Consider the following 56,574-nt stretch of genomic DNA (forward strand, 5'->3'; position numbering starts at 1 on the left):
AACTACCCCGGCATCTTCGACACGATCGAGCAAGCCCGGGCGTTCATGGACACCTACGTGCCCTGGTATAACCAGCACCACAAACACTCCGGCATCGCCCTGTTCTCACCCGACCAGGTCCACGACGGCAGCTGGCACCGCCACTGGCAACACCGCCACAACGTCCAACACGCCTACTACCAAGCCCACCCCGAACGCTTCCGCCACCACCCCAACACCCCAAAGCCAGCCGGCCTCGTCGGCATCAACACCCCCACCCAACGACTCCACGCAGCTTGACACAGCCCGATTCGTCACGAATGTCGCCCTGCGCCGCGCGAAACGCGACATTCGTGACGAATGTCGCCCTGCGCCGCGCGAAACGCGACATTCGTCACGAATGTCGCCCTGCGCCACGTGGGAGCCGCGATTCGTGACGAATGTCGCCCTGCGCCGCACGAAACGCGACATTCGTCACGAATCGCGGCTACTTGGGCTGCATGCGGATGGCGCCGTCGAGGCGGATGGTCTCACCGTTGAGCATCGGATTCTCGACGATGGCGCGGACGAGCGCGGCGTACTCGGCAGGCCGTCCCAGGCGGGAGGGATGCGGCACCTGCGCCGCGAGGGAGTCCTGCGCCGCCGGGGGCAGCCCCGCCATCATGGGCGTCTCGAAGATTCCCGGCGCGATCGTCATCACCCGGATGAGGCTGCGCGCGAACTCCCGCGCCAGCGGAAGCGTCATCGCAGCCACTCCGCCCTTCGAGGCGGAGTAGGCGGGCTGGCCGATCTGACCGTCGAACGCGGCGACCGATGCGGTGTTGACGATGACGCCGCGCTCCTCGCCCACCGGGTCGGTCTCCGCGATGGCCGCTGCCGCGAGCCGCACGACGTTGAAGGTGCCGATCAGATTAACACGGACGACACGCTCGAAGTGAGCGAGCGGGATGAGTCCGTCCCGTCCGATGACCTTCTCGGCCGTGGCGATCCCCGCACAGTTCACGACGACCCGCAGCGGACCCAGAGTGGATGCGGTGTCCACCGCCGCCTGAACCGCTTCCTCGTCGGTCACATCGGCCGGAACGAAGCGGGCGGCGGGTCCGAGGGCGATCGCCGCCTTCTCCCCCTCCGAGCTCGGAAGGTCGAGGATGACGACGTGCGCCCCTCCCTCGACGAGCGCACGGGCGGTCGCGTTGCCGAGTCCGCTCGCTCCGCCGGTGACCAGGGCCGAGCATCCGTCGAGCTGCATGGTTCTCCTTCGTTCGGTGTTCGTCCGGTGTTCGAATCCGGTGTTCGTTCGAATCCGGTTCTCGTTCGAATCCGGCGACGCAACCCGCCGGTTGCGTGCCCTCAGCGCAGCACTTCGATGAGCGTCGCGTTGGCCGTGCCGCCACCCTCGCACATCGTCTGCAGTCCGTAGCGTCCGCCGCGCGACTCGACCTCGTTCAGCAGGGTCGCGAGCAGCCGGGTCCCGGAGGACCCGAGCGCATGGCCGAGCGCGATCGCGCCGCCGTGCGGGTTGAGGCGCGACGGGTCCGCACCGAATTCCTGCCGCCACAGCAGCGGGATGGGCGCGAACGCCTCGTTCACCTCGTAGGCGTCGATCTGCTCCAGCCGGACGCCGCTGCGGTCGAGCAGCTTCCGCGTGGCCGGGAGGATGCCGGTGAGCATCAGCAACGGATCGCTTCCGGCGACGGCGAACGAGTGGAATCGGGCTCGGGGCCTGAGGCCGAGGCGCTTCGCCGCCTCCGCGCTCATGATCAGCGCGGCGGAGGCCCCGTCGGTGAGCGGCGACGAGTTGCCGGCCGTGATCTTCCAGTCCAGCTGCGGGAACCGCCCGGCGAGCCGGTCCGTGCGGAACGCCGGCTGCAGCTGGGCCAGCTTCTCCGGCGTCGTGCCCGGACGGATGGTCTCGTCGGCGACGACGCTGCCCGAGTCGGGCGTCGGCGCGGCGATCAGCTCGCCTTCGAAGGACCCGTCCGCCGCCGCCCGGGCGGCACGACTGTGCGACTGGGCTGCGAACTCGTCGAGCTGCTCCCGGCTGAAGCCCCACCGGTCGGCGATCAGCTCCGCCGCGACGCCCTGGTTCACGAGTCCCTCGGGGTAGCGTCCCTTCAGCAGAGCACCGCCGAGGGAGGCGCCCTGCAGGTTCGACCCCAGCGGCACGCGGCTCATGGACTCGACCCCGCAGGCGATGACGACGTCGTACGCGCCGGCGACGACACCCTGCGCCGCGAAGGCCGCCGCCTGCTGGCTCGACCCGCACTGCCGGTCGATCGTGACCGCCGGAACGGTGTCCGGGAAGCCCGCGCTGAGCACAGCCGTTCGCGTGATGTTGCCCGCCTGCTCGCCTGTCTGGGTGACGCATCCACCGATCACATCGTCGATGACCGCCGGGTCGATCCCCGTGCGCCCGACGAGCTCCAGCAGCACGCCGGCGAGGAGATCGGCCGGGTGGATGTCGGAGAGCTCGCCGTCCGGCTTCCCGCGCCCCGAGGGCGTCCGGACGACATCGACGATGACCGCCTCCGCGCGCGCCACCTCAGGCTCCGAACGGGTTCGGCGTGAGCGTGTACTTGGTGCTCAAGTACTCGTGGATGCCCTCGAGGCCGCCTTCGCGTCCGAGCCCGGACTGCTTGACGCCGCCGAACGGCGCAGCCGCGTTGGAGACCACGCCGACGTTGAGGCCCATCATCCCCGTCTCCAGCCGCTCGATCATGCGCTGCCCGCGCGCCAGGTCCTTCGTGAAGACGTAGGAGACCAGCCCGAACTCGGTGTCGTTCGCGATCCGTACCGCCTCGTCCTCGTCGGAGAACCGCACGATCGACAGCACCGGCCCGAAGATCTCCTGCCGCAGGATCTCGCTGCCCGCCCGCACATCCGTGACGACCGTCGGTTCGAAGAACGTGCCCGATCCCTCGATCCGGGACCCGCCGGTGAGCACGGACGCACCGCGGGTGACCGCATCCCGAAGCAGCTCGCTGGCCTTGTGGATGGCGTCCTCGTTGATGAGCGGACCGATCGTGACCCCGTCCTCGGTGCCGCGGCCGACCTTCAGGCCGTTCACGCGCTCGGTGACCCGCCGGGCGAACTCGTCCGCGACCGCCTCGTGCACGATGAACCGGTTCGCGGCGGTGCACGCCTCCCCGATGTTGCGGAACTTCGCCAGCATGGCTCCGTCGACCGCTTTGTCGAGGTCGGCGTCGTCGAACACGACGAACGGCGCGTTGCCGCCGAGCTCCATGGAGGTGCGGAGCACGTTCTCGGACGCCTGCTGCAGCAGCTTCCGGCCCACCTCGGTGGAACCGGTGAACGACAGCTTGCGCAGCCGCGGATCGGCGATGATCGGCGCGGACACTTTTCCGGAGGTCGTCGTCGTGACCACGTTGAGGACACCGCCCGGCAGCCCGGCATCCTCCAGCAGCTTCGCGAAGTACAGCGTCGACAGCGGCGTCAGCTCGGCGGGCTTCACGACGACCGTGCAGCCCGCGGCGAGCGCCGGCGCGATCTTCCGCGTCGCCATCGCCAGCGGAAAGTTCCACGGCGTGATCAGGAAGCACGGGCCGACCGGATGCTGCGAAACGATCATCCGCCCGGTGCCTTCCGGGTTGATCCCGTACCGGCCGGCGATGCGCACGGCCTCCTCCGAGAACCAGCGCAGGAACTCGCCGCCGTAGGTCACCTCGCCGCTCGCCTCCGCGACCGGCTTCCCCATCTCCAGCGTCATCAGCAGCGCGAAGTCGTCCCGCCGCTCCTGCAGCAGGTCGAAGGCGCGCCGCAGGATCTCGCCGCGCCGGCGTGCGGGCGTCGCCGCCCAGTCGTCCGCGGCGGCCACCGCCGCATCCAGAGCCCGGATGCCGTCCTCCGGGGACGCGTCGGCGATCTCCTTGATGCGGTCGCCGGTCGCGGGGTCGAACACGGGGAACGTTCCGGCCGATCCGGCCGTCCACTCCCCTCCGATGTACAGACCGTCGGGCACACGCTCCAGCAGAGCCTTCTCATCCATCAGCCGCGTTCCTCCTGTTCGATTCGTCCTCATCGTCCGTCAGGACCGCCGCCCGCACCAGGGGTACGGCGCGGTGGTCGATCTTCGTCGCGAGCGCGATGACCGTCGAGGTCCGCATGATGCCCGGGTCGCTGACGATGCGGTCGATCACCCGCTGCAGGTCGGCGTTGGACCGCGCGACGGCCCGGATCATCAGGTCGCCCGCACCGGTGATCGTGTGCACCTCCAGCACTTCCGGGATGGCCTCCAGGTGCTCGACGACGGTCACGTCGCGGTCGCCCTGGGCGATCTCCGCCGTCACGAACGCGGTCACGGGGTACCCGAGCCGGTCCGTGTCGATGGTGGGGGCGAAGTCGCGCACCACCCCCGAGCGCAGGAGCCGGTCCAGCCGCGCCTGTACCGTGCCGCGCGCCACTCCGAGCCGCCGCGACGCTTCGAACACACCCAGCCGCGGCTCCTCGGTCAGCAGCGCGATCAGATCGGCGTCGAGCTTGTCGACCATGCGGCCTCCTTCGGTCCTCGCCCATCGTATGACGCACCGCCCTCCCCCAGCCCCCCAGCCCCCGAGCCCCACCGTCGAGTACGCAGAGATTGCACGCCCGAGCGGCGTGTCGCGTGCAATCTCTGCGTACTCGACGGTGGGGCGGGGGGCGCTGGGGGGGTTAGGAGACGGGGATGGGGGCGCCGAGGAAGGGGAGCGCGGCCTGCTTGAAGGCGCGGGCGCTCAGCGTGGTGACGTGGTTGCGGCGCGGCAGGACGACCAGCTGGGCTCCGAGCAGGCGCGCCGCCTCCTCCGCCCCCTCCGTGACGGGGTCCGCCTCGCCGACGACCAGCATGGTCGGCACGGAGCTCGACAGCGGCAGCGGGTGGACCGCCATCCCGGCCGAGCACGCCGCGAGCGCCTCGCGGTCCACACCGGGCGCCTGGCGCAGCGAGGCGAGGAGCGGCGCGAGCGGGCTGTCCGCATCCAGCTCGGTGGACGCGTCGCGCAGCGCCGCCTGCACGGCGGAGACGCCCCAGTGCCCGAACTGCTCGACCGTTCCGACGCCGCCCACCACGAGGCGCCGGACCCGCGAGGGGGCCAGCGCGACCAGTGCGAGCGACACCCAGCTGCCCATGGAGTAGCCCACCACATCCACGCGTTCGTTACCGTTCACGTCGAGCACGGCCAGCAGATCCTGGGCGAGCAGCTCGGGCGAGTAGGCGTCCGGATCGTGCGGCGCGTCGCTCGCGCCGTGCCCCCGCAGGTCGGGGACGATCGCACCCCGCCCGGCCTCGGCGAGCGCCCGGACCCAGCCGGTCGCCTCCCAGGTCAGGGCACCGGTGGTGGCGAAGCCGTGCACGAGCAGCACCGGGTCGGGTCCGGGATGACGCTCCACGTGGATGTGCACGGCCTCAGTCCTCCGGAAGCGAGAGACGGACGCGGCGGCGGGGCGCCTCCTCCACCGGGACCGTGCCGACGATTCCGGCCTGCTCGTCCTCGACGGTGAAGGTCACGAGCGGGGCTCCCACCTCCAGCGACTCCCCCTCGGCCACGTGGAAGCGGGCCACGACACCGGACTGCGGCGACGGCAGCTCCACCGCCGACTTCGTCGTCTCGACCTCGACCAGCGGCGCGTTGCGCTCGACGTGGTCGCCCTCGGCGACCAGCCACTCCAGCACGGTCGCCTCCTGCAGCCCCTCGCCGAGGTCCGGGAGGTCGAAGGTTCGTTCAGCCACGGCGGTACTCCAGGGTCGTCTGGACGGCGTCCAGGATGCGGTCGATGCTCGGCAGGTACTCATCCTCCAGCACCGGCGAGGGATAGGGGACGTCCCAGCCGGTCACGCGCTGCACGGGAGCCTTCAGCTCGGCGAAGCAGCGCTCCGTGATGAGGGCGCTCACCTCGGCTCCGAGCCCGGCGGTCAGCGGGGCCTCGTGGACCACGACGGCCCGGCGGGTGCGGGCCACGGAGGCGGCCAGGCCGCCGGCGTCGATCGGCTTGAGCCAGCGCAGGTCGACCACCTCGATCTCGACGCCGTCCTCCGCTCCGAGCTCGGCCGCCTGCAGGCAGCGCGCCACCATGGCGCCCCACGCGACGAGGGTGACGTGACGGCCCGGGCGGACGACCCGCGAGGTCCCGACCGGAAGCCGCTCCGCCAGCTCGTCGTCGGAGACGGTGTCCTTGTGCCAGTACCGGGACTTCGGCTCGAGGAAGATCACCGGGTCCGGGTCCTCGATGGATTGACGCAGCAGCGCGTAGGCCTCCGCGGGCGTCGAAGGCGCCACGACCTTCAGTCCGGGCACCTGCGCGAACAGCGCCTCCAGGCTCTCACCGTGGTGCTCGGGCGCGCGGATCCCGCCGAAGCTGGGCAGCCGCAGCGTGATCGGCATGTCGAATGCGCCCCGGCTGCGGTAGTGCATCCGGGCGACCTGATTGACGATCTGGTCGACGGCGGGATACGAGAACCCGTCGAACTGGATCTCCGGCACCGGCCGCCACCCGGCCATCGCCAGCCCGACCGCCATCCCCATGATCCCGGCCTCGGCCAGCGTCGTGTCGAACACGCGATCGCCGCCGTATTTCGCTTTCAGCCCGTCGGTGACGCGGAAGACGCCGCCGAGCGTCCCGACGTCCTCGCCGAAGACGAGGGTGCGCTCGTCGGCCGCGAGAGCGTCGTCGAGCGCCCGGTTGAGTGCTCGTTGCATGGTGGTCAGCTCAGCCATGGCGGGACTCCTCCCAGGCGCGGCGCTGCCCGAGCAGAGCAGCGGGCGGATCGGAGAACACGAAGTCGAACATCTCCTCCGGTGGACGGCCGCCGAGCGCAGCGACGTCGTCGCGCACGCGGTCCGCCAGGGCTCCGGCGGTCTCGGCGACCTCGGCGAAGAACCCGTCGCCGACCGTGCCGGTGCGCCGCAGCTGCTGCTCGCACAGCGCGAGCGGATCGCGGGCCAGCCACGACTGCTCCTCGTCGAGGGTCCGGTAGCGGCCCGGGTCGTCCGAGGTGGAATGCGGTCCCAGGCGATAGGTCATCGCTTCGACGATGCTCGGGCCGCCGCCCTTCCTCGCCCGGTCCAGGGCTCGACGTGTCACGTCATAGACGGCGATCACATCGTTGCCGTCGACGCGCACCCCCGGCATGCCGTATCCGGCCCCGCGTGCCGCGACCGAGCCGCCGGCCACCTGCTCGGAGGCCGGGACCGAGATCGCCCAGCCGTTGTTCTGGCAGAAGAACACGACGGGCAGGCGCGAGACGGCGGCCGTGTTCATCGCCTCGTGGATGTCGCCCTGCGAGCTCGCTCCGTCGCCGAAGTAGGCGATCGCCACGCCTCCCGTGCGGTCGAGTTTCGCGCCGAGCGCCCAGCCGACCGCGTGCGTCACCGCTCCTCCGACGACCGCGTTGATCGGCGCGAGGCGCGCGGCCGCCGCATCCCAGAGCCCGCCGTGCCAGGCGCCCTGGTGCGAGGCGAGATAGGCGACAGGATCAACGCCCATCGCGACGGCGACACCCAGCTCGCGGTAGGTCGGGAAGGCGAAGTCGCGGCGGAGGTCCAGGGCGGCGGCGCTGCCCACCTGTGCGGCCTCCTGACCCCGCATCGGGGCGTAGCCGGGGATGATGCCCTGCCGCTGCATGGCGACTGCGTCGAGGTCGAGGCGGCGAACGGTCGCCATGGTCCGGTAGAGGCGTCGCAGCAGAGCGGCGTCGTCGGCATGCGCTTCGGCCGCAGGTCGCGCAGCGGTCCCGGCGCTTCGGGTGGTCATCGTCATGACGCCACTCTCGCCTGACCTGCCGGAGCGGGCAACACGTACAGTCCCGGTTGGTCAGTCTGCCCGCTCAGGGCGACGACAGCCGCCTTTCGCTGTGCAGGTTGTCGCCTCAGACCGCCTCGCGCTCACTGCTTTCTGTCGAGCCGGCGTCGCAGGGCGTCGTTCTCCTCCTGAAGCTCGATCACGCGTCCGACGCCGGTCAGGTTCACGCCCTGTTCCTGAAGCCGCGCGACGAGCCGGACACGCGCGATGTCGGCGTCGCTGTAGCGGCGGGTTCCGCCCTCGGTCCGCGCGGGGGTCAGCAGACCCTTCTCCTCGTAGAGCCGAAGCGTCGCCGGGGCGAGGCCGGCCAGTTCGGCCGCCACCGCGATGCTGTAGAGCGGAGTGCCCGAGGGTTCGTCGACCATGCTGAAACTTTCGTGAAGGGGCTGATTTCTTGGAAGGGATGTGGTACAAAATGTGTTGCGAATGCTACAGATTACTTCATAGCGACACTACACCTCTGAGATGGAAGGAGTGCACATCATGGCCATGTCGTTCGATCCTTTCAGCCAGCTGGACAGGATCGCCCAGAGCATCTTCGACACCAGCCGGCAGCCGCGGCTGATGCCGGTGGATCTGTTCCGGGAGCACGACAAGTACATCCTCAACGCGGACCTCCCCGGCGTGCAGCCCGACTCCGTCGACATCGACGTGGACGGACACCTGCTGACCCTGCGCGCTCAGCGGATGCCCACCGAGGAGAGATCGCAGCGCTGGCTGCTGCAGGAACGCCCGTACGGCGCCTACCAGCGCCAGTTCACGATCGGCGACGACATCGACCCCGACGGCATCACCGCGCACTACGACAACGGGGTGCTCACGGTGATGATCCCGGTGGCCGAGCGCGCCAAGCCCCGCAAGATCGAGATCGAATCCGGCGGCGGCCGTCAGCGGCAGAAGGCCGTGACGTCCTGAGCCGACATGGAGAGAGGTGCCCGCCGGCAGGCGGGCACCTCTCTGTGTGCGAACTCCGGATGGGCTTCACCCGTTCGAGAGATTGTCTCCGCACTTGTAGAAGCCGGTGACGAGCGTGTCGATCGCCTGCTTGGCGTTGTCCGACACGTTCCCCAGCGCGAAGACCGCGAACGTCAGCGGCGTCCCATCCGCCGCATTCACGATGCCCGACAGCGTGTAGCCGTTGTCGATCCACCCGGTCTTGGCGAACACCGAGCCGTCGGCGACCGAGTTCGCGCCGGTGAACCGGCTGTATCCCGGGCCGAGCGTCCCCGACTTGCCCGCGACCGGCAGACCGTCGTAGATCACTCCGAGTCCGTTCTGCCGGTTCAGCACCTTGATGAAGAGCTGCGTCAGATACGAGGGGGGCACCGCGTTGTCCCCGCTCAGCCCGGAGCCGTCGGCGATGTGGATGCCCGCCGTGTCGATCCCGTAGCCCTTGAGTCCGGCCAGGACACCGGCGTTCAACGCGTCGAACGTGTTGCCCGCGCCGTTCTTGATCGCGACCAGCCGGGCGAGCTCCTCCATGATGGTGTTGTCCGAGACCCGCATCGCCTGATCGATCAGTGCGGTGACCGGTTGCGACTGGACCGCGCCGAGCTGACGGGCGCCCGCCGGAGCGACGCCCTGGCTGACGCCGACGTCCGTCCCCAGGTACTGCTGGAAGTACTGCACCGCCCGGCTCACCGGGTCCGTGCTGCGCGGCGACTCCACGGCCGTCGGGTCGTCCCTGTCCCCATCCACCATGAGGGCGGTCATGTACGGGGTCGACCCCTCGACGACGCGCTCCTCGTGCTCGTCCCAGCTCGGCTGCCAGAACGGCGCGCCGAAGAGGGATGCGTCCACCACGATCGACGTGATCCGCTGGCCGCCCATGGCCTGCTTCACCTGGTTCGCGAGGTCCTGGATCTTGGGCGCGCCGGTGTAGAAGGAGGCCTGACCGTCGGGAAGCCGCGACAGCGTCACGTCCCCACCGCCGACGATGACGATCTGGCCGGGTGCGCTTCCGGCGACGACGGTCGTCGAGACCCGGTAGTCCGGCCCGAGCGTCGCGAGCGCGGCCGCCGAGGTCAGCGTCTTGAGGACGGACGCGGTGGGGCCGGGCTTCACGCCATTCCGGTCGAACAGGGTCTGGCCGGTCTTGGCGTTGACGACCTGGGCTTCGAGGTTCCCGAGCCGGCCGTCGGCCGCGAGGCCTGCGACCGAGCACGTCCGGATCCGCGTCGCCGCAGCCGGGTTCGCGGGAACGGGACGCGCCGGATCCACGGTGGGGGTCGGCGTCGGCGTGGCTTTCGGCGACGGTGCGCGGCTCGGGGAGGCGCTCGTCGCCGGCCCGGCGGCGGACGCGGGCCCGCCGACGGTCGCACCGAGGGCGACGCTCCCCGCACCGACCAGGATGAAGGCGACGGCCGCTCCCGCTGCGATCCACGTCTGCGGGTGGGAGCGGATCGCGGTCAGGATGCCACCGGCGGTGCCGGCACGTGCGGACCTGCGCGGACCGGTGCCCTGCTGATCCGATTCGTGCATCCGGGTATGCTACCGGGGCTTTCTGAACTCCGCCATCGGGCGCGGCTACCGGGGCCCGCGCCCGCCCGGCTCACGGCACCGCCGACACCAGGTAGTTGTCGAAGCGCACGGAGACGGGCGTGTTGGTGGCCGAGGCCGACAGGTAGGCCCGCAGGCCGACGTTCCCGGCCGACTGGAGCCCGGTCGTGGAGTCGGTCACGCCGGCCTGCCAGCTCGCCGGCTCGGGCTGCGTGGCGGACCAGACCTTCGCGTTCAGTGTCGTCGGCGAGACTCCCACCGCCTGCACCCTCAGGTCGAGCTGCTGGCCTGCGGTGTACGTCAGCCCGCTCACTCCGACCGCCTGAAGCGCCGTCCCGTTGGCGAGCAACTGCACCTGCACAGTCCCACTGGAGCTCACCCAGACCCGGCCCTCGTAGGTCACCGATCCCACCTGGCGGGCGATCGCCGAGACGAAGACGCCGCCTCCGGACGGGGCCAGATCCGTGGTGAAGGTGACGGTCGTGTCCGTCCGGCTCGAGCTGACGCCGCCCAGCGTCTCGGTCTTGGTGGAACCGGCGGGGTCGCTCATCCGCCCGGTGCCCGACGCGACCGAGTAGAAGGATGCGGTGCCCGCGCCGGTCCACGTTCCTCCGGTGTCCGCCGTCCCCCAGCCGCTCGTCACCGACCGCTCGAACGCATCCTTCGCCAGGGTGCTCCCCGAGGCCGCCGTGACGGTCACCTGGTGGGAGGTGGTCCCGGTCGCTCCCGCGTTGTCCGTCACTGTGAGCGTGATCGTGTACGTCCCCGCTGCAGCGTAGGTGTGGTTCGCGGTGGCGCCCGTCGCGGTCCCGCCGTCGCCGAACGTCCAGGCGTACGAGACGATGCTGCCGTCGGGGTCGTGGGACGCGGTCCCGTCGACCGCGACAGCGAGGCCATTCGTGCCGGCGACGAAGGACGCGGTGGGCGGCTGGTTGGCGCCGCCGCCGGCGATCGTGACGCTGTTGCCCACGCGCGAGATCCGGTTTCCGTCCGGGTCGGTGACGGTCAGCGTGTAGGTGTGACTACTGCCTCCGGCCAGGCCCGTGTCGGTGAAGCCCATGGCCGGCCGGCTCCAGAACACCGTGTCCTTGGTCACCTGGTAGATGGGATGGGCCGTGTCGCCATCGCGGGCCAGAGCGTAGGTGAGCGCGACGTTGTCCTGATCGTAGGTCGCCGTCCACGTCACAGCGGCCTGGCCGGCGACCGTGGAGGTCGCCGTCGGTGTGAGGGCGGTGTTGTTGTTCGGTCCTGTGGTGCTCTTCACCACCGAGTCGAAGGCGAACCGGGTCAACCCGTACTGGGCGGTGCCGTTGACGAAGGGGAACTCGCCGCCCACCACCAGGTAGCGACTGTCGCCCGCCACGCTCCAGGCCGCCTGTCCCTGGCCGGTGTAGGTGCCGGTGACGTAGGCCGGGAACCAGTTCAGGAGCGTCGGAGAGGGCTGCCCGCTGAAGTTCGCGTAGGCGGTGTTGCCGTCGTTGGTCAGCGTCCCGGTCCGCGCCTTCGAGAAAGCGATGGTGTGGTGGAAGGTGCGCGGGTTCGTCTCCGGGAATCCCCCGACATTGCGGCAGTCGTGAGGATGTCCGGCCACGTAGAGAGCGTTCGCGAGCGGCTGCACCGAGTAGGTGTCTCCGTGGCAGTCCTCCAGCCAGATCAGGGCGCCCGTGGTCGCATCGGACGAGAAGCTGCCCTCGAGGTTGCCGCCCGAGCCGTACACGTAGCCGGAGCCGTAGACACGGTCGGTGGTCGCCGCAAGCGACGTGATGCTGGAGTTCAGCCCGGCGTCCCGCACGATGTTGTTGGTCGGGAAGGGCAGGGTCGCACCGGTCGAGCCGCTCAGCATCGCGAGTCCGTAGTGCGCTTCGCCGTCCATGTGCTGGAAACGGCCTCCCGCGTACACCCGGCTGCCGTCGGGGCTCACGGCGAGCGCATCGACGACGGTGTCGGCGGAAGCGCCCCAGGAGGTGATCAGCGAGCCGTTCGACGGGTCGAGCTTGGCGATGTAGCCGCGCGCCACGCCGTTGACGCTGGAGAACGTGCCGCCCGCGTACACGGCGGTGTTCGTCACGGCGAGCGCTCGCACCTCGCTCTCCATGATCGGCCGGAAGGAGGCGATCGGCTGGCCGGTCGCCGTGCTGATCGCCACGATGCGGTAGTAGGCGGCCCCTCCGGCCGTGGTGAAGTCGCCTCCGACATACACGCGCGTGCCGTCCGGGGACGCCGCGACGACCAGACCCTGGGCGTTGAGCGGGACGTTGATGCCCGAGATCAGCGCGCCGGTCGTGATGTTGTAGGCGAGGAAGTTGCTCCGCGGCGTCGTGTTCGATCCCGCCGGCGAGCCGGCGGGCCTCGCGGTGGTGAATTTGCCCGCCACGTAGACGGTGTCTCCGACGACGACCTGCGACCACGCGACCCCGTCGATCTGCGTCGTCGGCAGCGCGGTCGCCCCGACCGTGGGCGGCGACGCCGGGTTGGTGGGATCGGGCGGCATCGTGTCGGCGAAGGCCGCCGTACCGAGTCCGGCACCTCCCCCGATGAGGAGCAGTGCGCTCAGCACCGCGGTGAACAGGCCGAGCGCGCGCGCCCTGCGGGACTTCCTCGTTGCATCCATGACAGCCTCGGCGTATCTGACTGATTCTCACCTTTTGAGGACCAGGCTACGCCGAGGCGGATGCGGTCGCACCAGAAAACAGGCGTGCAGCCAGCTAGGGAAGCGCGACCTGCCGGACGGTCCTCCACTGTCCGCTGGCGGCGCTCACGAGCGCAGCATCCACGATCTCCGCGGCCGACCAGGCATCCGCAGCAGAGGGAGCGTATTGGATGCCCTCGGCCACCGACCGCAGGAAGAGCGAGGCTTCGATCGTCTTGAGGTCGTCGAAGCCCATGCTCGTCCCCGCGCCGGGCTGGAAGCGGGCGAACTCCCCGAAACCGGGGGATGCCATCACCCGCCGGTACCCGGAGGCGTCGTCGGCGAGCTCGAGCTCGTTGAGGCGCTCGAAGTCCCAGCGGAGGGAGCCGGCCGTTCCGTAGATCTCCAGGGAGTACCCGGCCCGCGGACCGACGGCGACCCGGCTCGCTTCGAGCGTGCCGACCGCTCCCGATTCCAGGCGCACGAGCAGCGCAGCGTAGTCCTCGTTCTCCACCTTCCCCCGCGGATCGTCGTCGCGGCCCTTGCTGAAGTGGCTGGCGGCGTCCCCGCGCGGCAGCGGGCGCTCCGCGATCACCGTGGAGGTGAGCGCCGTGACCGCATCGATGCGCCCTGCGATGAACTGCACCAGATCGGCAGCGTGCGAGAGGAGGTCGCCCAGGACCCCCGACCCCGCTCGCTCCTGCTGGAAGCGCCAGGTGAGCGCGCCGGCCGGATCGGCGGAGTAATCGGCGAGGAAGGAAGCGCGGACGTTCGTGATGGCGCCGATCGCGCCGTCGGCGACCAGCTCGCGGGCCCGGGCGATGGCGGGTGCGTGGCGGTAGTTGAAGCCGACCGCCGTGACCAGCCCGCGGGCGGCTGCCGCCCGGGCGATCTGCGCGGACTCGGCGGCGGATCTGCCCATCGGCTTCTCGATCCAGATCGGCTTGCCCGCCTCGATCGCGGCGAGCGCGATCTCACGGTGCAGGAAGTTCGGCGAGCAGATCGAGACGACGTCCACAGCAGCGTTCGCGAGGACCTCGCGGTAGTCCGCGACGGCCTCGCGAAAGCCGAGCACCTCGGTGGCGAGGGCCCGGGTCGCCGCGTCGGGGTCCGCGGCGACCACCAGCTCGGCCCGGACGGGAAGCTCCGGGAAATGCTGCCGGGCCGCCAGGTACGCCCGCGAATGGAGCCGCCCCATCCACCCGATCGAGATCACGCCGACGCCGAGGGACCGGGTCTGTGCCATCTTCTGCTCCTGATTCTGCATGCGTCGTCGGATGCGCGTCGATGCTATCAGGTGCTGATGAACGAATGTCCATACAAACTATTGACAGCGTCGTCGCGCATGGTTCAGACTCATCTCGACGCCGACGTCACGTGAGAGGGGTGCAGCAATGACGCAGCCGCCTCATGGGCCGCTCGGCGCACCGTACGCGACCGTCGACCCCGCCCGGTGCCCGGTGATCGTGGACGTTCATCCCTCGCGCCGTCGCCTCGGCCGGCGCCCCTAGAGAGGCACATTCCCGATAATGAAGCGCATATTCGCAGTGGCCGCTGTTGCGGCAGCCGCCTGCATCACGCTCGCTGCATGCACCGGAACCGGTCAGGCAGCCGCAGACAAGACGAGCGGAACCACCAGCGGGTCCACCAGCCTGAACCTCACGTACGCCGTGGTGACCCACTCCGGTCCGGGAGACGCCTTCTGGGACCGCGTCAAGGCCGGCGCCGAGAAGGCGGGCACCGACTACGGAGTCAAGGTCACCTACAACGCGGACCCCGACCCGGCCAAGCAGTCGCAGCTCATCGACAACGCGGTCGCCCAGAAGGTCAACGGGATCGTGGTCTCGATGGCCAACCCGGACGGCCTTGAGGCGAGCATCAAGAAGGCGGTCGCCGCGGGCATCACGGTCGTCACCATCAACTCGGGGATCGAGCGGTCCGCCGAGTTCGGGGCGATCACGCACGTCGGCCAGAGCGAGACCGTCGCCGGGACCGCCGTCGGGAAGCGGCTGGCGGCCGCCGGACTGAAGAAGGCGCTCTGCGTCATCCAGGAGGCCGGGAACGTCGGTCTCGAGGAGCGCTGCAGCGCTGCGGCGAAGGCCTTCGGCGGCACGATGACGAACCTCCAGGTGGACGGCACCAACGACTCGGACGTCAAGGCGACCATCAAGTCGAAGCTGCAGGCAGACCCGTCCATCGACTCCGTCCTCACCCTGGGCGGCCAGTACGCCATCGACGCCGTCGGCGCCGTCGACGAGTCGAAGAGCTCGGCCAAGGTCGCGACCTTCGACCTCTCGACCGACGTGGTGACCGACGTCAAGGCGGGCAAGATCCTGTTCGCCGTCGATCAGCAGCCGTACGTGCAGGGATTCCTCGGAGTCACCGCTCTGTACCTCAACTCCATCAACGGGAACATCATCGGCGGCGGACAGCCGATCTACTCCGGTCCGGCATTCGTCACGAAGGAGAACGCGGCACAGGTCGAGAAGTTCGCCGCGCAGGGCACCCGCTAGCTGAAACCCTTCGGGCGGGTGGAGCGGACCCGGTCCGCTCCACCCGCCCGAAGCCCACGAAAGGAAACCCGTGACCACCACCGACATCGAGGTCGTCGCGACGAGGCGGCCCCTCAATCGCGGAATGATCCGTCGTCTGCTCAGCCGCCCGGAGATCGGGGCGCTCGTCGCCGCCCTCGCGGTCATGATCTTCTTCTCCGTCTACACGACCACCTTCTTCACCCTCCCGGGCGCCGGAGTGTGGCTGGAGTCCGCATCCACCTTCGGGATCATGGCCGTGGCGGTCGCGATGCTCATGATCGGCGGGGAGTTCGACCTCTCCGCCGGCGTGATGACGGGATTCACCGCGCTGATCGTCGGCGTGCTCACCACCCACTACGGGCTCAACATCTGGATCGCCGTCGTCATCGCCCTCGCCGTGGCCCTGGCCGTGGGAGCCCTCAACGGCTACCTCGTGATGCGGACCGGTCTCCCGAGCTTCATCGTGACGCTCGGCACCTTCTTCGTCCTCGCGGGCATCGACCTCGCCGTGACCAAGCTCATCACCGGCCAGGTGGCGATCGAGGGCATGACCTCCGTCCCCCTCTACGACTCCATCCAGCCGCTGTTCGGGTCCTCGATCCAGATCGGCGGCGGCACCTTCTACGTGTCGGTCCTCTGGTGGTTCCTCGTCACGGCTGTCGCCACCTGGGTGCTGCTGCGCACGCGCGCCGGGAACTGGGTCTTCGCCGTGGGCGGCGCCCTGAACTCGTCCCGTCAGGTCGGCGTCCCCATCATGAAGACCAAGGTCGGGCTGTTCATGACCACGGCCGGCGCGGGGTGGCTCGTCGGGATGATCTCGCTCTTCCGCACCTCGACCGTGCAGGCGAACACCGGCGTCGGCCAGGAGTTCATCTACATCATCTGCGCCGTCGTCGGCGGCTGCCTGCTGACCGGCGGCTTCGGCTCGGCTGTGGGCGCCGCCCTCGGCGCCCTGATCTACGGAATGGTCTTCCAGGGAATCACCTTCGCCCAGTGGGACACCAACTGGCTCCGCACCTTCCTCGGCGCGATGCTGTTGCTGGCCGTGTTGCTCAACCACTGGGTCCGCATTCGAGCAGGAGGCTCACGATGAGCACGACGACCACATCGACGACGACCACGGCGAGCGGCCGGCACATCATCGAGGTCCGGGACATCGGGAAGCGGTACGGAGCGGTCGACGCACTGCACGGCGTCTCCACGGCGGTGTCCGCCGGAGAGGTGACCTGCGTGCTGGGCGACAACGGCGCCGGGAAGTCGACCTTCATCAAGATGCTGGCGGGCGCCCACAGCCCGAGCCATGGCGAGATCCTCCTGGATGGGCAGCCCGTGACCTTCGGGTCCCCGCGCGACGCCCTGGATGCGGGGATCGCGACTGTCTACCAGGACCTCGCCGTCATCCCGCTGATGCCGGTCTGGAGGAACTTCTTCCTGGGCTCGGAGATCACGCGCGGATGGGGGCCGTTCCGGCGCCTCGACGTGAAGAAGATGAAGACGATCACGTACACCGAGCTCGCGAACATGGGCATCGACCTGCGCGACGTCGACCAGGCGATCGGGACCCTCTCGGGAGGCGAACGGCAGTGCGTCGCCATCGCCCGGGCCGTCTACTTCGGGGCCCGCGTGCTGATCCTCGACGAGCCGACGGCGGCGCTCGGGGTCAAGCAGTCCGGGGTGGTGCTGCGCTACATCGCGCGGGCACGCGATCGCGGGCTCGGGGTGGTCTTCATCACCCACAACCCGCATCACGCCTACCCGGTCGGCGACCGCTTCCTGCTTCTCAACCGGGGAACCAGTCAGGGCGACTTCGCGAAATCCGAGGTCACACTGGCCGAGCTCACCAGTCTCATGGCCGGAGGCGCGGAGCTCGACACGCTCGCGCACGAGCTCGAGCGGACGCCGTGACGGCCTGACGTCCTCCGGCGGGCTCAGTCAGCCAGCGGCCGGTAGCGGAGCCGCACGACCCCGTTGCCGAAGCGGTGCTCGTCGAGCAGTTCGAGGGCGCCGCGCGTCCCCGGCGGGAGGCCCGGCTTGCCGCCGCCGACGACGAGCGGCATGACGTAGAGCTGGAGCTCGCCGATGAGCCCCGCCGCGAACGCCTGGGCCGCGAGCTCCGCGCCTCCGATCAGGACATCGCGCGAGGCGGAGACCAGGAGTTCCCGCACCGCGGCCGGGTCGAAGTCGCGCTCGATCCGGGTGCGGGCGGTGGAGGCGGCGGCCAGGGTCCGGGAATAGACCACCTTGTCCGGCGCCTGCCACGCCGCGGCGAACCCGGCGAACGGTGCCGACTGGGCGGCGAGGCCGGTGTCGGTCTCCCAGACGGCCATCTTCTCGTACAGCCTCCGCCCGTACAGGAGGGTGCCGACAGACCGCAGCAAGTCGGTATGGGACTGGAACACCTCGTCGTCGACCGGGAGGAAGTCGAACGCCCCGCTCTCATCCTCGATGTAGCCGTCGAGGGTCACATTCGTTGCATAGATCAGCTGCGCCATGAGGCGAATGTAGCCTCGAACGCGTCGAGCGCGTCGTCTGCGTCTCCGCTCGCCCAGCTCTCCAGCGCGATGACGCCGCTGTAGCCGAGAGCCGTCAGTTCGTCGGCTATCCGCGCGTAGCGGATCTCTCCGGTGCCCGGCTCGCACCGGCCCGGGACATCCGCCACCTGCACCTCGCCGATGTACGGGAACGCATCGCGGACCAGCTGCACCAGATTCCCCTCCCCGATCTGCGCGTGATACAGGTCGAGGTTGAGGCGGAGCGCGGGATGGTCGACCGCGGCCACGAGCGCCAGTGTGTCTGCGGCCCGCGCGAATGGGGTTCCCGGATGGTCGACCGCGGTGTTCAGATTCTCCAGCGTGAAGACCCTGCCGGCATCCCCGGCTAGCTCGGCCAGCCGGCGAAGCGTGTCACCGGCGGTGAGCCAATCCGCGCCGGTGACCTCGCGGCTGGGGACGACCGGGATGCCGTGCGCGTCGAGACCGGTGCCGTGGAGGTTGAGCCGCGGGCAGTCGAGGATGTCCGCTGCGCGCAGGGACTCCCCGGCCGTCGAGAGGAGCTCGGCGATGCCGTCCTCGGTGACGAGGTCGCCCCGCAGGTATCCGGTCATCGACGAGAACGTCGCTCCGGTCGCGGCGAGCCCGCCCAGGTCCTTCGACGACCAGTCCCAGATCTCGACCTCGAGTCCCCGCTCGTGGATGCGCTGCACCCGCTCGATGAACGGGCGTTCGAGGTAGAGCATTTCCGCGGAGGCGGCGAGCCGGTAGGGCATCAGCCGACATCCACCCGGACGATCAGACCCGTCTCCGCGGAGCGCTGGGCCGCGTCGGCCAGGATCAGCGCCGCCCGGCCGTCCTCGAAGCTCGGGCTGCTCGACGCTTCGCCGCGGACGAGCTTGACGAACTCGCGGAGCTCGGCGGCATAGGCCTCGGCGTAACGCTCGAGGAAGAAGTCCTGATACGGCGGCTTGGCCTCCACCGCGCTCGCAGTGGAGAGACTGACGAGGCTGGTCGGCGCATTGGCGACCTGCAGCATCCCCTGGGAGCCGAACGCTTCGATGCGCTGGTCGTACCCCACAGCGCTGTGCCGCGAGTTGATGATCGTCACCATCGCCCCCGACGAGGCGAGCAACGTCGAGACCGCGGTGTCGTAGTCTCCGTGCTCGCGGGCGCCCGCGTCGAAGAGGACGGATCCGGCGGCGCGCACCTCGACGATGTCGGGGAGGAAGAACCGGGCCATGTCGAAGTCGTGGATCGTCATGTCCCGGAAGATGCCTCCCGAGACCGCGACATAGGCGGCGGGGGGAGCCGACGGATCCCGGCTGATGATGGAGAGCTGCTCCAGCTCGCCGATCTCACCGGCCGCCACCCGGGCGCGCGCGGCGGCGAACGACGGATCGAACCGCCGGTTGAATCCGAGCGCGACGGGGACGCCGGAGCCGGCGACCGCCGGACGCAGAGCATCCACTCGGGCGATGTCGAGATCGATCGGCTTCTCGCACAGCACGGGGATGCCGGCGCTCACGGCGGCGCCGATCAGGTCGACATGCGTCGGGGTCGGGGATGCGATGAGCACCGCGTCGACGTCCCCGGCCGCCAGAACCTCCTCCGCCGATTCGGTGACCCTCCCGCCGTAGGCTGCGGCGACGGAACGCGCACCCTCCACGATGGGGTCGCAGACCCAGGCGAGCGTGGTCCCCGGGTCGGCGGCGATGCTCCGGGCGTGGACCTGCCCGATTCTGCCTGTGCCGATCAGACCGAACCGAAGGGGCGTCTCTGTCACTGTTCTTCCTGTCTTCCTGTGTTCCTGTGTTCAGCCGGGGTCAGCACCAGGGCCGCAGGAACTCGCGGCTGACGTGCTGGTCGTGCTCTCTGTGCCGGAGGAACTCCGCGAGGGGCGAGCCGGGCGCGGGGAGCACATCCTGCTCCACCACGATCCAGCCGTCGTAGCCGAGCTCGTCCATCGCGTTCAGGACGGCCGGCAGGTCGATGTCGCCGCGGCCGAAGGCGACGAAGGCGCCGGAGGACCACACCTCGGTCATCCCGCCGCCCGCTCCGATCACGCTGTTCAGCCGAGCGGTGTCCACGTCCTTCAGATGGAGGTGGTTGATGCGCGGACCCCAGCGACGCACGGCCTCGAGCGGGTCGCCTCCACCGAGCAGCAGATGACCCGTGTCGAGCGTGAGGTCCACGTCCACCAGTTCGAGGAAGCGGTCGATCTCGTCCGGCGCTTCCACGAAGGTGCCGGCGTGATGGTGGAACGTCGGTTCGAATCCGACGGCGCGCACCCTCGATGCGGCGCGCTCTGCGTTCCGGGCGAGCCGCTCCCAGCCGGCGGAATCGAGGCCTCCTCCGGTCCGTTGGAACGATGACTTCCGCTCCGCGGACCCGTGGTCCGCGAGCGTCGGCTTCGGCAGCCGCCCCCGGGACGATGCCGCGGCGTCGCTGAAGACGCGCAGCGCCTCCTCGAGCTCCGGGAGGCTGTCCTCGAACGCCTCATCATCGGAGAACGGCAACTCCACCCATCCCCCGGCCAGCTCGACGCCGAACCTGTCGAGTCGCCGGCGCAGCTCGTCTCCGCGCCCGAGGAAGCCGAGCGGGCCCAGGTCGATGCCGGTGTAACCCGTGCGGACGAGGATCTCCAGCATCTCGTCGGGACCGACGGTCTCGGCGCCCTCCGGCGTCATCTCGAAGACTCCGAAGCTCACCGGCGCGCCGGCCGCATCCGCCTTCATGCCCGATCCCCTCCGCCCAGGAGCGGTCGCTGCGCGGCCCGCTGCTCCTCGTACTCCGCTCGCGCCGCCTGGGTCGAGGGAAGGGTCGACACTTCCGCCACCGGCACATCCCACCATCCCTCGCCGTCGGGCCCGTAGATCAGCGGGTCGCTGTCGATGTGGATCACCGTCGGCCCCTCGGCTGCCTTCGCCTTCCGGATCGCGGAGCCGAGCTCATCCAGAGCCGCAGGTCCCGGCTGGATCTCGATGACGTCCACGCCGTAACTGCGCGCGTTCATCGCCAGGTCGACGGGGAGGACCTGGTCCCCCTGGAAATTACGGGCGCTCGGATCATAGGCGCGGTACTTCGTCCCGAAGCGGCCGGCCCCCACGGTCTCCGAGAGGTGCCCGATGGAGGCGAAGCCGTGGTTCTGGACGATCACGACGATCAGTTTGATGCGCTCCGCGACGGCCGTCACCAGCTCCGAGTGGAGCATCAGGTACGAGCCGTCGCCGACCATGACGATCACATCCCGGTCGTCCCCCGCGGCCAGCAGACCCCGTTTGACTCCGAGACCGCCGGCGACCTCGTAGCCCATGCACGAGAAGGCGTATTCGACGTGATAGCCGAGCGGGTCGCGCACGCGCCAGAGTTTGTGGAGATCCCCGGGAAGGGAGCCTGCGGCCTGCACGATGACATCGCGAGGATCGCTGGCGGCGTGGACGGCCCCGATGATCGCCGGCTGCCCGGGCAGTCCGGTTGCGGCCTGCCCCGTCGCGGCCGGCTTCAGAGCGACGTCGACGATCGCATCCCATCCGGCCTTCTCACTGCGGATGCGCTCGGCATACGCGTCGGCGATGCGGTGCCGTGCCAGTTCCGCCGTCAGAGAGGTGAGCGCCTCGCGGGCATCGGCGACGACCGGCAGCTCCGTTCCGTGCTTGTAGGCGTCGAAGGAGGCCACATTGATGTTCACGAATCGGACGGACGGGTGCTGGAACGCCGTGCGCGAGGCCGTCGTGAAGTCGCTGTAGCGGGTGCCGATGCCGATGACGAGATCCGCCTCCGCGGCGATCCGGTTCGCGGCGGCGGTGCCGGTGGCTCCCACCGCGCCGAGATACTGCGGATGATTCCAGAGCATCGAGCCGCCGCCCGCCTGGGTGGTTCCGACGGGGATTCCCGTCGCCTCGGCGAACGCCCGCAGTGCGTCCTCGGCTCCCGAGTAGATAACGCCGCCTCCGGCCACGATGAACGGCCGCTCCGCAGCGCGGATGGCCGCGACGGCCGCACCCAGAGGATCGCGCTCCGGCAGCGGACGACGGATGCGCCACTCCCGGTCGGCGAGGAATTCGACCGGCACCTCGATGGTCTCGGCCTGCACATCCTCGGGCAGCGCGATGGTGACCGCGCCGGTCTCCGCCGGATCGGTCAGCACGCGCAGTGCCCCGAGTGCGATCGAATACAGCTGCTCCGGACGCTGCACGCGGTCGAAGAAGCGGGACAGCGGCCGGAACGCGTCGTTCACGGTGAGCCCGATGTCGTGCGGCTGCTCCAGCTGTTGCAGCACGGGATCCGCCACCCGCGTCGCGAAAGTGTCGCTCGGCAGCAGCAGCGCCGGGAGCCGGTTCGTCGTCGCCAGCGCCGCGCCCGTGAGCATGTTCGTCGCTCCCGGACCGACGGACGCCGTCGACGCGTAAGTCCCACGGCGGCGATGGATGCGCGCGTAGCCCACCGATTCGTGCACCATGGCCTGCTCGTTCCGGGCCTGGTAATAGGGCATCAGGTCCGGCTGCCGGCTGTTCAGCTGCGCGAGCGCCTGGCCGATGCCGGCCACATTGCCGTGCCCGAAGATGCCGAAGACACCGGGGATGGTGCGCTCGCGATGATCGCCGTCGACCGTCCACTGGTGGGCCAGGAATTCGATGAGCGCCTGGCCCACCGTCAATCGTTTCGTCGCCGCCATCAGCGCGGGCCTTCCTTCTCGCTGGAATAAGGGAGTCGCGGGTCCACTGCTTGCCCGGCCCACGTGCCGCGCACCCACGCATGAGCGGGATCGTCGGAGATCAGCCAGGCCCGCTCCGGGTCGGGACCTGCCATGACGTTCAGGTAGTAGAGGTCGTAGCCGGGGGCCGCGACAGCGGGGCCGTGGTAGCCGAAGGGCACGAGAGCGATGTCGCCGGAGTGCACGAGGCCGTCGATCTCGACCTCGCCTGCCGCCGACGAGTACGCGCTGAAGAGGCCGAACGGCTCCCCCGCCGCCTCCCGGCCTCTCTCGGTCGCCGCCTCGAAGTAGTAGATCTCCTCAAGACGCGATTCGTGGCCCGGGATGGCCTCGTCGTGCTTGTGCGGCGGATAGGACGACCAGTTCCCGGCCGGGGTCACGACCTCGCAGACGATGAGGCGCACCGCATCCAGAGCCCCCGGGACGCCGAAGTTGTGCACTTGGCGGCTGGACTGACCGGCGCCCCGCAGCTCGACCGGCGTCTCGGAGGCCGCCAGGTAGCGGGACGGACGATCCTCGTCGGTGGGCGAGGTGGCCACAGCGACCCGCCCGCGGCCGGTGAGCGTCCCCGTGGACGATGCGCCGAGGTACAGCACGCCGGTCGCGCCGTCGAAGACGCTCGCGCGCCCGGTCAACTCGGTGGTCGCTGCACCCTGCGCTCCGTCGTGCGTGACCGTGAACGAACCGGCGAGGGGAACCACCATCGCCTCGGTCCCCGCGCCGGGGAGGGCGAGTTCGTCGCCGGCTGCAAGCTCGGCTACGCGCAGACCGGTGTGCTGCCAGCCCGGCTCCGACGCATCCACGAAGCTCTCCCATCCGTTTCGGGAGAGCTCACCCCGGCGCCGCAGCCAGTGGTTGTGGTCGGCGGCCATCAGTCGTTCTGCGGGAAGCCGAGGTTGATGCCGCCGTGCGAGGGATCGAGCCACCGGCTGGTGATCGCCTTCTGCTGGGTGAAGAACCGGACGCCTTCGGCGCCGTGCGCCTTCGTGTCGCCGAACAGCGAGTCCTTCCAGCCGCCGAACGAGAAGGTGGCCACCGGGACCGGGATGGGCACGTTGATGCCGATCATCCCGACCTGGATGTCCCGCTGGAAGCGGCGCGCCGCCCCGCCGTCGTTGGTGAAGATGGCCGTGCCGTTGCCGAAGGCGCTGGAGTTGATCAGGTCGACGCCGTCCTCGTAACTGGCGACCCGCACGATGGACAGGACGGGCCCGAAGATCTCCTCGGTGTAGGCGCGGCTGCTGGTCGGAACACGGTCGAGCAGCGTCGGGCCGAGCCAGAAGCCGTTCGCGTCCCCGTCCGGGTTGACCTCGCGGCCATCGGTGACGACGGTCGCACCGTCGTTCGCCGCGATGTCGATGTAGGAGGCGACCTTGTCCCGGTGCTGACGGGTGACCAACGGACCCATGTCGCAGCCGCGGCGACCGTCTCCGACGCGCAGGCCGGAGATCCGCTCGGTGATCTTCTGCACGAGGTCGTCGGCCACCGGTTCGACGGCGACGATGACCGAGATGGCCATGCAGCGCTCGCCCGCCGAGCCGAAACCGGCGTTGATCGCGCTGTCCGCTGTCACGTCGAGATCCGCATCCGGAAGGACGAGCATGTGGTTCTTCGCCCCGCCGAGGGCCTGGACCCGCTTCCCGTGCGCGGTGCCCGTCTCGTAGACGTACTTCGCGATCGGAGTCGACCCGACGAAGCTGACGGCTGCGACCTCGGGGTGCGTCAGCAGACCGTCGACCGCCTCCTTGTCCCCGTTGAGAACGGTGAACACGCCGTCGGGCAGGCCGGCCTCCTTCCAGAGGCGGGCCATCCACAATGCCGCGGACGGGTCCTTCTCGCTCGGCTTGAGGATGACCGCGTTGCCTGCGGCGATCGCAATGGGAAAGAACCACGCGGGGACCATCGCCGGGAAGTTGAACGGCGAGATGATGGCGACCACACCGAGCGGCTGCCGGGTCGAGTAGACGTCGATACCGGTGGAGACCTGTTCGGAGAACTCGCCCTTCAGGTGATGGGCGAGGCCGGTGGCGAACTCCACGACTTCCTGTCCGCGGCTGATCTCGCCCAGCGCGTCCGAGAGCACCTTGCCGTGTTCCGAGGTGATGATCTCGGCGAGCTCGCCCTTGCGGGCATCCAGAAGTTCGCGGAACCGGAAGAGCACGGCTTGGCGCTTGGCCAGCGAGAGGTCCCGCCACGCCGGGAACGCGGCCGCGGCGCTCGCCACCGCGGCGTCGATCTCCGCCCGATCGGCGAGGGCGACCCGTTTGGTCTCGACGCCGAGCGCCGGATCGAACACCGGTGCGGTCCGCCCGCTGCTCGACGGATGCTCGGCACCGTCGATCCAGTGCGGGACGATCGGGAGGTCGCCCTCGGAGGTTCCTGCGGTGACGATGGTCTCGGTGGTGCTCATTGCGATTCCTAACAGTCGGGTTCGAGCCGTTCAGCGGACGGAAGTAACAGTACTGAGGCTGGGGTGCACGAGCCGCGCCGCGGTGTCGACGGCATCGGCGACGTTCCCGTCGGGCGGGTACAGCAGTGTACGGCCGACGGTCAGGCCGCGCACGCCGGGCAGCGTGAGGGCGTCCTCCCAGGCGGCGAACGTCTCCTCGGGGTCCTCCCCGGAATCGCCGCCGAGCAGGACGGTCGGCATGGTCGTCGCCGCCATCACCCGCTCCATGTCGTCGACCACCGGGAGCTTCATCCAGGTGTACGCGCTGCTCGCGCCGAGCCCGGAGGCGATCGCGATGGAGGCGATGACCGAGTCCGGGTCGAGCTGGTTGACGATGCGACCGTCGGCCCAGACGCTCACGAACGGTTCGAGCATGATGGGCAGCCCCGCCCGGCTCGACTCCGTGACGGCGCGCGCCGTGGTCTCGAGGGTGCAGGCCGTCGACGGATCGGACAGGTTGATGCGGATCAGCGCCTTGGCGAAGTCGATCCCCGAGGCGACCATCGTCGGCACGTCGAACCCGGTGTAGCGATCGTCCATTTCGAAGGAGGAGCCGCGCAGGCCGCCGCGGTTCATCGAGCCGACCACGATCTTGTTGTCCAGCAAGCCCAGCAGAGCCAGATCGTCGATGATGTCCGGGGTGCCGAGCACGCCATCCACACCGGGATGGCTCAGCGCGACGGCGAGCCGTTCGAGCAGGCCGTAGCGGTCGGCCATCGCCATCGGATCGTGGCCGACGCCGAGGGAACCGCGAGCGGGGTGATCCGCGGCGATGATGAACAGCCGGCCGTCCCCCTCGAGGAGGGACCGGCGCTGCCGGCTGACCAGGCGCTGACGGATCGCTTCCGGCCGTTCCGCTCGCAACTCCGGCAGGCGGCGGATGAGCGCGGCATCCACGTCGCCGGCCATCAGAGACCCCGGACCAGGAGGGAGTCGACCTCATCGCTCGTCGGCATCGCCGTCGAGCACTCGCGCCGGGTGGCGACGATCGCCCCCGCGACGTTGGCGAACCGTACGACATGCTCCAGGTCCCACCCCACCAGCAGGCCGTGACAGAGGGCGCCGCCGAACGCGTCGCCGGCTCCGAGGCCGTTGACGACCTCCACGGGGAACGGGTCGACCTCGACCGTCTCGTCCCGGGTCTTCGCCAGGACGCCACGCGGACCCTGTTTGACGATCGCCAGCTCCACACCGCGCTCGAGCAGCGCATCCGCCGCCCGCACCGGGTCCGTCTCGCCGACGGCCACCTCGCACTCCTCCCGATTTCCGACCGCGACGGTCATGAACGGAAGGGCCGCCTGGATCTGCTCGCGCGCCGCATCCCTGTCGGCCCAGAACATCGGCCGGTAGTCGAGATCGAGCACTGTGTGGCCTCGGCGGTCCCGCGTGCGGTAGGCGGCGAAGTGCGCGGCCCGGCTCGGTTCCTGGCTCAGTCCCGTGACGGTGGACCAGAGGATCCCGGCATTCACGATCTTCTCGAGCGGAAGGTCGAGGGGCTCGATGTTGAGGTCGGGCGCCTTCGGCTCGCGGTAGAAGTAGAGCGGGAAGTCGTCGGGCGGGAAGATCTCGCAGAACGTCACCGGTGTGTTCAGCGTCGGGTCCGTGCGGACATCCTCGGCGCTGACCCGCAGGCGTTCCAGTTCACGCAGAAGATAGCGGCCGAACGGGTCCGCTCCGACGCGGGAGATGAGTGCGACCGCGTGGCCATGCCGAGCCGCGGCCACGCTGACGTTCGCCGCGCTTCCGCCGAGATACTTGCCGAAAGTGGAGACGTCCTCCAGGCCCACTCCGTCTTGCAGGGGGTAGAGATCGACTCCGAGTCTTCCCATGGCGACGACTTCCGCCGCCTCTGTGCTGGTGCCCACATCTCCCCTAGCGTCTACAGTCATCGATGACCGGTTCGGAACGATGTCCTAACAATAGCACAAGCACCGGCTTCTCCTCCTGCCGAATGCCGTGAGAGGTAATATTGTCGGAACAATCGGTTGATTGTCCACGAAGGGAAGACCATGTCGAACGTCGAGACCGTGTGGCCGGACGAGCTGTTCGCGGATCTCGACCGCAGCGGGCCGATACCGCTGTACTTCCAGATCTCGAGCAGGCTCGAAGAGGCCATCCGCTCCGGATCGATCCCCGCCGGGAGCCGCCTGGAGAACGAGATCGCGATCGGGCATCGCCTCAGCCTCTCGCGGCCGACCGTGCGCCGGGCGATCCAGGAGCTGGTGGACCGCGGTCTGCTCGTGCGACGGCGCGGCATCGGGACGCAGGTGGTGCAGGGACAGGTCACCCGGCCTGTCGAGCTCACCAGCCTGTACGAGGACCTCCGGACGACCAACCACGAGCCGGGCACCAACGTGCTCACCTACGAGATCATCCCCGCCGACGAGGTCGTCGCCGAGCATCTCGCTATCGCACCGGGCGATGAGGTGGTCCACGTGCGCCGGCAGCGGCTCTCGGACGGCACTCCGGTCGCGGTCCTCGAGAACTACCTCCCCGTCGAGTTCGCATACATCACGGCCGCGCAACTGGAGACCCGGGGCCTCTACCAGGCCCTCCGCGCCCGGGGCGTGACCATTCAGATCGCCAAGCAGAAGATCGGCGCCCGGCGCGAGCAGCACGACGAACACGATCTGCTCGACATCGCGAAGGGAAGCCCCGTGCTGACCATGGAACGCATCGCCTACGACAATTCGGGGCGGGCCATCGAATACGGCCAGCACTGCTACCGGCCCGACATGTACAGCTTCGAGACGACGCTCGTCGCGAAGTAGGGACTTCTCACCACGCATCGCTGTGAGCACTTATCCACAGCCGCCTGGGCCTTACTGGGCTTCGCTCTGGCGTGCGGGCTACGATCGGCAGATGATGAGTTGGACGCCCGTGCCGGTCCAGGCTGCTATATACTCGATCTACGTTTATATATAGAAGAGGGAGCAATGAGCCAGACAGCACCCCTCGTCCGCAGCAAGAAGCTGATCGCCTTCCGGGAAGACCAGGTGGCGGCGCTGTCGGCTATCGCGGATGACACCCACTCGAACTTCACCGCCACGGTGCTCGACGCCGTCGACGCCTACATCGCGGCGCACGACAGGACGACGCAGCAGATGGTCGACCGCATCGTGACCGAGAACTCCGGGCTGCTCGAGCGACTTCGGGACGCTTGAGCGTCCGTTACGTGACTCTCGAGGAGTCACTTCTCGTCATCAAGGCGGTACATGGCGGCGAACCGCTCAACTACCTCCGCGACACGGTGCTCCTGAGGTCTGCACTCGAACGGCCGGCAGCCACACTGTTCGGCAGGGATGCCTACCCCGACGTCTACGCCAAGGGCGCTGCTCTCCTGCACTCGATCCTGCGCAATCACGCGCTGCTCGACGGCAACAAGCGGACGGGCTGGATCCTCTGCGTGCTTTTCTTCCAGCTCAATGGCTACGAGGAGCACTACGACGAGGATGCGATGTTCACCGTCGTTCTCGCCATCGCGGCCGGCGAGATCGAGGAAGTGGGCGAGATCGCTCAGCAGCTCTCTGCTTGGTTCACGCCCCGGTAGCTCCTCCGCCTCGGCGTCGGCTGGCGCAACCGGACAAAGGAGCCCGGACGATGGCCGGATCCTTCCTCATCTCAAGGTCGTCTCGACACAGCTATCGACGATGTCACGAGTCGTCACAGTGGAGCCGCCTAAGGGAATCGAACCCTTGACCTTCTCATTACGGATACGCGGTGAAGCGGCCGCCTACTTCGTGGCGTTGGGGTGGTGGGTGTGCACCTGCTCTAGGTAGACGGTCTGCCCGTCGACGTAGAACCAGATTCGGGCGTCACCTTTCAGTGTCGGCTTGTGCTGCCAACGGTCGTGGGCCTTGCCGTCGCGGGTGATGGTCCCTAGCTGTCCGCGGAGCCGGTAGTTGCTTGGCGTTTCAACCTGTGGTGTGTGGGTGAGGAAGTCCCAGGCGTCAGCCAGGGCGTTGCGGGTGGTGGCGCACAGGTCCGTCCACCCGCGCCGCGCCTGCACGGTGGCGAATTCGATGCTGTATTCGCTGCGCTTGGTCGGCCTCGCGACCTTCTTCTCGCGGGCCAACCTACGGTCGCTCCACGTCGACGCCTTGGTCGAGCCATTCGATGGGTTCGGCGCCGAGGCCGGCGGCCACAGCGGTTGCGGTCTCCAGCCAGGAGTTGAGTGCGGCGACGGCAAGGTGCGCTTGCCCTGTGGAGAAGGATGCGCGGGCGGCGGCGAGTAGTTCTCCGGCGCACGCTTCGCGGTCCTCGGTGGTGAGGGCGAGCATCCAGGGCAGCGCGTCGGCCATCCGTTCGCTGAGCGTGCCCCGGGTGTCGGTGGCTACACCGATGAGCGTGCTGGCCAGCTGGAGGAGGCTCTTGCGGGCGGAGGCTTCGCTCTTGGACATGAGCACGAGGTCTTCACCGTCGCGGCGGGTGACCTCGACGGGGTGGACCTCGGCGGCCGCGAACACGCGCGTGGCGTGGCGGCTGAGGTCGGAGGACTGAAAGACCTGTTCGGGCTGGTCGAGGGTGAGCATGCCCCCATGCTAGTTCAGAACTTCTTCTGAATGAAGCCTGCGGTGCGAATGCTCATTCAGGCGCCAGCGGCCACACAGCAAGGAAACACCCCCGGACACAATCTCGGAGGTTTGGTATCGCACCGTCATGCCCCTCCCTATGCAAATGGTGCTCATCAGATCCCTCTGGGTGCGCAGGCGCGCGCACTTATCGCGGAGGCCTTCGCACGTCGGGCGGGGCTGGAACGCGGCAAGTAGCGCACCGTTCCCCCGTGGTGGCGTGCCGTTTCTCGTGAGTAGATCGTGAACCGAGCGTGTTCAGACATAAAGGAATCCCCTAGTTCCGCAGAACTACGGGGATTGTGGAGCCGCCCAAGGGAATCGAACCCTTGACCTTCTCATTACGAGTGAGATGCTCTGCCGACTGAGCTAGGGCGGCGTGGGCCGGGCTTTCGCCCGGCGCACAGTCAGATAGCTTACCCGATCCGTCCCGGTGGTGACGACCACCAACGCTCCGGTCAGTGGACGTGCGTGCCGAGTTCGGCGAGCTGAGCGAACGAACTGCGCAGCCCGTCGGACAGCGGCTCGACGCCGCCGTGGTCCGCCCAGCAGGACCAGGCGTGGCGCATCCCCGCGAGGGCGACGTAGGTGACCAGGCGCGCCCGCTGGTGCAGCGCCTCGGGGTCCTCCGCGAGCACCGGGTCGTCGTGGGAGAGCCGGAGCTGGACCACGCCGCTGAGCGCATCCTCGAACGAGTGCATGCTCGCCATCCGCAGGGCGAACAGCTCCGGGTTGTCCTTCAACAGCGCACGGCGCAGCGTGTGCAGGTGCTGCACGCTCACCGGGCCGATGCTCGCCTCGCCCTCCTGGTCCTCGCCGCCCGCGTCACTGCCGCCTGCGACGCCGCCCATGTCGCCGATGTCGATCGCCGCGATCAGGAGGGTGCAGATGCCCTCGAGGATCGGCTCCGCCGGTCCGGCCTCGACGAAGCGCTCGATGCTCTCCGCGTCCGGGAGCTCGGGCAGCTCGCCGATGATCGCGGACTCCTTCGAGGGGAAGTAGTTGAAGAAGGTTCGCGGCGAGACGTTGGCGACGTGACTGATCTCGTCGATGGTGACGCGGTCGAAACCTCGCTTGCTGGCGAGCTCGACCGCGGCGAGCTGGATCGACCGGCGGGTCGCGATGCGTTTGCGCTCGCGCAGTCCCAGTTCGCTCAGGGTGGAATCGGGGGCCGCAGACACGCTTACGATTATTTCACCCTCTGCAAAATTGCACCACTCGCGCTTCTGAGCTGCAGCCTCCCGCTCAGCACGTCGTGCCCTTCGCAGGAATGGTGCCCTTCACCAGGAAATCGTCGACCGCGCCGTTCACGCACTGGTTCGACTTGTTGTAGGCGGTGTGCCCCTCGCCCTTGTACGTGAGGAGGTGTCCGTTCTGAAGCTCGGACGCGAGGTTCTTCGCCCACACGTAGGGGGTCGCCGGGTCGTTGGTGGTGCCCACGACGAGGATGGGCGCGGAGCCTTTCGCCGAGATCGGGCCGCGGTCACCGGTCGCCTTGTACGGCCAGTTGGCGCATCCGATATCGCCGTAGGCCATGTACGGGCCGATGACGGGAGCCGCCTTCGCGAGCTCGGCTGCCTGCTCACGCATCACGGTGGGATCCGCGTTGTACGTGTAGTCGAGGCAGTTGATGGCGACGAACGCCTCGGTCGAATTGTCCGCGTACGTGCCGTCGGAGTTGCGGTCGTTGTAGGTGTCCGCCAGCTGGAAGGCGACGGACGCGCTCCCCTTCATCACCGAGTCGAAGAGCTTGTCGAGGTAGGACCAGGCGGTGGCGTCGTAGAGGGGGGTGATGATCGCGGTGACCATGGTGTTGGCGCCGAGCTCGCGCCCGTCCGAGTTCCGGATCGGGGACTTCTCCAACGCGGCCAGGAGCTGTCCGACGGTCGTCATGGCGCCGTCGACCGTGCCCTGGAACGGACAACCCTTCTTGGCCAGACAACTGACGAGGTAGGCGCGGAGCGCGCTCTCGAAGCCCTTGGCCTGCACCTCCGTCACGTCGAAGTTGCTGGCCGCCGGATCGAGCGCCCCATCGAGGACCAGCCGGCCGGTCTTCCCCGGATACAGCCCGGCGTACACTGCGCCGAGGTAGGTGCCGTAGGAGTAGCCGAGGTAGTTGAGCTTCGTGTCGCCGAGGACCGCGCGGAGCAGGTCGAGGTCGTGGGCCGCGCTCACCGTGTCCACCTTCGGCAGCGCGGCACCCGTGTTCTGCCGGCAGGCCTGCCCGAAGTCCTTCGCGATGGTCGCGTTCTCAGCGATCCACTGGTCAGACCCGCGCACACCCGGCGTGATCCCGTACAAGTACTCGTCCATCTGCTTGGGGTCGTAGCATTTGACGGCCGTCGAGCGGCCGACTCCGCGCGGATCGAAGCCGACGATGTCGAAATGGTTCTGCAGCTGGGCGTCGGCGACGAAGTCGACCGAGTCCCTCACGAAGTCGAAGCCGGAGGCGCCGGGGCCGCCGGGGTTCGTGAGGAGGGAGCCCTGCTTGGTCCCCTTTGCCTGCTGCCGGATGAGCGCCAGTTCGATCTCGCCGGCTCCGGGGTCGTTCCAGTCGAGCGGTGCACGGGCGGTGGTGCACTGCTTTCCGCTGGCGCAGCTCGTCCAGTGGAGCACCTGGCTGTAGTACGGCTGGAGGGCGGCCGAGACCTTGTCCGGGGCAGGACTGGAGGTGGTGGCCGTCTTGGCGGGCAGGAACCAGGTGACGCACCCGCTGAGGGTCAGCGCGACGACGGCGGCGAGGGCGATGACCGCCGTGCGTACAGCGCGCCTCCGCGCGGGACGGCCGGAGCGGGTGGTCACAGGTCGTTCCCCTTTCGCGCGGTCGCACCGCGCAGGATCGTGGTCAGCATGGCCTCGAGCGCGAGGCCGGGTGCGACGTTGCCCTCGATGCGTTCGCGCGCAGTAGTGACGGCATCCATCGCGGCGAGCGTAGCGGCGGGACTGGTGTGCGCGCTGAGAGCATCCAGCTCCCGCCGGAGCTCCAGGTTCACGAGCTCGCTGTCGCTGCCGAGCTGGATCATCATCACGTCGCGATAGAGCGAGAGAAGGTCGACGAGGATGCGGTCGATGCCGTCGCGGAGGCTGCGCGTCGCCCGTCGCTTCTGGTCCTCCTCGAGCTGCCGGAGCTGCCCGCGCAGGGCCGGCGGGATGGTCCCACCCGGCTCGATGCCGAGCGACCGCAGCGCGTGCTCGCGCTCTTCCGCATCCCGTTCCTCGGTGATCGCCTTGGCATCGGCGCCGGCGATCTCCAGCAGCGTCGCGGCCGCGCGGACGGCGTCGGACACCGAGCGGATGCCGAGCGCCAGTTCCAGCGTCCGCTCGCGCCGCTGACGCGCCTCCTCGTGGGTCGCCAGGCGGTGCGCCATCCCGATGTGGCTCTGCGCGTGGCGGGCGGCACGTTCCGCGGTCTCCGCATCCACCCCATCCCGTCGCTGGATCAGCCGTGCGACGTCGCCGACACTCGGGACGCGGAGCCGCACGGTGCGGACGCGGGAGCGGATGGTCGGGAGCAGGTCGGCTTCGCTGGGGGCGCACAGGATCCAGACGGTCCGCTCCGGCGGCTCCTCGAGCGCCTTCAGCAGCACGTTGGAGGTGCGCTCGGTCATGCGGTCGGCATCCTCGATCACCATCACGCGGTACCGGCCGACGGAGGGCGAGAACTGCGAGCTGGCGACCAGGGAGCGCACTTCGTCGATCGAGATGATGACGCGCTCGGTGCTGAGCACGGCCAGATCGGGATGCGTCCGGGCCTCCACCTGCCGCTGTGCGGCGAGGTCGCCCTCCGGTGTGCCAGGGCTCAGCAGCGCCGTGGCGAAGGCGTACGCCAGGTTGGAGCGGCCGGAGCCGGGCGGCCCGGTGATCAGCCAGGAGTGGGTCATGCCCCGGCCGGGAGCTCCGGCCCCGGCGCCCGCGGCAGAGCCGGCCGCGGCCGCACGGACGACCTCGATCGCCTCGTCCTGCCCCGTGAGCTCGTCCCACACCGTCATGGTGTCCAGGCTAGCTGGCACCGGCGACACCTCGCCCGCGGCTGCCGCCCTGCCCGGAGCGTCGACCAGCATCCTGCCCCGGGAGCGCGGCGGCGCTCAGACGCGCGCCGCGAGACGGTCGCGGATCTCGGCGGCGATCTCCTCCACCGAGCGGGCGGCATCGACCACGAGGAAGCGCTCGGGCTCGCCTGCGGCGAGCTCGAGGTAGGCCGCGCGGACGCGCGCATGGAAGTCGGAGCGTTCGGCTTCCAGCCGGTCGTAGCGGGTGCGGGACGTGTCGAGCCGGGCGCGGGCGGCATCCTCGTCGAGGTCGAGAAGGATGGTGAGGTCGGGCAGGAGTCCCTCTGCCGCCCACAGGGACAGGTCGCGGATCTGCTGGGCGTCGAGGACGCGGCCGGCGCCCTGGTACGCGACCGAGGAGTCGATGTAGCGATCCTGGACGACGACCTCGCCGCGGGCGAGCGCGGGCCGCACCACTGTGGCGATGTGGTGGGCGCGATCGGCTGCGTAGAGGAGGGCCTCGGCGCGCGGCGCGATGTCGCCGCGGTGGTGCAGGACGATCTCGCGGATCTCGACTCCGGCGTCCGTCCCTCCCGGCTCGCGGGTGCGCAGCACCGTGCGTCCGCGGGCAGTCAGCCACTCCTCGAGGTGGGCCGCCTGGGTGGACTTGCCCACACCGTCCCCGCCCTCGAGGGTGATGAAGAGCCCGCCGCTCACTCGGCGGGCTTCTTCGCGGCCGGCTTCTTCGCGGCCGGCTTCTTGGCAGCCGGCTTCTTGGCGGCGGTCGTCCGGGTCGTGGACGCCTTGGCTGTGCCCGCCTTGGCTGTGCTCGACTTAGCTGTGCCCACCTTGGCGGCGGGTGCCTTTCGCGCCGGCTTCTTGGCCGGACCCTTCGCACGCTTGTCGGCCAGCAGCTGCACCGCGCGGGCGAAGTCGACCTCGTCCACGGTCTCTCCCCGCGGGATTGTCGCGTTGGTCTCGCCGTCGGTCACGTAGGCGCCGAAGCGCCCGTCCTTGATCCGGATCGGCTTGCCGCTCACCGGGTCGGCCTCGAACTCCTTGAGCGCGCTGGAGGCACGGCGGTTGCCGTACTTCGGCTGCGCGAACAGCTCGACGGCGCCGGCGAGGTCGACGTCGAAGATGTCGTCCTCGCTCGGCAGCGAGCGGGTGTCCGCGCCCTTCTTCAGGTAGGGCCCGTATCGGCCGTTCTGCGCCTGGATCTCCTCGCCGCTCTCCGGATCGGCCCCGACGACACGCGGCAGCTCGAGGAGCTTGAGCGCGGTCTCGAGGTCGATCGTCGCGAGGTCCATCGACTTGAACAGGGAGGCTGTGCGCGGCTTCGCGGCCGCGGCCTTCTTGGCCGGCTTCGCGGCCTCGACCACCTCGCCGGTCGTGGCGTCGACGGTCGGCTCCTCCTCGGGGTCCGCCTCGGTCACGTACGGACCGAACCGTCCGTCCTTGGCGAGCACGAGCTTGCCGTTCTCCGGGTTGGCGCCGAGCACGCGGTCGGTCTGCACGGGGGCCTCGATGAGTTCGCGCGCCTTGGCCGGAGTGAGCTCGTCGGGCGCAAGCTCCGGCGGGAGGTTCACGCGGCGGGGCTGAGCGTCCGCCGCGGCGTCCGGATCCGTGACTTCGAGGTAGGGACCGTACTTGCCGATGCGGAGGGTCACCCCCTCGTCGATGGCGATCGAGTTGATGCTGCGCGCGTCGATGTCGCCGAGGTTGTCGATGACGCGGCGGAGGCCCTTGTGCTTCTCGCTGCCGAAGTAGAAGCTGTTCAGCCAGTCGACCCGCTCGGCGGCGCCGTCCGCGATGCGGTCGAGGTCGTCCTCCATCTCGGCCGTGAAGTCGTATTCGACCAGATCGCCGAAGTAGTCCTCCAGCAGGCGCACGACCGAGAACGCCACCCAGCTCGGCACGAGGGCCTGCCCGCGCTGCGTCACGTAGCCGCGGTCGATGATCGTCGAGATGATGCTCGCGAAGGTGGATGGGCGCCCAATTCCCAGCTCTTCCAGTGTCTTCACCAGGCTGGCCTCGGTGTAGCGCGGCGGCGGGGTCGTCTCGTGGCCGTCGGCCGCGACATCCTGGACACTCAGCGGCTGCTTCTCGGTCAGCGGAGGCAGCTTGGCCTCGGCGGCGTCCGTGGAGTCGGTCGCATTGCGCTCCTCGTCCCGGCTCTCCTCGTAGGCGTTGAGAAAGCCCCGGAAGGTGATGACGGTGCCGCTCGCGGTGAACTCCGCGACGGTCCCGTCGAGCGGACCTTCCGCCACGCGCGCTGCGACGGTCACGGACGCCGTCTGGCCCTTGGCGTCCGCCATCTGCGAGGCGACCGTGCGCTTCCAGATCAGGTCGTAGAGGCGCAGCTCCGGTCCCCGGAGCGACCGCTCCAGCTCCGCCGGGGTGCGGAACGTCTCGCCGGATGGCCGGATGGCCTCGTGCGCCTCCTGGGCGTTCTTGCTCTTGGAGGCGTACGTGCGCGGCTTGTCCGGGACCGTCTCGGGGCCGTAGAGCTTCGCCGCCTGCGAGCGGGCAGCGTTGGTGGCCTGCTGCGAGAGCGACGCGGAGTCGGTTCGCATATAAGTGATGTAGCCGTTCTCGTAGAGCGACTGCGCCAGGCTCATCGTCTGGCGGGCCGAGAAGCGGAGCTTTCTGGCCGCCTCCTGCTGGAGGGTCGACGTCGTGAACGGTGCCGCCGGTCGCCGCGAGTACGGCTTCGAGTCCACCTTCGCGACCGCGACGGACGTGCTGGGCTGGCGGATGGCCGCTGCCAGCGCTGTCGCGGACCCCTCGTCCAGCGTCCGCGCCGCGGAGGTGAGGCGCCCATGGTCGTCGAAGTCGCGTCCGGTGGCGACCCGGTCGCCGTCGATACGGGCGAGCCGCGCGTCGAAGGAGTTCGCGCCCTCGGGAGCCAGTCGCGCGGTCAGTCCCCAGTACGAGGCGGGGACGAAGGCGAGGCGCTCGCGCTCACGGTCGACCACCAGGCGGGTGGCCGCCGACTGGACGCGCCCGGCCGACAGGCCCGGCCCGACCTTGCGCCACAGCACCGGCGAGACCTCGTACCCGTACAGACGGTCGAGGATGCGCCGGGTCTCCTGAGCGTCGACCAGCGCGGTGTCGATCTCGCGGGTGTTGTCCCGCGCCTTCTCGATCGCCTCGCGGGTGATCTCGTGGAACACCATCCGCTTCACGGGGACTTTGGGTTTCAGCACCTCGACCAGGTGCCAGGCGATGGCCTCGCCCTCGCGGTCCTCATCCGTCGCGAGGAGGAGCTCGTCGGCGTTCTTCAGCGCGCGCTTGAGGTCGGCGACCGTCTTCTTCTTCTGGTCCGACACGACGTAGTACGGCTCGAACTCGTTCTCGACGTCGACCGAGAACTTGCCCAGAGAGCCCTTCTTGAGCTCCGGCGGAAGGTTCTTCGGCTCGATGAGATCGCGGATGTGCCCGACGGAGGCCATGACCTCATAGCCGTCGCCCAGGTATTGGGCGATCGACTTCACCTTGTTCGGAGACTCGACGATCACGAGCTTCTTCGTGCCAGACACCTGACTCCTCTTAATATGCACATTCTGTGTCGCCACAGTTGACTGTGTCGTCCACGACCGGGCGGTCGTGGCGCGCTCCCCGACGTGGCGCGCTCCCCCCGGCGGCGCCGATCCACGATGCGGTGGTCCGTGCGGCCGACAGGCAAACCATACACACCTTCGCCGCTTGTCCACCTAATCCTCCGTCATGACGTTCGCCGTCGGCGCAGACGCTCCGTGCTCCTTCCGGCCGCCCGGCGGCCAAGCAGACCTATGCGGCGCTCGCCCGTGGGAGGACAATGTGGGCATGGCAACGACGACGACGTACACCGCCAAACTGATCGACGGACCCCTGGAAGGAAAGACGGTCTCGACCGACTTCCTGGACTCCGGAGACGCCCGCCCTCGCTTGAAGATCGCGGCTTCCGCGGGATCCAAGCATTATCTCTACGTCCTCGCTTCCGGCGCGGAAGTCGAGTACGCCTCCGAGGACGGCCGGGGAGAGCTTCCGACCGCTGTCTCCTACCGCTATCTCGAGACGGTGTTCGACTGAGGGACGTCCCCGTCGGGCCGCGCTGACGGCGTCTTCTCGGCACACGCTGCGCAGTGCCGAGCGTCACCACCTGCTCTGCCATCATCCCGGCGCCTCCGGCGGTCCCGCGCGCGCCGACGCGGACGCGGCGAGGCCGAGGTACGGCGTCGTGGCGGTGACCGTGACGGTGAGTCCCGCCTGACCGCACGCCTCCACGGTGGCATCGTTCGCCCGCGCGACGGCATCCGCGATCTCGCAAGGGACGCCACCCACGCGCCCAGCAGCCGCGTCCGCCGCGGCGAGCGCCGCCAGATCCGCGGCGGCCGCCGTGCGCGCCCCGGCCGCGCCGGCTCCCGCGAGGGCGAGTCCCCCGGCGGCGACCACCACGACGGCGCACAGGATGCCCAACGCGAGCACGGATCCACTCCCCCGTTCGTCTGAGAGAATCGACCGGATTCCCGCCAGCGTCCCGCTCATCCGCCACCCCCTTCGTCGAGCGCGCAGGCGCGCGCCGTCAACCGAACGCCGAGGCCGCTGAGGACCGTGCCCTCCGGATCCGTCATCCGGACACATACCGTGCCTCCCTCACGTTCGATGGACATGCTCGCTCCGGCAGGTGCGGAGGCACCGCCCGGGTCGTCGCCTCGTCCGGCCAACCGCGCCGCGGCTGCTGCCGCGGCGGTCAGCCCCGCGAAGCGGGCAGCCCCGATCACCGCCCCGACGCACAGCGCAAGACACAACAGCACCGCAGGCAGTGCGACGGCGAACTCTGCGGTCACGCTGCCCCGCTCCCCGTCGGCGCTCATCCGCCCGAGAGCGCACGGTGCACCAGATCGGACAGGATCGCCTTCACCTCGTCGCCCTTCAGCAGGGCCACAAGGAGTCCCGCGAAGCCGACGGCAGCCAGAATCGTGATGGCGTACTCGGCCGTCGCAGCCCCTCGGTCACCGCGGAGCCGCTGGAGGACGCCCCGCACCTTCTCGACCGTGTGATCCATCCGAATCCCCTCTCTTTCGCTGTCGGGTTCTGGCTTCCATCCTTGGACGGGGGCGTCGGTCACGGGGCCGCGGCGCTGAATCTGTGGAGAGGTCATCGGAAGACCGCGGTTGTGGACGACAACAGCGACAGCACGAGCGGCGCGACGGCCAGGAGCAGGAAGCTGGGCAGCACGCACGCCCCGAGAGGAAGCATCAGGCGAACACCGAGAGTCGTCGCCGCTCGACGTGCGTCCGCCCGGGCCACTCGCCGTTGCTGCCGTGCCGCCGCGGTCAGCAGCTCCGCCGCCGGCGCCCCGGCGGACGCCGCCAGGCGGAGCACCCTCTGAGCAGCGCGATCGTCGAGGGGTGGCAGTCCGACCGCCGCGGTCGCTCGCCGCGACGCGTCGAGAGCGGCGCCGGCCGAGGCTCCTCCGGCGAGCCCGATCGCGATCAGTTCCTCTGCCGAGCCGGCCATCGCGGATCGTACGAGGGCGCGCTTCACGAGGGACCGCATCCAGAGACGCCCGCACAGCATGAGGAGCGCTCCCCCGCCGACGGCGATGAGACCCGGCGCCGAGGCCACAGCTCGCACGAGATCGGCACCCAGCGCCACGGACATCGCGGCGCCCGCGAGCGGCAGCCAGGACACGAGCCGGGCGGTGGCGCGCGGTCCGCTGAGCGCGACGTCCGTCTCCCGTTCGGCCTCGGCGACCTCGCGCAGCGTCTCCGCGACCGTCCGCAGGGCATGTCCCAGAGGCGCTCCGGACTGTTCGGCCACCTGCCATGCTGCGGCGATGGCCAGCACCTCGTCCGTGTCCGCTTCCTCGAGGAGTGCCTGCGCGCAGGAGGTCTGCAGCTGCGCCGAGCGCACGACGGCGACGGCGATCGGGTGCACTCCATCGGCGGCCGATGCCTGCCATGCCGATCGAGGCGTCAGTCCTGCGTCCAGCAGAACGGCGAGCGACTCGACCAGCCCTGCCAGTGCGTCGGCGTCGCTTCCCGGCTGCTTCCGCCTTCCGGGCATCACGACCGTTCGATGGCGAGACGTCCGGCCGCATCGAGCCGGAGGCGACCGAAACCGGACAGGCCACGCCGGCCCTCCGCACGCTCGAGATGGATCACGAGCCCGATCGCGCTCACTGCCTGCCGGGCGAGCGCGTACTCGTTCAGCCCGGCCAGCGCGCCGAGCGCCTCCAGCCGAGCCGGCACATCCTCCAGCGAGTTGGCGTGCAGCGTGCCCGCTCCGCCGTCGTGCCCGGTGTTCAGGGCGCCCAGAAGGTCGCGTACCTCCTCGCCACGGCATTCCCCGAGGACGAGCCGGTCCGGTCGCATCCGCAAGGCCTCGCGGACGAGGCGGCGCAGATCCACCCCTCCCGCGCCTTCGAGGTTCGGCTGGCGGGTCTCCAGGCTCACGACGTGCGGATGCGGGATGCGGAGCTCCGCCACGTCCTCGATCACGACGATGCGTTCATCCGGCGGTGCAGCGCCGAGCATGGCGGCGAGGAGCGTCGTCTTGCCGACCCCACCGGCTCCCGTGATGAGCACGTTGGTTCGAGTGCGCACCGCGGTCAGGAGGCGGTCGCGGTCGCTGGACCGCATCCCTCCGCCGGCCACGAGATCATCGAGCCGGGGTTGCTGCCGTGACGGGATGCGGATGGAGAGCAGCGCACCTCCTGTCGAGACAGGCGGCAGAACGGCGTGCACCCGGACGCCACCGCGCAGGCGGACATCCACGAACGGCGTGGCCTCGTCGATATGCCGGCCGCCTGCGGCGATCAGCCGAACGGCCAGTTCGCGCGCGGCCGAGCGATCCGCGCGCCATCCCTCCTCCCGCCGAAGGCCGTCCGGGGGCCCGTCGCTCCAGAGATCTCCTGTTCCCGTTACGAACAGGTCGGTCACACCGGGGCGCAGCAGATAGGGCGCGAGCGGTCCGAAGGTGCGCCAGAGACCGGGCTCCTGGGCGTCGGCGGCTGAATCGTCCGAGGTCATGCCCCGACGCTACGGAACAGCCCCAGCGCCGAACTGGCCCGGCCGGAAACCCGTGGAGAACCGCAGGAACGCGCGCCCTGTGGACGATCGCACCGGATACCGCCGCTGAACACACTGATTCGCGCGTTAAAAGAGGGGGGCCGCACCTATTGGGGGGAACAGGTGCGGCCACTGCGGCGCAGGATTGGGGGGAATCGATTGCGCCGCACGCACGAATTTACATTCGGCCGGGGTCCAGTTTACGCAGAATCGATGCGAACGCAAGTCTCCTGGGGAGGCCCGCCCGCCAGGTTGTAGAGTCAGGCAGTGTCGCGCCACGACCGTTTCGACCGCATCGCAAAGGAGCGAAAAGACTCCCCATGAGCAACACAATCGACAACCTGCTCCACGAAGCCCGGCGTTTCCCCCCCAGCGAGGAGTTCGCCGCCAACGCGGTCGCGGATGCCGGCCTCTACGAGCGGGCAGCCGCGGACCGCCTCGGGTTCTGGGCCGATCAGGCGCGTGAACTCCTCCACTGGCACAGCCCCTTCACCCGCACACTCGACTGGAGCGAACCCCCGTTCGCCAAGTGGTTCGACGACGGCGAGCTCAATGTCGCGTACAACTGCCTCGACCGCCACGTGCTGGCCGGTAACGGCGACCGCGTCGCGATCCACTGGGAGGGAGAGCCCGGCGACACGCGCACCATCACGTACGCAGAGCTCACCGCCGAGGTGAAGAAGGCGGCCAATCTGCTCACGAGCCTCGGCATCCGCGCGGGCGATCGGGTGGCGATCTACCTCCCGATGATCCCGGAGGCCGTGATCGCGATGCTCGCCGTCGCGCGCATCGGCGCGGTGCATTCGGTCGTCTTCGGCGGATTCAGCGCCGAGAGCCTGCGCTCGCGCATCGAGGACGCCGAGGCGAAGCTGGTCATCACCGCCGACGGCGGCTGGCGCAAGGGACGCGTCTTCCCGCTCAAGGACGCCGTGGATGCGGCCCTCGGCGGCGAGGCGACCTCCGTGGAGCATGTGCTCGTGGTCAAGCGCGGCGAGAACGAGGTCAGCTGGACCGAGGGCCGCGACCTGTGGTGGCACGACGAGATCGCCCTCGTCGACGCGGACCACATCGCCCGGGCCTTCCCGGCGGAGCAGCCGCTGTTCATCCTGTACACCTCGGGCACCACCGGCAAGCCGAAGGGCATCCTCCACACCTCGGGCGGCTACCTGACGCAGTCGTCGTTCACTCACAAGGTCGTCTTCGACCTGCATCCCGAGACCGACGTCTACTGGTGCAGTGCCGATGTCGGCTGGATCACGGGGCACACGTACGTCGTCTATGGCCCGCTCGCGAACGGCTCCACCCAGGTGCTGTACGAGGGCACGCCGGACACGCCGCATCCCGCCCGGTGGTGGGAGCTCATCGAGAAGTACAAGGTGTCCATCTTCTACACGGCGCCGACCGCCATCCGGTCGTTCATGAAGCTGGGACGCCAGCATCCCCAGAAGTTCGACCTGTCGAGCCTGCGCGTGCTGGGGTCGGTGGGCGAGCCGATCAACCCCGAGGCGTGGATGTGGTACCGCGAGGTCATCGGCGGAGACGAGACGCCTGTCGTCGACACCTGGTGGCAGACCGAGACGGGCGCCATCATGGTCTCCGCCCTGCCCGGTGTGACGACCTTGAAGCCGGGCAGCGCCCAGGTGCCGCTTCCCGGCATCTCGGTCGACATCCTGGACGAGACGGGCACCCCGGTCGGCAAGGACCAAGGTGGTCTCCTGGTCGTGACCGAGCCGTGGCCGAGCATGCTGCGCGGCATCTGGGGCGACCCGGAGCGCTTCACAGAGACGTACTGGTCGAAGTTCGGCGACAAGTACTTCGCCGGCGACGGCGCGCGCTACGACACCGACGGCGACATCTGGCTGATGGGCCGGGTGGACGATGTGATGAACGTCTCCGGTCACCGCCTGTCGACGGCGGAGATCGAGTCGGCCCTGGTCGCGCATCCCTTCACCGCCGAGGCCGCCGTCGTGGGCGCGAGCGATGAGACGACCGGCCAGGCGGTGGTCGCCTTCGTCATCATCAAGCAGAACCAGCTGGAGCAGGCGAGCGCTCTGGATGTGGCGGCCGAGCTTCGCAAGCACGTCGCCGAGCAGATCGGTGCGATCGCCCGCCCGCGCGACATCTTCATCGTGTCGGAGCTGCCGAAGACGCGCTCCGGCAAGATCATGCGCCGGCTGCTGAGGGATGTGGCGGAGGGTCGCGAGGTCGGCGACACCACCACACTCGCCGACACGGCCGTGATGAGCTCGATCCAGGCGAAACTGTCCTGAATCCGCCTCCCACCGCCCACCACCCACCATCGAGTCCGCATCGATTGCACGCGACACGCCGGCTGAGCGTGCACTCTTCGTGTACTCGATGGTGGGCGGAGGGTGCGCAGGGGTCAGTCGACCGCGAGCACCAGCTCCACCTCGACCGGGGAGTCGAGCGGCAGGACAGCGACGCCCACGGCGGAGCGCGCGTGCACTCCCGCCTCGCCGAAGATCTCGCCGAGCACCTCGGACGCGCCGTTGATGACGCCCGGCTGGCCGGTGAAGGCAGGGTCGGATGCGACGAACCCGACGACCTTCACCACCCGCCGCACCCGGTCGAGGGATCCCAGCACGCTCTTCGCTGCGGCGAGGGCGTTCAGCGCGCAGGTCCGGGCGTATTCCTTGGCGTTCGCCGGCGGAACCAGGCCGTGCCCTTCGCCGACCTTGCCGGTGGCGGGAAGCGCGCCGGAGACCATCGGCAACTGCCCGGACGTGTAGACGTAGCCGCCGTCGAGGACGGCCGGCGTGTAGGCGGCGACGGGCGGGACGACGTCCGGCAGGTCGATCCCGAGCTGTGCGAGACGTGCCTCGATGTCCGCCATCAGGCCTGCTCCTCATCCTGCAGCGGCCGCTTGAGGTAGGCGACGAGGCCGCCCTCCGGCCCGGTCACGACCTGGACCAGTTCCCATCCGTCCGAGCCCCAGTTGTTCAGGATCGCTGCGGTGTTGTGGATCATCAGCGGGGTGGTCAGGTATTCCCAGCGCGGCATCGTACTCCTCGGTTCGGGGGGTTTTGCAGGTTCATCGCCTACCCTGATCCTATGTCTGCGCAAAAACCACAGGCTAGAGGTGTGCTCGGCGCTGCCGGTGCTTTCATCGGCATGAGTATCGTCGCCGGGCTTCTGGTCACCGCCGCCGTCACCCCCGCCATCGCGGTGACGGGCATGGCTGCCAATAACGGCATCGGCGTGTTCGAAGGCCTTCCCGAGTATCTGAACGTCGAGCAGCTGGCGCAGCCGACCACGATCTACGCGAAGAACGGCGACCAGGATGTCCCGCTGGCGACGTTCTACTCCCAGAACCGCCTCCCCGTGCGCTTCGACCAGATCTCGCAGGCGGCGAAGGATGCGGCCATCGGCGGCGAGGATCCGCGCTTCTACAGCCACGGCGGCGTCGACATCCAGGGCACCGTCCGCGGTGTGCTCTCGACCGTCGGCGGCGGGGGCGTGCAGGGCGGGTCGTCGATCACCCAGCAGTACGTCAAGAACGTGCTGCTGCAGAAGTGCGAAGCGCTCCCGGTGAAGACCAAGGAGCAGAAGGCCAAGTACGAGCAGTGCGTGACCGACTCCACCGGTGTCTCTCCCGATCGCAAGATCAAGGAGATGAAGTACGCGATCGGCCTGGAGAAGAAGTACACCAAGGACCAGATCCTGGTCGGCTACCTCAACATCGCCGGTTTCGGCGGCTCGGTCTACGGCATCGAGGCCGCGGCGCACTACTACTACAACACGACCGCGGCGGCGCTGACGCCCGCGCAGGCGGCCAGCCTGGTCGCCATCGTGAACGAGCCGACCAGCCTGAAGATCGACGACCCGGCATCGAAGACCAACGGTGCGGCCAACGGCTACGCCAAGAACAAAGAACGCCGCGACTACATCCTCGGCAAGATGTACCAGTACAAGAAGCTGACGAAGAAGCAGTACGACGAGGCGGTCAAGACGCCGGTCCAGCCGGTCATCACGCCCTCGGTGCGCGGCTGCCAGACCGCCGGCGGTTCCGCGTACTTCTGCGACTATGTGCAGAAGATCATCCTCAACGACCCGACCTTCGGGGCGGACGAGGACACCCGCGCCTCCAACTTCAACCGTGGCGGCTACAAGATCTACACGAGCCTCGACCTCCAGCTCCAGCAGACCGCCGAGGAGACGCTCGCTTCGTACGTGCCTGCTTCGTACGACAGAGCCGACATCGGCGGCGTGCTGACGGGCGTGCAGCCCGGGACCGGTCGCGTTCTCTACATGGCCCAGAACAAGAAGTACAGTCAGGACCCGGATGTCCTGAGCACCAGCACCGACTACTCGTCGGTGAACTTCGCCACTGACCAGCAGTACGGCGGCTCCGGCGGGTTCCAGGTCGGATCCACCTACAAGGTCTTCACCCTCGCCGAATGGCTGAAGCAGGGCCACTCGCTCAGTGAACCCGTGAACGCCAACATTCGCACCTACACGAGTTTCAAGGACTCGTGTACGGGCGGTTGGAATGGGACGTACACTCCCCAGAACGACGAATCGGGTGAGGCCGGAATCCGGAACGCGCAGAGCGCGACTACCCAATCCATCAATACGGCGTTCATCTCCATGGCGAGCCAGCTCGACCTGTGCAACATCAAGAAGGATGCCGAAGCGTTCGCTGTCCACACGGCCAAGGGCGAGCCGCTCTCCACCAACCCCTCAGCCGTTCTGGGGACCAACTACATCGCGCCGCTCACGATGGCGACCGCTTTCGCCGGAATCGCGAACAACGGGATGACGTGCACCCCGATCGCCATCGACAAGATCCTCGACGCCAACGGCAAGGACGTCAAACCGCCGGCGAGTTCCTGCACGCAGTCAGTGGAACCGGCCGTCGCGAACACCATGGCCAAAGCGTTGATGGGACCGTTGCAAGGCGGCGGCACGGCCTCGGGCCTGAACCGGACCGGCAAGGACATGCTCGGTAAGACAGGAACCACGGAGTACAATGATCAGTTGTGGCTCGTCGCCGCGACCACCAAGGTCGCGGGTGCGTATTGGGTGGGGAACATCCAGGGCCATGTCGACTTCCGCAGGGTCTATCCGACCCATGGGGAAAGCCCGGCTTCCGCACGCGTCGATGTCATGCGAGCCATGATGACCGCCGCGGTCGCCAAGTACGGCGGCGATCGGTTCCCGGCGGCTCCCGACAAGCTGACGCGCGGAGTGCAGGTCGCCATTCCGGACCTGACGGGCAAGACGCCCGACGAGGCCAAGTCGATCCTGACCGGCCTCGGTCTCGATTCGGCCGACGGCCCCGTGCAGGACTCGGTTGCTCCGGCCGGTACCATCGCGGCGACGGACCCGCCTGCGGGCACGCAGGTGACCAAGGGCACCCCGATCACCCTCTTCACCAGCAACGGCTCCCTCGTCGCCGTTCCGAACGTGGTGGGACAGAAGTACGGGGATGCGCTGGCCGCGCTCACCGCCGCCGGATTCACGGTGAAGACGTCGGGCGGGAACAATCCGGCCTCCATCGTGCAGGCGCAGGATCCCGCCGCGGGTGCACCCGCGAAGCGCGGCGCCCAGGTCACCCTGGCGCTGGCCGCCGTCCCGAGTACGCCGCCGACCCCGGGCCACTAGTGGCTCGGGCAGCGCTCCGTCCGGCGGCCTCCGCCCTGGCCCTCGTGGCCGGGGCGGGCGCCGCTGCGTTCGCGTACGGCTCGCTGATCGAGCGGCGCGCGTTCACGCTGCGTGAGGTGAGCGCGCCCGTCCTGCCACCGGGCGCCGAGCCGATCCGCGTGCTCCATTTCTCGGACCTCCACATGGCGCCCTGGCAGCGCGACAAGCAGGAATGGGTGCGCGGGCTGGCGCGGCTGAAGCCGGACCTGATCGTCGAGACCGGGGACGTGCTCGGCCACCCCGAAGGTCTCGACGGCGTTCGCGCCGCCTACGAGGAGTTCCGCGGAATCCCGGGGGTGTTCGTCCACGGGTCCAACGACTACTTCGGACCCCAGTTCAAGAACCCCCTGAAGTACTTCATGGGCCCCTCGAAGAAGCGCGGCTCCACCGCGCCGCGCGTGGACACCGCGTCGCTCACCGCCTTCTTCGGAGACCTCGGCTGGACCGACCTCGACAACCGTGCGGCCGGCTTCGAGGTCCGGGGGACGCATCTGGAGTTCTTCGGCGTCGACGACCCCCACATCCGCTTCGATCGCGTGGAGGCCATCCCCGGCGCCCTCGACGAGTTGCGCGAGAACGACCCGTTCTCCGACGACAACGTCTGGCCGGACTCGGGCCGCAGCCCGTCCCGGCAGGTCGTCACGATCGGCGTCACGCACTCCCCCTATCGCCGGATCCTGGACGCCTTCGTGACCTACGGGGCCTCCATCATCTTCGCCGGCCATACGCACGGCGGTCAGGTGTGCCTCCCCGGTTTCGGCGCGCTGGTCACGAACTGCGACATCCCGCGCAACCAGGTCAAGGGCCTGAGCATCTGGCGTCATGCCTTCCGCTCGGCGTACCTCAACGTCTCCGCCGGGCTCGGCACCTCCATCTTCGCGCCGGTGCGCTTCGCGTGCCGCCCGGAGGCGACGCTGCTGACGCTGACCGCCGCGCCATGAAGCTCGGGGCGGATAACCGCCCCGAGCCTACTCGGCTCAATGGTAGTAAACAGCATGCAAGCTTTGCGTGAATCCCTTCCAGCTATTCGGGCCCATGACGCCATCAATCGGCCCGGTGTACCCGCCGCCGCGCGCGAACTGCTGCATGGCCTTGTATGTATTGGGCCCTGGTACACCGTCGCTAACGCCGGGGTTGCAACCGATCCACCTCAGGTATTCCTGGAATCCGCGCCAACTATTCGGGCCCATAACTCCGTCACGCGGGCCGGTGTATCCCCTCGCCATCGCTTGCATCTCGGCCCACATACAGCGGTCTGGCACGCCGTTGCTCCACGTGGTTGATTGGAATTGATACGGAATCGGGCCGCCGCAAGTGAAGGACCACTCGGCGGCCTGTGCGGGAGCAGCAGCTAGGCCTACGGATCCAGCGATGACACCACACGCAACAAGACCGCTCACCACCCGTACCTTCAAATTGGACCGGTGATTGAACGGGGTCTGTGAGAATTTCATTTACACGCCTCTCTCTGTGTTGGGGCCTGAGCCCGCCGCCACACTAACGTCGAACCTTTTCAACGTCGATGTGTCATTCCACACATTTCAGCCCGCATGGCACTCAGAATGCAGGGTGGGTCGAGTGGGTCACGAAGGCCGGATACACGCCGACTTCGACTGCGGTGGGAGGACTACACGCCCCTAGAATCAAGGCCGAGCGCTCGCTGAAACCCTCAACTGGATCGTTGTTCCCTACTGTCAGACAGGGCGCCCGGCACTGCCCGCCTCTCAACTCGTGTATCCTGATTGAGGCCTTCGGGCCATCGGGGTGTGGCGCAGCTTGGTAGCGCGCTTCGTTCGGGACGAAGAGGCCGCAGGTTCAAATCCTGTCACCCCGACAACTGGCTCCCTACTCGTTGATCGAGTAGGGAGCCATCGTCATTCGCCGCCGATCTCACCCAGACGCTCGGCCTTCCGTACGGCATCCCACCGCGATGTTGCGCCAAGCTTCCCGAAGATGCTGCTGAGGTGGCGTCGGACTGTGCCCTCAGCGATGTTCAACTTGGAAGCGACGTCACGGTTGGACGATGCCTGCGCGACCAGCCTCAGCACTTCGGCTTCGCGCGAGGTCATACTGCGATCGGCGCCTCTCGCTGGTGCGATCTGTACGGGGCGGCCCGCCAATACATTCAGCGTTACCGCGACCAGGTCTGAGATCGCGATGGTCTTGGAGAGAAACGCGTCGGCGCCGGCGCGGTTCAGGCTGCTTTCGAGTACGTCGTCGTTGTGCATCGTGAGGACGATGATTCGCGTCTCGGGAGAGGAGCGTTTGACGGCCGCGATCGTCACCTGCGCGGTCGCCCCGGGCATGTCGACGTCGAGAAACAGAGCGGAAGGACGTTCCTCTCTCACAAGGGCAGCCGCCGCTTCTCCGTCGCCGGCATGTCCCCGTACATCCAGTCGCCCATCCCGAAGCAGGAGCGCAATCAGCCCCTCCCGGAAGAGGCAGTGATCATCAGCTATGCAAACCGTTGGAATCTTCATGCGCTCGGTTGTCCGCTCTCAAGGACGGACACGACGACCCTCGTCCCGTTTCCCCTCTGCGATGTGATGGACAGGTCCGCACCGAAAAGGCCTGCTCGTTCCTTCATTGAGTGAAGGCCAACGCAATCGGGCCTCATGGGAGCGCTGGTATCGAACCCTTGCCCATCGTCGCTGATCTCAAGCCGAACTTTCTCGAGGTCCCAATGAATACCCACGTCGACCACCGTGGCAGTCGCCGCGTGCGCTCGAGCGTTTCGGATCGCCTCCAGCGAGATCAAGTACAACTCTTCCGATGTTGCCCTCGAGAGCAGCCTGGGTGTTCCCGAGTGTGTGATCTTGATGGGAAGACCGCTTCCCTCAGATCGGCCCACATAGGTTTCGAGAGCCTCGTTCAACGTGCGATCGCCCACCTGGCTGCGCAACTCCGTTGCCATGTCTCGGACATCCTCCATCACAGCCGTGAGGATGCTCATGGCATCTGCAACGGGTCCTGGAACGCGCCCATCGGCTGCTTGTGCGCCCAGTTCGATGCGTTGTCTCGCGGCAGCGATCCCGTGAGCGATGCGATCGTGGAGTTCGCGGGAAAGCTTCCGCCTGGAATCTCGCTCCACTTCGAACAGGTGGCGGCGGAGACCGGCAGCGTACCCCACGGCACCGGCCGGGAAACGCCGCCACACGACGTGATGGAGGACCCGAGCGACCATCAGGCTCGTGAGCCCGTGAACCTCAGCGCCCCACTCGGCGAGTGGCTCGATGGCGGAGTCGAACAGTACTTCCGCGACGATCATGCCGATCGCCGGGTGGCTCATTGCCCGGGCTTGCTCCACTCCCACCGCGTGATCCGCAGGCCTGCCCTCATAGAGCAGGTCGCGAACTGGGACATTGCGAACCGCCGATATGGCGCTCAGAGCCTCGCGAAGGGTTGCCAGCATTTCTCGTGCACAGCCTTCGTCCACCGGCACCGCGACCATCCAGGATCGATCCCGGAGTTCAAGCAGAGCCGTATCCATGATCTGCCCGAGGATTGCGGGCTCTTCTTTGCTTTCCACGTTGATTCCCCACTTCCGTGCGACTTTGTGCACGTCGACTTCGGCCCCATCTCGCCAAAGCGCGTCGACTCGAAGAGTAACTTCAGCCGAACATTAATAAAAACACATCATTCAGCACATTGATGAGTTATTAGTCAGATCGTAGATTCAGCGGGGATGTAACGACCAGAAGGGATCGATGTGGGTACCGGAGATATCACTCGTCGCCAGATCATCGCGGCCGGGGTCGGAGGTTTGGCAATTACCCTCATAGAACCCGTCGCCGCAAGCGCGGCCACCACGGGTACCGCCATGGCACTCGGACGCAGCGACAGTGAGGTTCCGCCCCTTGGGATGCGTGCGACCCAAATCGCTCCCCTGCGTTACTACAGCGCGGACTTCAGTACACGATTCCAAGCCGCATACCCCACTGCCGTTGAGCTCAGCTCATCAGCACCGATTCCACAAGGTGCGCGTGGGGCCCTCAGTTTCGATGTGCGGGCATTCGAGCCGAGCGCAGTGATAACGATGGTGCGTGGGAGGGGTGTCAAGTCCACGCCGACGCTCGCCGGCGTCGAGGGCAATTCAGGATTGCTGGAATTCACCATCGATCGAGAGATCGGCCGGGACGACTCGGCGGTGGTTCTCATACCACCGCTGAACTCAAAGCCCTTGTACCCAAACGAGAACATCGGCGCATTGGAACCTGTGGTGCTGACAGTGACATCGCCCGCAGGCGACCACAGCGCCTCACTCCCTCTGGTGGGTGAGCCAGTTGCCACGCCGTCGGCCCCGTGGGGTTTGGAGCTCGCCGGCGTGTGGGGCGATGCGAAGGTGACCGAACTGCGGAAAGAGCGTCTGTACCGGTACCCGACTTTCGTGCAGCTCATGAGCGTTGGCCCGTCAGCCGTGCCTGCGGGCGGCGTGCTCACGCTGGATGTGGACGCCGGAGTTGTATCGTCCCTCGCGGTCAACACCATTTCTCGCGATGGTGTACTCCTCGGACGCAACGCGTTCTCCGCGAAGGAGGACACCGGCCGCGGTTCTCTGCGACTGGACATAACTCTGGCGGACCAGGTTCTACCAGAAGAGGTCATCACGGTTCTTCTCACCACGGCGCTCGTCGAGGGTCAGCCCGACCTTGAGGGCGTTACCATCGCCCGGGCGAAGTTCGCCGCATCGGAAACCGATGCGCGGCCGCAGCGGGACACAGGCCGGTCCACCTTCATCGACGTCACGAACTCAGGGTCAAGCAGTAGCGCGGCCGTAGCGATGGGAACGGTGTAGCTGATGGTGGATATCTGGGTCCTCAATTCGCAGCAATGGCTGAACAAGACATACGGCTCCAACCGGGGCTATAGCCGAATCGCCGAGGACGGATCCCCCGGCTGGGAGACCATGTACGGGCTCACCCGCGCGCTCCAGATCGAGTTGGGGATCAGCGCGACCTCCGACACGTTCGGCCCGACGACAATGTCGTACTTGACGAGCCAGTTCGGCACGATCGGTGCGGGCTTCACAAAGAACAAGAAGGTCGTCGCCATCCTTCAATGCGCCCTGTGGTGCAAGGGATACTGGGGCGGAGCGGTTGTAGACGTTGCGGGAGCAACCATCGGCGCCTTCACAACCGAGGTTGCCGGCTCCGTCGCGGCGATTCGCGCCGACATGGGCCTGTCCGCCGATCCCACTGTGCCGCCGAAGCTGTTCAAAAGCCTCCTGAATATGGACGCCTACGTCACAGTGAACAACGGTGATTCGACGTTCCGCGCCATCCAGCAGACGCTGAACGGCCGCTACTGGCAGCGATCCGATTTCTCGCTGATGCCGTGCGATGGACACTTTTCTCGGGACGTACAACAAGGCCTCATGTACGCCATCCAGTACGAAATCGGGATGGCCGATGGCGTCGCAAACGGCAACTTCGGCCCGGGCACTCAAAAGGGGATCAACGACTACGGGGTCTTCGGCAGTGGAGCCAGCGATGGCTCCCGCAAACTGGTCAGCCTCTTCAAGGCGGCCCTCTGCTTCAACGGATACGCCCCGGCATCTGGATTCAACGGGACCTTCGATTCGTCGACCACCGCAGCCGTCAACAGCTTTCAGTCCTTTGCCCAGCTTCCGGCCACAGGAGCTGCGAACTTCCAGACCTGGGCATCGCTGCTGGTAAGTTCTGGCGACCCCGAACGACTAGCGACTGCCAGCGATTCTTCGACCCCGCTCACTGCCGCCAAGGCGACCACCGTGTTCAATAGTGGTTATCGCATCGTGGGCCGTTATCTCAACGGCTCAACGAAGGGGATCCAGCCGGGCGAACTAGACGTCATCTTCGCCGCTGGGCTTCAGGTCTTCCCTATCTATCAGGAGTGGAACGACCTCAACGAGATCACCAATAGGGACCCTGACCCAGGCACACAATTAGGGCCCTACGGCTTCGGAGTCCGACAAGGCAAAGCAGCAGTCCTGCGTGCGCGACAACTGGGATTCACCGCGGGAACCACCGTCTACTTCCCTGTGGACGCCGACGCAACCGCCGATGAGATCGAAGCCGTCGTGCTCCCCTACTTCGAAGGGGTGCGCGATGGCGTCGCAACGTCTCAGACCGTCCCGTTCACCGTGGGCAGCTATGGTCCGCGCAATGTCTGCCTGCAGGTAGATAAGGCCGGACTGGCCGAGACCGCCTTCGTTGCTGGCATGTCGACGGGCTGGTCCGCGAACCGCGGCTTCACACTTCCGTCCAATTGGGCTTACGACCAGATCAAGGAGTACACGATCGGTTCCGGCGCGGGAGCCGTCACTATCGATAAGAATGTCGCGTCGCCGCGGGCGAGTCCGGCGAAACGATCGCAGGTGGTTCCGACTCCGGTTTCGACAGTTGGAGGGCCCCCACAGCACGACACTGCGTTCCACTGGCACCTGACGTCGCTCGGCTGGCAGTCAGAAGCCGGGGCCAGAAGGGGCGCCCTTTGGCCCCCAGGAGTCTTCAACGAGATCGTGCTGTTCTGGCTTCAAGAGCGCAGGTACGGCAATGTTGTATGGATGGAGTACACGCCGCTCATAGAGACTGTCATTGCCTCAACCGGCGGTGGAAAGAACCCGGCAGCCAACGAGATCGCTATTGCGCGAGGAGCGTTCAACGCCTCCCAGAACAATGCCGATGCGGAACGCGCGCGACAAACACTCATTGAAGCGTATGAAGGCGACTTGCCCCATCTCGCGGCCTCACTGCGCAGCTACACCTCATGGGGCGTTCCAGGCGTGTCACGAGAAGTGCAAATCGGAGATCTCGGTGGCTGGGCATTGGACCTTGCGACGGCATGGGCCGACTATTTGGCTGCGAGAAATCGGAACGCGTTCAGTGGAACTGTCGCCGATTGGATGAAGAGCCGCATCGGGTCACCGAGTGTTCCGAATGACCCGCTGCCAAATCGCTTCGGCTATGAGGACCTCGTTGCTGACGTCGATGCCTTCCTCGCCGCTCAGATGCTCAAAGATGACAAGGACCGGCCCTTCTCGGATGCCATGCGCGAGATCCGAGTGCAGGTAGTTGCAAACCCACAATGGCGATTCCGGGCTTTCCTAGAGCAGCGGTTCGCGAGTTCCCGAGACAACGTGGCTGCCGCGGTTACGCACCTCTTCACGAGCCCCTACCCTACGATCGCGTGGCCGAAGGCCTACTTCGCTGGCCCGGAAGACGCTACGCCGGGCGAGGTGAAACAGATCGGGAGCTGTCTCGCAGACGTTCTGTTCGGCAAGGCCGGGCTCTGAGTGCCAAATCGACCTGTGACGGGCGACATTTCGGAATCGGCTGAGCCAGAGAAATCGCCTACCTCACAAATTCGCGCGCGTCGCGTCTCCCGGGTTGTCGCGCAAACCGCACTATGCGTCGCACTCGGACTGTCGTGGGTCGCCGTCGTCACTCAGCAGATGTGGTACGCGAGCATCTTCAGCGGTCACGCGGGTCACGGTTGTAACCCGCTCGTAGTCCCTTCGTATTTCGAGCCGCTACTGACGCTGTACTTCACGCTCCTCGTCGCTAGCGCGTTCGTTGCGGGAACAATCGGGTGGTGGTCTGGGAGAGACCCATCGCACCCCCGCTGGGAGACGCTATTCGCAGCAATAACCCTTCTCTCCGTTGTTGCGCTTCTCGGCTGGACAGGCTTCATGGCCATTCTGGCTTCCGGACAACCCGACTTCTCCCCCGAAGCCATGTGGGTCGCCACGGTGTGGTGGGCGATAGGGGCTTTCCCAGCGATATCGTCCCTGTCGAATGCGCAATATCTCCGCCGATCGAAGAACAGAAGCTACACGCGACGCGTTGCAACCACGGTCGGCATTGTGATCGTTCCGTTCCTCGTGTGGGTGTTGTACGCCACTTTCATCTATGCGAGCTTCTGCCGCAGCCCTCCGTGACACTAGGAAAGGCAAGGGTCATGGTCGTGCCGTCCGCCAACGGTGCGCCCTAGGGGCGCGGCAGCTAAGAACGCATCGGGCGGTCGACGAGGCGAGCGTGCAGTTCGCTGTCGGACCGGACGAGGGGCAGCGTTCGGGAGACCGCGGTGGCGATCCGCTTGCAAAGGCCCGGCGAGCTGATCTGGTAGTCCGCGAAATCGCTCTCGCTCGCGTAGATGCTTAGGGGCAGCGTCAGCGACTGGAAGAACCCGAACAGCGGACGCATCTGGTGCTCCACGAGGAGGCCGCGGCGGTCGCTGCCCGTGGCGGTCATGACCACCGGCTTGTCGACGAGCGGGTACTGGCCGATGTGGTCGAAGAACAGCTTGAGGAGGCCAGTGTAGGTGGCGCGGTAGGCGAGTGAGCCGACGACGAGGATATCGGCGTTCTCTACCGCTTCCAGGGCCTCGATCACGACGGGGTTAGGCTCGTCCGGAACGGCCCCGCATTCAGCTCGGGCAGCAGCGGATGGTCCGGGAGATCCCGCCCATGGCCTCGGCGTAGGCATGTGCGACCTCGTCCACGAGCACCGTCGTATGTGAGGGGTGAGTCGGGCTTCCGCTCACTCCCACCACACGAAGTGGCTGCGACATGTGGAACCGCCTTCATTCCGGGGACCGGCTTTCGCCCCACGGTACCCGGCCATGCATGACGACGCGGGGGCACCGCGACGCTCCGTCAACTCTCCGGGTACAGCTCCCGCACGACCTCGAGGGAACGGATGCGTCCCTCCACGGTTGCCGCTCCCGACGAGACCATCAGTTCATCGGTCTGCGTGGAGGCGAGGAGCGCATCCAAGCGGGCCTTCACCTCGTCCGGGGTTCCGATCGCCTGACGCGCATTGCGGGTGGCGATGAACTCCTCCTCCAGGGGAGTGAACTCGTAGGCCAGCGCCTCCTCGACGCTCACCGGCTCGGGCTTCAGGCCGCGGCGCATCCGGAGGAAGGACAGCTGGCCGGGCAGCGACAGGGCACGAACCACCTCCGGGTCCTCATCGGAGACGACGTTCACGGCGATCATGGTGTGCGGCTCGCTCAGGGCGTCGCTCGGTTCGAAACGCGACCGGTAGAGGTCGAGTGCCGCTTCGGTGTTCTCACCGGCGAAGTGGTGGGCGAAGGCGAACGGGAGCCCGAGCGCTGCCGCGACCTGGGCGCTGTAGCCGCTGGAGCCGAGCAGCCAGATCTGCGGCGCGTCGCCGAGGCCGGGGACGGCCGTGATCCCGTTCAGCGGGTTGGAGTCGCTCATCCCGCCGTGGAAGAAGCCGAACAGGTCGAGCAGCTGCTGCGGGAAGTCCTCGGCGCCGAGACCCTCCGGGCTGCGGCGCAGGGCCATCGCGGTGGCGCCGTCGGTGCCGGGCGCACGCCCGATGCCGAGGTCGATGCGATCTCCGTAGAGGGCGCGCAGCGTCCCGAACTGCTCGGCGACCACCAGCGGGGCGTGGTTGGGGAGCATCACGCCACCGCTGCCGACGCGGATCCGCCGTGTGGCACCGGCGACTCCCGCGATGAGCACCGCGGGGGCGCTGGAGGCGATGGCGGGCATCCCGTGGTGTTCGGCGACCCAGAAGCGGTCGTACCCGAGCCGTTCGGCGGCCTGGGCGAGCCGGATGGTTCCAGCGACCGCATCGGCATTGCTGCCGCCCGCTGGACGGCTGGCGAGGTCGAGGACGTTCAGAGGGATGCTGGGGCGAGTCACCCCTGCTGCAACGCGGTCCCCGACGCAGCGATTCCCGGCCGGGCCACGGGGGCCCGGCCGGGAATCGTGCGCTTCGGGGTCAGGACTCCCTGACCTTGCGCGCCCAGGCCACGATGGCGAGGGCGATCAGGCCGAGCGCGATGAGCGAGCCGCCCATCCACGCGGCCCAGGTCGCGACCACGGAGCCGGTGTGGGGAAGACCGCTGCCGGGGTCGAGGACGGTGCTCGACTGGTCGGCCGGCAGGACGGTCAGGGTGGCGGAGCACTGGTGGCCACTGGTCTGCCCGACGCCGACGATGCTGTAGGTGCCGGTCGCGCCGGCCGGCAGCTTCACGCTGAGGACGTCACTCCCGTCGCCGTTGGAGTGCTTGGTGAAGCTGAGGCTGCTGGCCGCGGAGTGGAACGACGCAAGGGTGAAGGACGACCCATCCTGTCCGGTGACCGTCCAGGTGATCGCCTCGCCGGGCGACCAGGTGCCCGGGATGCAGATCAGGGTGGCGTTGCCGCCGGCCTGCGCGACGCTCACGTCGAAGCTGCACTGAGCGCCGTT

At 68.2% G+C, this 56,574-nt stretch carries 53 protein-coding genes, 2 tRNA genes and 1 pseudogene (1 of these 56 only partly in view); 15 read left to right on the forward strand and 41 right to left on the reverse strand.

The genetic code is table 11. The annotated features are described in order from the left end of the window. Positions 1 to 279 (forward strand): annotated as a pseudogene (locus tag BM287_RS17855) (IS3 family transposase); the annotation flags it as partial. 187 nt (positions 280 to 466) lie between these two features. Here BM287_RS17855 and BM287_RS11750 read toward each other — a convergent pair. The 9 genes from BM287_RS11750 to BM287_RS11790 form a co-directional block, all read right to left on the reverse strand. Next, positions 467 to 1,228, reverse strand: coding sequence for a 3-hydroxyacyl-CoA dehydrogenase (locus BM287_RS11750; protein ID WP_090040012.1), 762 nt, complete (start codon positions 1,226 to 1,228; stop codon positions 467 to 469). A gap of 101 nt (positions 1,229 to 1,329) precedes the next feature. After that, a complete protein-coding gene (locus tag BM287_RS11755; protein ID WP_090040009.1) occupies positions 1,330 to 2,520 on the reverse strand; it encodes a thiolase family protein in 1,191 nt (396 codons plus the stop codon). Between the two features lies 1 nt (position 2,521). Continuing rightward, entirely contained in the window at positions 2,522 to 3,985 is a 1,464-nt protein-coding gene (locus BM287_RS11760) for an NAD-dependent succinate-semialdehyde dehydrogenase (protein ID WP_090040007.1), read from the reverse strand. Further along, the gene (locus BM287_RS11765; protein WP_090040002.1) at positions 3,978 to 4,487 is read right to left on the reverse strand and encodes an Lrp/AsnC family transcriptional regulator; all 510 of its coding nucleotides are present in this window, start codon (positions 4,485 to 4,487) and stop codon (positions 3,978 to 3,980) included. The genes BM287_RS11760 and BM287_RS11765 overlap by 8 nt, the downstream gene beginning before the upstream one ends. Positions 4,488 to 4,647: 160 nt before the next feature. Further along, complete coding sequence (locus BM287_RS11770) at positions 4,648 to 5,376, reverse strand: alpha/beta fold hydrolase (RefSeq protein WP_090040000.1); 729 nt, start codon at positions 5,374 to 5,376, stop codon at positions 4,648 to 4,650. Positions 5,377 to 5,380: 4 nt separating this feature from the next. Next, complete coding sequence (locus BM287_RS11775) at positions 5,381 to 5,704, reverse strand: biotin/lipoyl-containing protein (RefSeq protein WP_090039997.1); 324 nt, start codon at positions 5,702 to 5,704, stop codon at positions 5,381 to 5,383. Next, positions 5,697 to 6,689, reverse strand: coding sequence for an alpha-ketoacid dehydrogenase subunit beta (locus tag BM287_RS11780; protein WP_090039995.1), 993 nt, complete (start codon positions 6,687 to 6,689; stop codon positions 5,697 to 5,699). Before BM287_RS11780 ends, BM287_RS11775 begins: the two co-directional genes overlap by 8 nt. Then, positions 6,682 to 7,731 (reverse strand): thiamine pyrophosphate-dependent enzyme, encoded by a 1,050-nt coding sequence (locus BM287_RS11785; protein WP_090039994.1) that lies wholly within the window; start codon positions 7,729 to 7,731, stop codon positions 6,682 to 6,684. The genes BM287_RS11780 and BM287_RS11785 overlap by 8 nt, the downstream gene beginning before the upstream one ends. Before the next feature lie 125 nt (positions 7,732 to 7,856). Continuing rightward, positions 7,857 to 8,138: a MerR family transcriptional regulator gene (locus BM287_RS11790; RefSeq protein WP_090039993.1), complete on the reverse strand. Its 282-nt coding sequence runs from the start codon at positions 8,136 to 8,138 to the stop codon at positions 7,857 to 7,859. 118 nt (positions 8,139 to 8,256) lie between these two features. On the opposite strand from BM287_RS11790, the gene BM287_RS11795 reads away from it, so the two are divergent. Continuing rightward, positions 8,257 to 8,688, forward strand: a complete 432-nt coding sequence (locus BM287_RS11795) for an Hsp20/alpha crystallin family protein (RefSeq protein ID WP_090040027.1) — start codon at positions 8,257 to 8,259, stop codon at positions 8,686 to 8,688. A gap of 66 nt (positions 8,689 to 8,754) precedes the next feature. On the opposite strand, the gene BM287_RS11800 is transcribed toward BM287_RS11795, so the two are convergent. From BM287_RS11800 to BM287_RS11810, 3 genes are all read right to left on the reverse strand, one after another. Further along, on the reverse strand, positions 8,755 to 10,254 hold the full coding sequence (locus BM287_RS11800) for a D-alanyl-D-alanine carboxypeptidase/D-alanyl-D-alanine-endopeptidase (protein ID WP_090039990.1): 1,500 nt from the start codon (positions 10,252 to 10,254) through the stop codon (positions 8,755 to 8,757). Between the two features lie 70 nt (positions 10,255 to 10,324). Beyond that, positions 10,325 to 12,883, reverse strand: coding sequence for a PKD domain-containing protein (locus BM287_RS11805; RefSeq protein WP_090039988.1), 2,559 nt, complete (start codon positions 12,881 to 12,883; stop codon positions 10,325 to 10,327). A gap of 94 nt (positions 12,884 to 12,977) precedes the next feature. Next, on the reverse strand, positions 12,978 to 14,147 hold the full coding sequence (locus BM287_RS11810; RefSeq protein WP_090040025.1) for a Gfo/Idh/MocA family protein: 1,170 nt from the start codon (positions 14,145 to 14,147) through the stop codon (positions 12,978 to 12,980). A 283-nt stretch (positions 14,148 to 14,430) separates the two neighbouring features. Here BM287_RS11810 and BM287_RS11815 point away from each other — a divergent pair, with 283 nt between their 5' ends. The 3 genes from BM287_RS11815 to BM287_RS11825 all read left to right on the forward strand — a co-directional run bounded on the left by BM287_RS11815 (position 14,431) and on the right by BM287_RS11825 (position 17,340). Further along, positions 14,431 to 15,414, forward strand: coding sequence for a sugar ABC transporter substrate-binding protein (locus BM287_RS11815; protein WP_090039985.1), 984 nt, complete (start codon positions 14,431 to 14,433; stop codon positions 15,412 to 15,414). Between the two features lie 70 nt (positions 15,415 to 15,484). After that, positions 15,485 to 16,528, forward strand: coding sequence for an ABC transporter permease (locus BM287_RS11820; protein ID WP_090039982.1), 1,044 nt, complete (start codon positions 15,485 to 15,487; stop codon positions 16,526 to 16,528). Next, positions 16,525 to 17,340, forward strand: a complete 816-nt coding sequence (locus BM287_RS11825; protein WP_090039979.1) for an ATP-binding cassette domain-containing protein — start codon at positions 16,525 to 16,527, stop codon at positions 17,338 to 17,340. Before BM287_RS11820 ends, BM287_RS11825 begins: the two co-directional genes overlap by 4 nt. Positions 17,341 to 17,363: 23 nt before the next feature. Here the strand turns inward: BM287_RS11825 and BM287_RS11830 are convergent, their stop codons facing one another. Genes BM287_RS11830 through iolC form a run of 9 tightly spaced genes read right to left on the reverse strand, consistent with a single transcriptional unit; the run spans position 17,364 to position 26,979 of the window. Continuing rightward, entirely contained in the window at positions 17,364 to 17,927 is a 564-nt protein-coding gene (locus BM287_RS11830; RefSeq protein WP_090039977.1) for a dihydrofolate reductase family protein, read from the reverse strand. Beyond that, positions 17,915 to 18,703, reverse strand: a complete 789-nt coding sequence (locus BM287_RS11835) for a TIM barrel protein (protein WP_170857535.1) — start codon at positions 18,701 to 18,703, stop codon at positions 17,915 to 17,917. Before BM287_RS11835 ends, BM287_RS11830 begins: the two co-directional genes overlap by 13 nt. Then, entirely contained in the window at positions 18,700 to 19,710 is a 1,011-nt protein-coding gene (iolG, locus tag BM287_RS11840; protein ID WP_090039972.1) for an inositol 2-dehydrogenase, read from the reverse strand. Before iolG ends, BM287_RS11835 begins: the two co-directional genes overlap by 4 nt. 40 nt (positions 19,711 to 19,750) lie before the next feature. Beyond that, positions 19,751 to 20,662, reverse strand: coding sequence for a sugar phosphate isomerase/epimerase family protein (locus BM287_RS11845; protein ID WP_090039969.1), 912 nt, complete (start codon positions 20,660 to 20,662; stop codon positions 19,751 to 19,753). Next, the gene (iolD, locus tag BM287_RS11850; protein WP_090039966.1) at positions 20,659 to 22,602 is read right to left on the reverse strand and encodes a 3D-(3,5/4)-trihydroxycyclohexane-1,2-dione acylhydrolase (decyclizing); all 1,944 of its coding nucleotides are present in this window, start codon (positions 22,600 to 22,602) and stop codon (positions 20,659 to 20,661) included. The genes BM287_RS11845 and iolD overlap by 4 nt, the downstream gene beginning before the upstream one ends. Beyond that, a complete protein-coding gene (gene iolB, locus BM287_RS11855) occupies positions 22,602 to 23,513 on the reverse strand; it encodes a 5-deoxy-glucuronate isomerase (RefSeq protein ID WP_090039964.1) in 912 nt (303 codons plus the stop codon). Before iolB ends, iolD begins: the two co-directional genes overlap by 1 nt. Then, complete coding sequence (locus BM287_RS11860; RefSeq protein ID WP_090039961.1) at positions 23,513 to 25,051, reverse strand: CoA-acylating methylmalonate-semialdehyde dehydrogenase; 1,539 nt, start codon at positions 25,049 to 25,051, stop codon at positions 23,513 to 23,515. Before BM287_RS11860 ends, iolB begins: the two co-directional genes overlap by 1 nt. Positions 25,052 to 25,081: 30 nt before the next feature. Further along, positions 25,082 to 25,999, reverse strand: coding sequence for a class I fructose-bisphosphate aldolase (locus BM287_RS11865; protein ID WP_090039959.1), 918 nt, complete (start codon positions 25,997 to 25,999; stop codon positions 25,082 to 25,084). Continuing rightward, on the reverse strand, positions 25,999 to 26,979 hold the full coding sequence (iolC, locus tag BM287_RS11870; protein ID WP_090039957.1) for a 5-dehydro-2-deoxygluconokinase: 981 nt from the start codon (positions 26,977 to 26,979) through the stop codon (positions 25,999 to 26,001). The genes BM287_RS11865 and iolC overlap by 1 nt, the downstream gene beginning before the upstream one ends. 120 nt (positions 26,980 to 27,099) lie before the next feature. On the opposite strand from iolC, the gene BM287_RS11875 reads away from it, so the two are divergent. The 3 genes from BM287_RS11875 (at position 27,100) to BM287_RS11885 (ending at position 28,640) form a co-directional block, all read left to right on the forward strand. Then, positions 27,100 to 27,861 (forward strand): GntR family transcriptional regulator, encoded by a 762-nt coding sequence (locus BM287_RS11875; protein ID WP_090039955.1) that lies wholly within the window; start codon positions 27,100 to 27,102, stop codon positions 27,859 to 27,861. A gap of 165 nt (positions 27,862 to 28,026) precedes the next feature. Then, positions 28,027 to 28,254, forward strand: a complete 228-nt coding sequence (locus BM287_RS11880; RefSeq protein WP_090039953.1) for a hypothetical protein — start codon at positions 28,027 to 28,029, stop codon at positions 28,252 to 28,254. Between the two features lie 11 nt (positions 28,255 to 28,265). Further along, complete coding sequence (locus tag BM287_RS11885; protein WP_170857532.1) at positions 28,266 to 28,640, forward strand: type II toxin-antitoxin system death-on-curing family toxin; 375 nt, start codon at positions 28,266 to 28,268, stop codon at positions 28,638 to 28,640. A gap of 183 nt (positions 28,641 to 28,823) precedes the next feature. Here BM287_RS11885 and BM287_RS11890 read toward each other — a convergent pair whose 3' ends face one another. From BM287_RS11890 to topA, 8 genes are all read right to left on the reverse strand, one after another. Next, positions 28,824 to 29,165, reverse strand: a complete 342-nt coding sequence (locus BM287_RS11890) for a hypothetical protein (RefSeq protein WP_090039945.1) — start codon at positions 29,163 to 29,165, stop codon at positions 28,824 to 28,826. 1 nt (position 29,166) lies between these two features. Further along, positions 29,167 to 29,622 carry a prevent-host-death protein gene (locus BM287_RS11895; protein ID WP_090039942.1) on the reverse strand — a complete coding sequence of 152 codons (456 nt, stop codon included), beginning with the start codon at positions 29,620 to 29,622 and terminating at the stop codon, positions 29,167 to 29,169. Positions 29,623 to 29,964: 342 nt separating this feature from the next. Continuing rightward, positions 29,965 to 30,040: transfer RNA gene (locus BM287_RS11900), tRNA-Thr, on the reverse strand. A gap of 79 nt (positions 30,041 to 30,119) precedes the next feature. Continuing rightward, on the reverse strand, positions 30,120 to 30,842 hold the full coding sequence (locus BM287_RS11905) for a TetR family transcriptional regulator (RefSeq protein WP_090039940.1): 723 nt from the start codon (positions 30,840 to 30,842) through the stop codon (positions 30,120 to 30,122). A gap of 64 nt (positions 30,843 to 30,906) precedes the next feature. After that, the gene (locus BM287_RS11910) at positions 30,907 to 32,463 is read right to left on the reverse strand and encodes an alpha/beta hydrolase (protein ID WP_090039937.1); all 1,557 of its coding nucleotides are present in this window, start codon (positions 32,461 to 32,463) and stop codon (positions 30,907 to 30,909) included. Next, positions 32,460 to 33,650: a DNA polymerase III subunit delta' gene (locus BM287_RS11915; protein WP_090039934.1), complete on the reverse strand. Its 1,191-nt coding sequence runs from the start codon at positions 33,648 to 33,650 to the stop codon at positions 32,460 to 32,462. The genes BM287_RS11910 and BM287_RS11915 overlap by 4 nt, the downstream gene beginning before the upstream one ends. Positions 33,651 to 33,746: 96 nt before the next feature. Continuing rightward, positions 33,747 to 34,367 (reverse strand): dTMP kinase, encoded by a 621-nt coding sequence (gene tmk / locus BM287_RS11920; RefSeq protein WP_090039932.1) that lies wholly within the window; start codon positions 34,365 to 34,367, stop codon positions 33,747 to 33,749. After that, positions 34,364 to 37,192 (reverse strand): type I DNA topoisomerase, encoded by a 2,829-nt coding sequence (gene topA, locus BM287_RS11925; protein ID WP_090039929.1) that lies wholly within the window; start codon positions 37,190 to 37,192, stop codon positions 34,364 to 34,366. Before topA ends, tmk begins: the two co-directional genes overlap by 4 nt. A 286-nt stretch (positions 37,193 to 37,478) precedes the next feature. Here topA and BM287_RS11930 point away from each other — a divergent pair, with 286 nt between their 5' ends. Then, a complete protein-coding gene (locus BM287_RS11930; RefSeq protein ID WP_090039927.1) occupies positions 37,479 to 37,724 on the forward strand; it encodes a hypothetical protein in 246 nt (81 codons plus the stop codon). Positions 37,725 to 37,805: 81 nt separating this feature from the next. Here the strand turns inward: BM287_RS11930 and BM287_RS11935 are convergent, their stop codons facing one another. The 5 genes from BM287_RS11935 to BM287_RS11955 form a co-directional block, all read right to left on the reverse strand. Next, positions 37,806 to 38,180, reverse strand: a complete 375-nt coding sequence (locus BM287_RS11935) for an Rv3654c family TadE-like protein (protein WP_090039925.1) — start codon at positions 38,178 to 38,180, stop codon at positions 37,806 to 37,808. Then, a complete protein-coding gene (locus BM287_RS11940; protein ID WP_244528198.1) occupies positions 38,177 to 38,482 on the reverse strand; it encodes a TadE family type IV pilus minor pilin in 306 nt (101 codons plus the stop codon). The genes BM287_RS11935 and BM287_RS11940 overlap by 4 nt, the downstream gene beginning before the upstream one ends. A 23-nt stretch (positions 38,483 to 38,505) precedes the next feature. Next, positions 38,506 to 38,700, reverse strand: a complete 195-nt coding sequence (locus BM287_RS11945) for a DUF4244 domain-containing protein (protein WP_090039920.1) — start codon at positions 38,698 to 38,700, stop codon at positions 38,506 to 38,508. A gap of 92 nt (positions 38,701 to 38,792) precedes the next feature. After that, a complete protein-coding gene (locus tag BM287_RS11950) occupies positions 38,793 to 39,704 on the reverse strand; it encodes a type II secretion system F family protein (protein WP_139230664.1) in 912 nt (303 codons plus the stop codon). Further along, the gene (locus BM287_RS11955; protein ID WP_090039918.1) at positions 39,704 to 40,669 is read right to left on the reverse strand and encodes a TadA family conjugal transfer-associated ATPase; all 966 of its coding nucleotides are present in this window, start codon (positions 40,667 to 40,669) and stop codon (positions 39,704 to 39,706) included. Before BM287_RS11955 ends, BM287_RS11950 begins: the two co-directional genes overlap by 1 nt. A gap of 359 nt (positions 40,670 to 41,028) precedes the next feature. On the opposite strand from BM287_RS11955, the gene acs reads away from it, so the two are divergent. Continuing rightward, a complete protein-coding gene (gene acs, locus BM287_RS11960; RefSeq protein WP_090039915.1) occupies positions 41,029 to 42,978 on the forward strand; it encodes an acetate--CoA ligase in 1,950 nt (649 codons plus the stop codon). A 113-nt stretch (positions 42,979 to 43,091) separates the two neighbouring features. Here the strand turns inward: acs and BM287_RS11965 are convergent, their stop codons facing one another. Together BM287_RS11965 and BM287_RS17860 are read right to left on the reverse strand one after the other, a co-directional pair. Continuing rightward, positions 43,092 to 43,562, reverse strand: a complete 471-nt coding sequence (locus BM287_RS11965; protein WP_090039912.1) for a RidA family protein — start codon at positions 43,560 to 43,562, stop codon at positions 43,092 to 43,094. Then, the gene (locus tag BM287_RS17860; RefSeq protein WP_170857533.1) at positions 43,562 to 43,729 is read right to left on the reverse strand and encodes a Sp36 family protein; all 168 of its coding nucleotides are present in this window, start codon (positions 43,727 to 43,729) and stop codon (positions 43,562 to 43,564) included. The genes BM287_RS11965 and BM287_RS17860 overlap by 1 nt, the downstream gene beginning before the upstream one ends. 111 nt (positions 43,730 to 43,840) lie before the next feature. Between BM287_RS17860 and BM287_RS11970 the strand changes: the two genes are divergently transcribed. From BM287_RS11970 to BM287_RS11980, 3 genes are all read left to right on the forward strand, one after another. Further along, positions 43,841 to 46,333, forward strand: coding sequence for a transglycosylase domain-containing protein (locus BM287_RS11970; RefSeq protein WP_244528199.1), 2,493 nt, complete (start codon positions 43,841 to 43,843; stop codon positions 46,331 to 46,333). Beyond that, on the forward strand, positions 46,333 to 47,313 hold the full coding sequence (locus BM287_RS11975) for a metallophosphoesterase (protein ID WP_090039906.1): 981 nt from the start codon (positions 46,333 to 46,335) through the stop codon (positions 47,311 to 47,313). Before BM287_RS11970 ends, BM287_RS11975 begins: the two co-directional genes overlap by 1 nt. An 819-nt stretch (positions 47,314 to 48,132) precedes the next feature. Beyond that, positions 48,133 to 48,206: transfer RNA gene (locus BM287_RS11980), tRNA-Pro, on the forward strand. 40 nt (positions 48,207 to 48,246) lie between these two features. Here BM287_RS11980 and BM287_RS11985 read toward each other — a convergent pair. Together BM287_RS11985 and BM287_RS11990 are read right to left on the reverse strand one after the other, a co-directional pair. Next, entirely contained in the window at positions 48,247 to 48,852 is a 606-nt protein-coding gene (locus tag BM287_RS11985; protein ID WP_090039904.1) for a response regulator, read from the reverse strand. After that, positions 48,849 to 49,901, reverse strand: a complete 1,053-nt coding sequence (locus BM287_RS11990; protein WP_090039902.1) for a sensor histidine kinase — start codon at positions 49,899 to 49,901, stop codon at positions 48,849 to 48,851. The genes BM287_RS11985 and BM287_RS11990 overlap by 4 nt, the downstream gene beginning before the upstream one ends. Positions 49,902 to 50,399: 498 nt before the next feature. On the opposite strand from BM287_RS11990, the gene BM287_RS11995 reads away from it, so the two are divergent. Next, complete coding sequence (locus BM287_RS11995) at positions 50,400 to 51,167, forward strand: hypothetical protein (RefSeq protein ID WP_090107304.1); 768 nt, start codon at positions 50,400 to 50,402, stop codon at positions 51,165 to 51,167. Positions 51,168 to 51,170: 3 nt separating this feature from the next. After that, positions 51,171 to 53,645 (forward strand): glycoside hydrolase domain-containing protein, encoded by a 2,475-nt coding sequence (locus BM287_RS12000; RefSeq protein WP_090039896.1) that lies wholly within the window; start codon positions 51,171 to 51,173, stop codon positions 53,643 to 53,645. A 709-nt stretch (positions 53,646 to 54,354) separates the two neighbouring features. Here the strand turns inward: BM287_RS12000 and BM287_RS12005 are convergent. From BM287_RS12005 to BM287_RS12015, 3 genes are all read right to left on the reverse strand, one after another. Beyond that, positions 54,355 to 54,744, reverse strand: coding sequence for an NAD(P)H-dependent oxidoreductase (locus BM287_RS12005; protein WP_244528200.1), 390 nt, complete (start codon positions 54,742 to 54,744; stop codon positions 54,355 to 54,357). Positions 54,745 to 55,007: 263 nt separating this feature from the next. Beyond that, the gene (locus tag BM287_RS12010; protein WP_090039894.1) at positions 55,008 to 56,024 is read right to left on the reverse strand and encodes an LLM class flavin-dependent oxidoreductase; all 1,017 of its coding nucleotides are present in this window, start codon (positions 56,022 to 56,024) and stop codon (positions 55,008 to 55,010) included. A 79-nt stretch (positions 56,025 to 56,103) separates the two neighbouring features. Then, positions 56,104 to 56,574 carry the 3' portion of an LPXTG cell wall anchor domain-containing protein gene (locus BM287_RS12015; RefSeq protein ID WP_090039892.1) on the reverse strand. Its footprint extends 87 nt past the window's final position, so 471 of the gene's 558 nt are visible here — the last part of the coding sequence; its start codon lies off the right edge, out of view; its stop codon occupies positions 56,104 to 56,106.

Source organism: Leifsonia sp. CL147 (assembly GCF_900114565.1).
Lineage (GTDB): Bacteria > Actinomycetota > Actinomycetes > Actinomycetales > Microbacteriaceae > Leifsonia.

Coding starts and splice junctions, on each gene's coding strand:
- BM287_RS11785 (WP_090039994.1), bottom strand. CDS start 7,731: ATGACGATGACCACCCGAAGCGCCGGGACCGCTGCGCGACCTGCGGCC.
- BM287_RS11985 (WP_090039904.1), bottom strand. CDS start 48,852: ATGAAGATTCCAACGGTTTGCATAGCTGATGATCACTGCCTCTTCCGG.
- BM287_RS11760 (WP_090040007.1), bottom strand. CDS start 3,985: ATGGATGAGAAGGCTCTGCTGGAGCGTGTGCCCGACGGTCTGTACATC.
- BM287_RS11945 (WP_090039920.1), bottom strand. CDS start 38,700: ATGGATCACACGGTCGAGAAGGTGCGGGGCGTCCTCCAGCGGCTCCGC.
- BM287_RS11790 (WP_090039993.1), bottom strand. CDS start 8,138: ATGGTCGACGAACCCTCGGGCACTCCGCTCTACAGCATCGCGGTGGCG.
- BM287_RS11860 (WP_090039961.1), bottom strand. CDS start 25,051: ATGAGCACCACCGAGACCATCGTCACCGCAGGAACCTCCGAGGGCGAC.
- BM287_RS11970 (WP_244528199.1), top strand. CDS start 43,841: ATGAGTATCGTCGCCGGGCTTCTGGTCACCGCCGCCGTCACCCCCGCC.
- BM287_RS11875 (WP_090039955.1), top strand. CDS start 27,100: ATGTCGAACGTCGAGACCGTGTGGCCGGACGAGCTGTTCGCGGATCTC.
- BM287_RS11830 (WP_090039977.1), bottom strand. CDS start 17,927: ATGGCGCAGCTGATCTATGCAACGAATGTGACCCTCGACGGCTACATC.
- BM287_RS11880 (WP_090039953.1), top strand. CDS start 28,027: ATGAGCCAGACAGCACCCCTCGTCCGCAGCAAGAAGCTGATCGCCTTC.
- iolC (WP_090039957.1), bottom strand. CDS start 26,979: ATGACTGTAGACGCTAGGGGAGATGTGGGCACCAGCACAGAGGCGGCG.
- BM287_RS11930 (WP_090039927.1), top strand. CDS start 37,479: ATGGCAACGACGACGACGTACACCGCCAAACTGATCGACGGACCCCTG.
- BM287_RS17860 (WP_170857533.1), bottom strand. CDS start 43,729: ATGCCGCGCTGGGAATACCTGACCACCCCGCTGATGATCCACAACACC.
- BM287_RS11845 (WP_090039969.1), bottom strand. CDS start 20,662: ATGAAGGCGGATGCGGCCGGCGCGCCGGTGAGCTTCGGAGTCTTCGAG.
- BM287_RS11935 (WP_090039925.1), bottom strand. CDS start 38,180: ATGAGCGGGACGCTGGCGGGAATCCGGTCGATTCTCTCAGACGAACGG.
- BM287_RS11765 (WP_090040002.1), bottom strand. CDS start 4,487: ATGGTCGACAAGCTCGACGCCGATCTGATCGCGCTGCTGACCGAGGAG.
- BM287_RS12000 (WP_090039896.1), top strand. CDS start 51,171: ATGGTGGATATCTGGGTCCTCAATTCGCAGCAATGGCTGAACAAGACA.
- BM287_RS11805 (WP_090039988.1), bottom strand. CDS start 12,883: ATGGATGCAACGAGGAAGTCCCGCAGGGCGCGCGCGCTCGGCCTGTTC.
- BM287_RS11955 (WP_090039918.1), bottom strand. CDS start 40,669: ATGACCTCGGACGATTCAGCCGCCGACGCCCAGGAGCCCGGTCTCTGG.
- BM287_RS11750 (WP_090040012.1), bottom strand. CDS start 1,228: ATGCAGCTCGACGGATGCTCGGCCCTGGTCACCGGCGGAGCGAGCGGA.
- BM287_RS11825 (WP_090039979.1), top strand. CDS start 16,525: ATGAGCACGACGACCACATCGACGACGACCACGGCGAGCGGCCGGCAC.
- BM287_RS11865 (WP_090039959.1), bottom strand. CDS start 25,999: ATGGCCGGCGACGTGGATGCCGCGCTCATCCGCCGCCTGCCGGAGTTG.
- BM287_RS11780 (WP_090039995.1), bottom strand. CDS start 6,689: ATGGCTGAGCTGACCACCATGCAACGAGCACTCAACCGGGCGCTCGAC.
- BM287_RS11950 (WP_139230664.1), bottom strand. CDS start 39,704: ATGCCCGGAAGGCGGAAGCAGCCGGGAAGCGACGCCGACGCACTGGCA.
- BM287_RS11795 (WP_090040027.1), top strand. CDS start 8,257: ATGGCCATGTCGTTCGATCCTTTCAGCCAGCTGGACAGGATCGCCCAG.
- acs (WP_090039915.1), top strand. CDS start 41,029: ATGAGCAACACAATCGACAACCTGCTCCACGAAGCCCGGCGTTTCCCC.
- iolB (WP_090039964.1), bottom strand. CDS start 23,513: ATGGCCGCCGACCACAACCACTGGCTGCGGCGCCGGGGTGAGCTCTCC.
- iolD (WP_090039966.1), bottom strand. CDS start 22,602: ATGGCGGCGACGAAACGATTGACGGTGGGCCAGGCGCTCATCGAATTC.
- BM287_RS11895 (WP_090039942.1), bottom strand. CDS start 29,622: ATGCTCACCCTCGACCAGCCCGAACAGGTCTTTCAGTCCTCCGACCTC.
- BM287_RS11815 (WP_090039985.1), top strand. CDS start 14,431: ATGAAGCGCATATTCGCAGTGGCCGCTGTTGCGGCAGCCGCCTGCATC.
- BM287_RS11810 (WP_090040025.1), bottom strand. CDS start 14,147: ATGGCACAGACCCGGTCCCTCGGCGTCGGCGTGATCTCGATCGGGTGG.
- BM287_RS11915 (WP_090039934.1), bottom strand. CDS start 33,650: ATGACGGTGTGGGACGAGCTCACGGGGCAGGACGAGGCGATCGAGGTC.
- BM287_RS11800 (WP_090039990.1), bottom strand. CDS start 10,254: ATGCACGAATCGGATCAGCAGGGCACCGGTCCGCGCAGGTCCGCACGT.
- BM287_RS11965 (WP_090039912.1), bottom strand. CDS start 43,562: ATGGCGGACATCGAGGCACGTCTCGCACAGCTCGGGATCGACCTGCCG.